The following is a 56755-nucleotide window of genomic DNA, read 5'->3' as shown; positions in this document are numbered from 1 at the left end:
CCTGGAGGCACTGGGCGCCGGCGACGGCCCGGACCGGTGGCTGCTGATCTACGACGGCGCCGACGACCCGGACGGGCTCCGCGGCCTCATGCCGTCCGGCGGGCCGGGAAACGTGCTGGTGACGTCCCGGCATGCGGGCTGGGCCGCGGCCGGGCATACCGTCCTGCCCGTCGACCGTTTCGAGCGCGCCGAAAGCATCCGGCTCTTCCTGGCGCGCATCGGGCAGATGGACGTCACCCAGGCGATGGCCGACCGGGTGGCCGAGCGCCTCAACGACCATCCGCTCGCCATCGACCAGGCGGCGGGGTGGGTCGCCACGAGCTGGTCGGCGGCGCAGAGCCAGGAAGGCCCGCCCACCGACCGCACGCCCCGGGCGCTCGTCAACCAGCTCCTCGACATACTCGGCGACGCCGGCGAGATCACCGTCCCGGCCGACGAGGAGCGGCCCGCGGAGCTGTCCCTGGACCGCCTCGCCGACGAGCGGGCGGCGGCGCTCTGGCTGCTGCGCCTCTGCGTGTACCTGTCCCCGGACGGTGTCGCCACGGAGCTGGTCCGCTCCGTCGGGATGCGCGAACAGATCGGGGAGCACGACCCGGACGTGGGTCTCGACGTGACCGTCGACGAGGTCGTCCAGACGCTCAAGCGCTACTCGCTGATCCGGGTCGACCAGCAGCTCGGCCGGCTGTGCGTGCACCCGCACACGCTGGGGATCGTCCACGACCGGATGACAGCGGAGGAGCGGCTCGCGGCCCGCACCTCCGCGCAGTCCGTGCTGGCGGCGTTCGTGCCCGGCGACGAGGCGCCCAGTCCCCTCCGGGAGCGGCGCCACCGGGAGCTGCAGCGGCACGTGGCGGCATGCGAGCTCGGCGACACGGTGAAAGCCGCCGACACCGTGCGCGCGTGGGCCGTCCGGCAGGTCAGGCACCTGTACCTGACCAACGACTGGCAGGTGGCCTTCGACCTGGGCGACCAGTTGCGCGTCCGCTGGACGGACGACTTCGGGGAAGGCGACCGTCACCGGCTGGAGCTGCTCCTCGAACTCGCCAACGCGCTGCGCGAGCTGGGCCGGTACGCCGAGGCCACCCGCTGGGACGAGGAGGCCGGGCGGCTGCGCGCGGAGAAACTGCCGGCCAACCATCTGCTCGGCCTGAAGATCCAGCGTGCCGCCGGCGCCGACCTGCGCGCGCAGGGACGGTTCGGCGAGGCGGCCCTGCTGGACCAGCGGACCCTGGAGTCGTTCCGCCAGCGGCTCGGTGAGGAGCACCCCGACACGCTGCGCGAGGCCAACAACCTCGCAGTCGCGCTCAGGCTGATCAGTGCCACCAAGGCGGCGATGGAGCTGGACCGCTCGATCTATGAGACCCGGTGCCGGGTGCTGGGCGAGCAGGCGCCGGAAACCTGGCACACGCTGATCATGCTCAGCATCGACTACCGGGACATGGGTGAATACGCCAACGCCAGGAGCCACCTTGAGGAGGTCCTGGCCATGCTCCGCTCCACCGGGGGGAACACCACTCCCCCGGCCCTGCGAGCGGAACAGGCCCTGGCCGTCACCCGGCGATACGAAGGCGAGGCGGAAGAGGCACTCGCCTCCATCACCGACACCTGGCACCGGAGCCGGCAGTTCTACGGTCCCCACCACCCGGCCACCCTCTCCTGCGCCGTCAGCGTCGCAGCGGCTCAGGCGGCTTCCGGCAGGAGCGTCGACGCGCTCGAACGCGGGCGGCTCAATCTGCGGCTCTACCGGGAGGTCTTCGGAGAGTCGCATCCGTTCACCCGCGCATGCCAGGCCAACCTCGCCGTGTACGCACGCCTCTGCGGCCAGCTCATCGAGGCCCTGCCCAACGCCGAGAAGGCGTGGCGGGCGCTGCACGACGACGTCAACGTCGGGCCGGAGCATTCGTTCACGCTCGCCGCGGAAATCGGGTTCGCCAACGCGCTGGCGGCGGTCGGAAAGGCCGAGGCCGCCTCAGAGCGCGAAGGCCACGCCTACGACAGCTACAAGGACCGGCTGGGGCCCCGCCATCCGCTCAGCCAGATCGCCTACACCAACCTGCAGGTGACCGAGGACAGGAAGACCGGGACCGACGACAGCCTGGACGGCGGCCTGCGCAAGGACATCGACATTGAGATTCCGGCGACGTGAGAAGCGCGGGAAGAGAACGCGGCGGCGCGGAACGGGGTGTGTGATGACGGTAGAGGTCCCCGATAACGGCAGCGGGCCGAGGCTGAGGATCACTGGGGGGCAGCCGAACCTGTCGGCGACCGGCCTGGAGAAGCTCAAGGGCCTGGCCCGGCAGGCGCTGGAACGCCACACGGTGCAGTACGTCGCGTACTACATCCAGGGCAACCAGCAGTTCTGGCAGGACACCTTCGACTCCGAGGACGAGCCCGGCATCGACTCCCCGGACGACGCCAAGCGCAAGCGTGAGTCGCTGCACGCCAGCGGCCAGCAGTTGCACTACGTCGTGGCCCGCCTCGACAAGGCGTTCGTGCCGGTCCGGAGCGGCCGCCTGATCCGGTGCGTGTTCGACGTCGGCGACGGGGCGGTCTTCTACCACTCGCCCTTCGCCGGGGAGTACCTGGTGGGCGCGGTCCTCGCGGAGACACCGGCGGACGAGGCCGACGCCGCCATGGGGCAGTTGTGCGACCTGGTGCGGCTCGCCCGCGGCTACGGCGGCCATCAGAACCCGGGCGGTGCGCACACCGAGTACGACGTGGAGGTCGAGGAAGCCGACCTGGCCGACGACGAGCCGTACATCGACGAGCTCGGGCTCGGCGGGGCCCATCCGGAGCTCGGCGGCCACTTCCGCGCCGCGCTCAGCCCCGAGGCGCTGCACTACGTGATGTACCTGGAGGGAGCCGAGCCGGTCCGGTCGGCGGACCTGCTCCGGCATCCCAAGCTGGCGGCGCTGACCGTCCACACCAACCACGACACGCGCAGGAAGCACTACGAGCGCATCGGCAAGCTGACCTACATCACCAGCAACCGGATGGACCGCACCCTCCTCCCGCTGCTCGGCGGGGTGCTGCAGCGCGTGGTCCTCGACGTCGAGGCCGGCGCGCTGTACTACCGACGGCTGGGAGAGGACGACGCCCTGATCGGCGTGACCCTCGACCAGGCCAAGGTCGCCGTGGCGGAGGCGGCGATGAACACGCTCGCGCAGGCGATCGCCGACCGCTGAGACACGGACGCGGCTCAGGGCAGGGCAGGGGCGTCGTTTCCAGAGACCTTCGCCATCCATGCATCGTTCTGGGCGGAGATGACGAGCTCGCATTCGGCGACGAAGGCGTCATCGTCCCCGGTGGACGGGGCGTTCCGCTCGCGCCGGGCCAGCAGCCGGGTCAGCTGCTCGGCGGTCCTGGTGTACTCCAGTTGCCGGTACTCGTACTTGGCGGCGGCCGCGTGCGTGCCGACGGCGGCGGCCAGCATGGCGGACACGGCGACCCAGGCGGCGATCTCCCCCACCTGGAAGGCTCCCGCGACCGCGCCGACAACGGCGCCAGCAGCGCCCAGCGCGGACTCGATCCGGCGGACGATCCGGACGCTGCGGCCCATCCGCAGCGCCTTGGGCCGGTAGTAGCCGTCCACTTGCCCCTGAATCCGCTCGGTCACGTAGGAGCCGATGCCGGAGACCGCGGGGGGCGTCCGGGCGACCGGCTCGATGCCGGCGAGGCAGGGGAGCAGGTCGGTGCCGTCGGCTTCGATTCGTTCGGCCTCGTCCAGCAGCGGACCGGGGCCAGGCGCGCCCCGGTACCGGCCCGCCCCCGCCAGGTGGACGTACACCTCCGATTTCAGTGCCTCGGAGATCGAGCGGAGGCGCGTCCAGTCGCGGAGGGCGTCCGGCCCCGCGGACCGTGCGGTCAGCGGGACCAGCGCGGCGGCGACGGCGGCGCCGAAGGCGAGGATCTCGCCGAGCAGCCCGAAGTCCATCGTCTGGGCGGCCGCCGCGCCCATCACCGCAGCGGCCGCGCCGAGCACCAGGCTGGCCAGCCGGGTCCGGCCGATCAGCCGGTTGAGCCGGTCGGCGCTTTGCGACCAGACGCTCTGCCGGTCCCAGACCCGCTGGACCGCCACGGATCCGGTCGCCTCGCCCTGCACGTCGTTGCCTCCCTGCGGTCGCTGGGACGTCATCGGTCGGCACGGGGCCCGGAGGAGCGGACGGGCTGCTCGTCGCCGGGCCGGGGTGGAGTCGGCGGCACTCGCGCCTTCCCGGCACCGATGCGGCTCTTCCGGCGGGACGGGACCAGCCGGACGAGCCGGTCCCGGACGGCCGCCCAGGAGCCGGCGCGGTCGTAGCCGGCGTTGGTGATGGCGTGCAGCGCGTTGATGACGACGATCGCGGGCGCGACGGTCGCTACCACGCCGGGGAACAGCGGGGTGAGCAGGAGCGCGAGGGCGATCGCCGTGATGCCGTTCTGCTGCGCAACCGCCAACTGGGCGCGGTCATCGGCGTCCTGCCCGCGCGTCAGCGGAAGGCTGACGAGCGCATGCGCCGCGAACGCGGTCACGCCGAGCACGATCCCGGCGGCGAACAGCACCCGCACCGACAGCAGGAAGCCGACGCCGAGCACGGCCAGCAGCAGGGCGACCTGGGTCAGCTGCGCGAGCCGGCGTTCGAACGTCTCCGGGGCCCTGGCCAGGACCGGCCGGACGAAGAGGCCGATGAGCGCCACACCGAGCATCCAGAACTGGGAGACCGCCACGACGGCCGCGGCCAGCAGCAAACCGCAGCCGACCGCGAAGCCGGTGACCGTGCCCGGACGCCACCTCCGCAGCACCCACCACGACCCGCAGACCACCGCCGCGAAGGCCACGTTGGCGGCCACCCCGAGCAGAAAGGCGCCCAGGCCGCCGCCCTGGAGCGCGGCCAACTCGCCGGTGCGGTCGATGTCGTAGGCCGCCACCGCCAGCGTCGCGGCGTAGACGGTCAGCAGCGTCGTGACCGGATCGTCGAACGATGCCCACGCCAGCAGCAGCGTCCTGCCGCGCGAGGACAGCCGCGAGGAGTGCTGGAGCGCGGCGACCGAGAGCGGGTCGATCTGCGCGACCGCCACGCCGAGCACCAGCGCCTCGGGCCCGGGGAACAGCGCCACCATGACCAGCGTGATGATCGTGGCTTTGACCAGCACTCCCACGGTGACCGCGAGCACCACAACGCGCAGGTCCGCGCGCATCCGCGCGTTGTCGATCCCGTGGGTGCTGCTGTAGAGCCCGATGGCGAGCAATGCCGTGACGGCGAGGAAATACGGATGGCCGTTGACCAGATTCTCGACCCGTCCGGCTCCGGCGGCACGGCCGGCCAAGGCGCCCAGCGCGATAATGGCGAGTGCAATGACAAATCGTCTGGCCGCCGGGCCGCGGACCATTCTTGGTGTTGTCATCCGGGATGACCCCTGTTCATAGCCCGTGGCCACCCCCTCACGGGCCGCATCGGCACCCACGATCTGCGTCACTACCGGGCCATTCGATGATAATCGGCGGACCCGGCCGGGGACCATCATTCGACGGAAGATGTAACCGCGCAGTATGTGATCTTGACGGCGGGTTGTCGATCATTGGAATGGCTCATTCGGAGCCGGAAAGCGGACTGCCGCCGGACGTGTCCCGATGGTCCGAAGGACCGCGATCGTCCATTGGCTGATCTGCCGCGCACCGGCGTAGAGGCGCTCCCAGCCGTCGAAGAGCCCGCCGCCGACGGCCGTGGGGACCACACTCTCGTACCACACCTCGCGCAGGAGGTCGGCGGTGCGGCTGACCACGGTGTCGCGGTGCGGCCGCCGACCTCGACCGGGACGCGTAGGACAGCAGCCTCATCTTCTCCTGGTCGGTGGTGCCGGGGACGGCCTGGAGATCGCCAGCCGCTGGCCCTCCAGGCCGATGTCGAGGCTCTCGTACAGGACGTGATCTCGCCGACGTCCGGATGCCGGAGGTCTTGCGGTCGATGTGCCGGCGGCGGACGCGGTCATGCCGGGCGTGAGCAAGACCGACCTGCGGCGCCACATATCGTCCGAAGATCCGCACGTAGCTGGGACGTGGACCGGCCGTCCGGGTGGAAGACGCCCGCACAGGGTGCGGCCACGTCCGCCTGGGCGGCCGTGGCTCCCGAACTGGACGGAGTCGGCGGCAGATACCTCCGAGCCTGCGCGGTCGCCGCACTCTGGACGCGGGACGACGGCCCGCCCTACGTCTATTACCTCCCCTACGCACTGGACGCCGCCAACGCCGACCGCCTGTGGAGGCTGTTCGACCAACTGATCGCCGACCCGCCGGCCCGCAGCTAGCGGCCAGGCTCCTACAGGCATGGCTCGTCGGGGCCGCGCACGCTGGGGTGGTTCCTAAGGTGCGAACTCCTTGGCACCCCCAGCGACGCGGGCCGCGCGATTAGGTGATCGGGAAGCGGGATGGGATGGTTAGGCGAGCGTTGGGTGGGGTGGGGGGTGGAGCCGGTCTACGGCGGATCCCGTAGGGGGTACACAACATGGACGCGGGGCCCTACTCCCGGGCCGAGTCATCGGATCAGCACTCTCCGTGGCGGGCGTCTGCTCGATTTCATCGCCGTATCCCAAGCTTGCGCGCCAATGATGGCCGACCGGACAGGTTGGCCCGCGGTGTGAGTCACGATGCTTGAGCGATGCACGGAATCGACTGAGCCGGAGGCATCGACACTCGCGCGCTCACGCGCAGGGCTCAGGCCGGCGAAACGCGTCTGTCGGCTCGGCCCGTGTGGAGGTAGGCCGCATGCCCCTCTCCGTCGTCACCGAGGAACGCGAGCGGCGCGCGGACGCCGCGCTCGGGTTCGACCGGGAGCAGCGCATCGCCGCGCCAGGCGACCAGCTCCGTCCGGTAGGGCGCCTCGCCCAGCTCGGCGGTGATCCCGGTGGGAGTGCGCTCCAGCCAGACCCGCCCCTCCTCGTCCTGGCTCACCGCGGTCTCACACGTGCCCGACCTGTAGGTGCCGACGTACCGGGACGCGTCCAGCGGGGGCGCAGCCGGATCGGGCGCCGGCGGCCCGGGCGGTTCGACACCGCCGAGCTCGCGGAGCACACGGCCCGCGATCTCGCGGTACACCGGCTGCGGCGAGCCGCCGTTGGTGACGATCGCCACGGCCACGTCTCGCTCCGGCGCCGCGCGCAGGAACGCCGACTGGCCGATGGTGTTGCCGTCGTGGCCGAAGACGGCGCCGCCCGGAAGGTCGTAGAGCTCCCACCCCAAGCCCCAGGCGGTGCCCCAGCCGATGTCGGGCAGTCCGACCTGCGGCTGCCGCATGGCCCTGACGCTCGCCCGGCTCAGCACGGAACCGCCGTCCGGGCCGAGCCCGCCGGCAAGGTGCATGCGCGTGAAGGCCAGCAGGTCGCGGGGGCGCATCGCCAGCATCGACCCGGCCGGCGCGTTCGAGCGCGCCAGCGCCCAGACGGAAGCCGGCCGGAGCCGGGCGCCCGGCGCCTCCTCGATATGCCCCACCGCCGCGCGGTGAATGATCGCCTCGTACGGGTCGTTCGCGGCGTGGGTCAGGCCCAGCGGCGTGAACAGGTGCGCCCTCATGCAGGCGTCGAACGGCTTCCCCCGTACGACCTCGACGATCCGGCCCAGTACGCAGTAGGCGGCGTTGTTGTACGAGAACATCTCGCCGGGCTCGAACAGCTGCGGCACCTGGCGCAGGACGCCCAGGTACTTCTCCAGGCAGTCGTCGCCCTTGCCCGTGTCGGTGAAGACGTCCCCCTCGAATCCCGCGACGTGGCACATCAGCTGCCGCACGGTGATCCGCTCTGCCGCCCGCTCGTCGCCGATCCGGAACTCGGGGAGATACGTCCGCGCCGGAGCGTCGAGGTCCAGCTTCCCCTCGTCGACCAGCTGCATGGCCAGCGTCGCGGTCAGCACCTTCGTGATCGAGCCGATCTGGAAGAGGGAGTCGACGGTCGCCTCGACGCCCGTGGCCGTGTTCAGCATCCCGGCCGCGGCGTCCACCGTCTCGTCGCCGGCGCAGACCGCCACCGCCGCCCCGGGCACCCCGTTCTCGGCGAGCAGGTCCGCCAACCGGTGTCGCAGCCACGCACCGATCTCGTCCAGCTTCGACACCGGTGTCCTCCTTGCTCGACTCCCGACGAGCATAGGGTCGGCGAGGCCCCGGCTCTTCGTTCGCCGCCACCACGAGCGGCACGTCGTTTCGTGGGTTCGGCCAAGGCGTCGCGGCCCCCGGAACAGGACCACCCGCCCGCGTCCGGCGCTCAGGGGCCGCTGTCAATCGCGCACCGCTCGCTCGGCGGTCCGGCCGGACGTGAAAGTGCTCAATTGTCGAGGGACGAGGCGAGGCGTCGGAGCAGGGCGGCCAGTCGCTCCTGTTCCGGCGCGCTGAGCCCGGCCAGGACGCGGCGCTGGTTGTCCAGGTGGGCGGCCATGAGGTCGTCGGTCAGCGCGACGCCCTCGGCGGTGAGGGTGACGAGTCGTCCGCGCGAGTCGTTCTCGGCGACGGTCCTGCCGACCAGGCCGCGGGCTTCGAGCCGGTCGACGCGCTTGGTGATCGCGCCGGTGGTGACCAGGACGGCACGGCTCAGCTCTCCCGCGGACAGGGTGTAGGGCGCGCCGGACCGGCGCAGTGCCGCGAGGACGTCGAAGTCGCCGTTGCCGAGGTCCGCGGCGGCGAAGAGCGGGCGGAGCCGCTGGTCGACCGCGTCGGTGAGGCGGAAGAGGCGGCCGATGACCAGCATCGGGCTGGCGTCCAGGTCGGGGCGCTCGCGGTTCCACTGGGCGACGATCGCGTCGGTGGCGTCAGGGTCCATGGCGTTGATTATATCTTCCTTGGAAGTTATATTAGCTTCCATGGAAGATAATCTTGCGCTTCGGCAGGCCGTGCAGGTCGTGTGCTACTTCGACGCCAGCTGCCCGTTCGCCTGGATCACCTCCCGGTGGCTGCTCGAGGTCGAGCGGCTGCGGCCGGTCGACCTGAGCTTCCGGATCATGAGCCTGTCGGTGCTCAACGAGCACCGCGAGATCGAGCCCTGGTACCGCGAGTTCAACGACCGCGCCTGGGGCCCGGCCCGGGTGTGCACGGCCGCCGAGATCGGCCACGGCGCCGCGGTCCTGCGCGACCTGTACACCGCGCTCGGCACGCGCATACACGCGCAAGGCAACAAGGACTTCGACACGGTCATCCCCGAGGCCCTGGAGGAGTCGGGTCTGCCCGCATCGCTGGCCGAAGCCGCCCGCAGCGAGGAGTTCGACACGGCTCTGCGCGCCAGGCACAAGGCCGCGCAGGACGCCATGGGCGAGGAAGGCGGCACGCCTCTCATCACCCTCGACGGGGCGACGTTCTTCGGGCCCGTCCTGAACGCCATCCCGAAGGGCGAGCAGGCCGTCCGGCTGTTCGAGGCCGTGCGGACCCTCGCCGGGACGGGGCCGTTCGCCGAGATGAAGCGGGCACGGGGTGCGCTCGACTTCAGCTGACTCGAACGCGTCCACGCGCCGCCGCCTCTACGCCGCCGCACTCGTCGGGTCGGTCGGCGACGGCATCTACGTCCCGCTGACCATGCTGTTCGTTCATGCGCTGACGGGGCTGTCCCTGACGGCGATCGGTGCCGGCCTCAGCCTCGCCGGGCTGTGCGCGCTGGCGTTCATGCCGGTCGCCGGGGCCCTCATCGACCGCATGGGGGCCAAGCGCGTGGTCATGTGCGCGCTGGTACTGCGCGCCGCCGGGTTCGCCGCCTACCCCTTCGCCGACACCTACCCGTCCTTCGTGGCGGTCGCAGTGGTGGTCGCGGTGGGGATGTGGGCCTCCACGCCGAGCCAGCACGCGCTCATCGGCGAGATCGCCCAGGGCACCGAACGCGACCGGCTGCTGGCCTGGGACCGCAGCCTCCGCAACGGCGGCATGGGGCTGGGCAGCATCGCGGCCGCCGCCCTGCTGGCGGTCGACGGAAACACCGGTTTCACCACGGCCGCGATGGTCCTGGCCTCGCTGTTCGTCCTGGCCACCGGCTTGGTGGCCAGGATCCCGGCCGTCCACGACGGTGCACGGCGACCGCCCGAGAAGCAGCAGGGATACCGGCAGGTGCTCACCGATCGGCCCTACCTGCTCATCGCCGCCGCCAACTTCCTGATCGCCTTCGGCTACACCGCACAGGCCATGGCGCTGCCGGTCTTCCTCACCCGCGACATCGGCCTGCCCGCCGCCCTCGCAGGAGGCGTGTTCGCGCTCAACACCGCGCTGGTCGCCGCGCTCGGCGTACCGGTCGCACGCCTCACCATGCGAGGGAGACGCCCCCGCACCTCGGCGCTCGGCGCGACCATCTTCGCGGCGTCCTTCGCCGCCTTCGCGCTCATCCCCGGACTCTTCGGCGGCACGACCGCCCTCGTCGCCGTCCTGGCGGTCGCGGTGCTCTACACCAGCGGCGAACTCATCCACTCCGTGCCCGCGCAGGGCCTGTCGGTGCAGGCCGCCCCCGACCACCTGCGCGGACGGTACCTGTCGGTCTACCAACTGTCCTGGTCGCTCTGCCGCACGATCGCGCCCCTGCTCCTGGGATTCCTGCTGGAGACGGGGTCATGGCAGCTGTGGGCGGTACTGGCGCTGATGGTCCTGACCGGGGCGATCATCTTGCTGTGCACCGAGCGCGCCCTGCCGCCGCACGCGGTCGGCATCCGTCCAGCGCCCGGCTCCCCGACCCTCGAGAACGCCGTGCAACAGGCCGGCGCCTAGAGCCGCTCGCGAGCACGGCACCGGTCCGCAGGTCGTGGTTCGCGGCGGGGCGGCCCGGGGTCCTGGGACGCCGCGGTGGCCACGCGCCGCTCGCCACCGTGTCGTCACCGGGACCCCGGCACGACCAGGCCGCCCTCGTAGGCCGCGATCACGGCCTGCACCCGATCCCGCACGCCGAGCTTGGTGAGGATGCTGCTGACATGGGTCTTCACGGTGTGCTCACTGAGGACCATCGTGGCGGCGATCTCGGCGTTGGACTGCCCCAGGGCGATCATTCGCAGGGTCTCCCGCTCCCGGGCGGTCAGCACGTCGAGCTCTCCGGCCGGCGGCTTCGCGGCCGGAGACCGGGAGGTGAACTCGGCGATCAGCTTGCGGGTGACCGAGGGGGCCAGCAGCGACTCGCCGGCCGCCACCACGCGCACGGCGTGCACGAGGTCGTCCCGCCGGACGTCCTTGAGCAGGAACCCGCTCGCGCCCGCCCGCAGCGCTTCGAACACGTAGTCGTCGAGGTCGAACGTGGTCAGCATGAGCACCCGGCACGCCGTCTGGACCGAGACGATCCCGGCCGCCTCGATGCCGTCCATGCGGGGCATCCGGATGTCGAGCAGCAGCACGTCCGGCTCGTGGACGCGGGCCGCCTCGACCGCCTCGATCCCGTCCCCGGCCTCGGCGACGACCTCGATGTCGGGCTGGGCTTCGAGGATCATGCCGAACCCGGCCCGGACGAGTTCCTGGTCGTCGGCGACGACGACGCGCAGACCGCTCATGCCGCGCCCCCGAGCGGCAGCCGGACGACGACCTCGAAGCCGGGGCCGTCGGGGCGCGGTCCCGCCGAGGCGGTGCCGCGGCAGGCGGCGGCGCGCTCTCGGATGCCGATCAGGCCGTTGCCGCCGTGGGGAAGCGCGTGCGGCACCCCCTTGCCGTCGTCGGTGATGCGGATCACGAGTTCGTCGTCCTGCCAGTCGAATCGGATGTCGGCGCGGGTGGCTCCGGCGTGCTTGACGATGTTGGTGAGCGCCTCCTGGGTCACCCGGTAGGCCGCGACGTCCACGTCGCCGGGGAGCGGGACCGGGGTCCCGGTGACGGAGTGGTTCACGGTCAGCCCGGGACCCGCGACGTGGCCGGTGAGGTCGGGCAGGTCGGCGAGCGTGGGCTGCGGCTCGCGCGGGCCCTCGCCCTCCTTGAGCACGCCGAGCAGCCGGCGGAGCTGCACCATCGCGTCGCGCCCCGAGGCGGCGATCGCGTCGAACGCGGCCTCTGCGCGGTCGGGGTCGCTGCGCACCACGACCGGGCCGGCCTCGGCCTGGACGACCATGAGGCTGACCGCGTGGGCCAGGATGTCGTGCATGTCCCTGGCGATGCGCGCCCGCTCGCGTTCCGCGGCCCGCTCGACCTCGACCTGGCGTTCGCGCTGGAGCTGGGCCGCCCGCTCCTCCAGCGCGGCGGCGTGGCTCCGGGAGACGGCCGCGGCCCGGCCGACGGCGTAGGCGGCGACGAACAGCACGACGCCGCGCACCGCCGTGTCGGACGATCCGGTGAACGCGAGCCCGCCGGCGGTGGCGACGGCCAGCGCGATCATGCGCGGCCACCGGGAGGCGTAGGCGGCGGTGGAGTAGATCGCCACCAGGGCGCCGTACCAGACCGGCTGGGCGGCGACCCGGTCCGACAGGTCGTAGAGGGAGACGGTGACGAGGACGACCATGAGCACGGCCACCGGCGCGCGCCGCCGCCACACCAGGGGCACGGCCGCCGCGAGCACGACGGCGTACCCCCACCAGCTCCACGATCCCGGGCTGGAGAGAAGCGGCCAGAGCTGGGCCGCCAGGACGAGCGCGGCGAGCGCCAGGTCCAGCCGGCGTGCCGGGATGGCGCGCAGCCGGTCGAGAAGGGACACGACTCGGCATTCTCCCCTCATCACGCGGCGGCCGGCACGGCGGACTCGTCCACGCGGTGCCGACCGCCGGCCGGGCGGGACGCGCGGGAGACGCGGGCCAGCGCCAGGAAGGAGATCAGCAGGCAGGCGGCGCCCAGCGGCATGAGGTCCTTCTCCACGAACGGCACCAGGACGTCGGCGATCACCAGGACGGGCATCCACGCCTTGACGCGGCGCTGGATCGCCAGCTGGAGGACCAGTCCGATCTGGGCGACGAAGAACAGCAGCGGCCCGAAGCCGTAGACGACCTGCTGTACCCCGGGAACCGACTGGACCTGATCGAACATCACGTCCATCGCGGCGTGGTCGGCCGACCGGAACCCCACGACGAGGTCGATGGTGAACTGGGCGATCAGCGTGGTGATGCCGATGTATCCGGCGGCGACCAGTCCGGTGGCCAGGCGTCCGCGACCGGCCAGCCTCCGGATCTCATGGAACGTCATGGCGAAGAACACCAGGGCGCCGATGAAGGCCAGGTGGCCGGTGGTCCAGGCGAGCCCGGGACCACGGCTGCCGTCCAGGCCGTCGAGGATGCGGATCACGCCGTAGGTGAAGGTGAGGACGGGGGCGGCGACGAAGGCGATGCGGGGGTTCATCTCGTTTGCTCCTATGGTGGTGATGACCTCCGCAATCCTGGTTTCCCGCGGCTGCGTGGACATCGCCGGAGCGAGCGAACTCTCACCTCCCTCGCGAGAGGGTCCGTCAAGCCGGACGGGGTCTCAAGAGCGGCGTCCAGCCCGATCGGTCCCGCGGCCTGCGACCGCGGGGTCGCCATGCGACCAAACAGACAGAGATGTCTTTCAGTTGGTCGGATCAGCTTCTTCCGAACGTTCCGGGCCGATAGGTTCTGATCATGGGCTGGGACGACGAGGGGGTACTGGCGGGCCGGTACCGGAATCTCGGCCGGATCGGCCAGGGCGGCATGGGCGCGGTGTGGCGCGCCCATGACCTCGACCTCGACCGCGAGGTCGCCGTCAAGGAGCTCCGGGTGCCCGAACAGGCCACCGACCAGGAGCGGCGCGTCTGGTACGCCCGGATGGAACGCGAGGCACGCGCCGCGGCCCGCCTGAGGCACAACGGCATCGTGACCGTCTACGACCGGGTGATGGGCGACGACGGCCGGCCCTGGATCGTCATGGAACTGGTCCGCGGCCGTTCCCTCGAACAGCTGCTGGCCGAGCAGAAGACGCTTCCCCAGACCCAGGTCGCCGCGATCGGGCTCGCGATGCTGGACGCCCTCTCGGCCGCCCACGCGCAGGGCGTCGTCCACCGCGACGTCAAGCCCGCCAACGTGCTCCTCGAAGGCGACCGGGTCCTCCTCACCGACTTCGGCATCGCCGCACTGGAGGGCGACGTCACCATCACCCGTTCGGGCATGGTGCTGGGCACGCCCGCCTACATGTCCCCCGAACAGGTCGAGGGCAAGGCCGTCACCCCCGCTTCGGACCTGTGGTCCCTGGCCGCCACCCTGTACGCGGCGGTCGAGGGCCGCCGCCCGTTCGACGGCCCCAGCCACGGAGCCGTCTTCGTCGCGATCGCCACCGGGCGATTGCCCCCTCCCCGGTGCGGCGGCCCGCTGGCGCAGGTCCTGAACGGCCTGCTGCGCAAGAACCCGGACGAACGGCTCTCCCCCGCCCAGGTCCGCGACCTGCTCAACGCCGTCCTGGCCCCCACCGCCGACACCGCCGAGACCGCGGCCGACACCGGACCGCCCTTGCCTCACCGGCCGCCCCGCACCGCGCTCCTACAGCCGCCCATCAGCGAGATCCCGGTCCTGCGCTACCGGACAGTCCTCGTCAGAGTCGCCCTCCTGTGCACCGCGCTCGCCCTCCTGACCTTCCTGAAAGGGCCCTGGGCGGGAGACAGCGACATGCTTCCCCTCCCGCTCTTTTGGGGCTCATACAAATCGATCATCCTGCTGGTGCCCGTGGTCGTGGCGTTCATTTTCATGTGCGGGCTGTGGTTCCTGCCGCACAGACCGACCCTCGTCCTCGCCCTCGTATTCACGATCCTCGGCGGCGTTCATATAGAAGCCCTCATCGTGGAGGGCCATGGTCGGGACGACCCCGTCCTGGTCATCGAGCCCAGCGGCGAATTCGGAATCTCCTGGGTGCTGAGCACGCTCGCGTTCATGTTCGCCTTCATCGCGGCGAACCCCTCACTTGCCGCACGGGTGACGGACCCGCCCGCCCGTCATGCCCTGCTCACCATGGTTGTGCTCGTCGAAGGCATGGTGGCCCTGCTCTGGGTCGTGCCCCTCTACGAGGTGGCAGGGTCGGGGCTGGACCTGGACTCGGACGACAACGCCCCCCTCATCGCCCCTCTCATGCTGCTGGGCCTGCTCTGGCTCTGCGTCCAGCCGTTCATCTGGTCGAGCAAGATCAGAGCCGAGTTCTCCCGCCACTAGAGGGGCTTGCCGCCGAGGGGCGCGGCAGTCCCTCAGGCGCCTTGCCCGGTGGGCTGTGACCGGAGGCTCAGGACGGCCTGGGCGATCTGCTCGGGTTGTTCGGCGACCATGTTGTGGCTGGCGGCCAGGTCGAGGACGCGCAGGTGCGGCCGGTCGGCGGTGAGGGGCAACAGGTCGCGGCGGATGCCCGCGCGCTGCGCCGTCATGAGGTCGCCGACGCGGCCCGGCAGGCCGGGCAGGTTCTCGGTGGCCAGGACGAACAGGGCCGGGCAGCGGATGCCGGCCACCGCCGCGACGCTGTCCTGGAAGCGGGGGTCGTATCTGATCTGCCCGGCCAGCGCGGCGCCCGGCCGCAGGTAGACGCCCTCATCGAGGGTGCGCAGCGACCGCTGGGGATACATCGCCGCGTGGGCCTCGCTCAGCGGCTGGGCCATCGCCTCGGCCTGCGCGTCGAAGATGGTCTGCACTTCCGCCAGGAGCGCGGCCAGTTCGTCCTGCTCGATGCCCGCATAGTGCCGTGGGTCGGTCTCGGCCGAGCGCAGGCCGTCGAGGTTGACGATCCCGGGCCCGTCCGGGTGGCGCAGCGCCCACTGCACCGCGACCATGCCGCCGAGTGAGTGGCCCACCAGGACCGGAGCGTCCAGATCGAGATGGTCGATGACCGCTTGGACATCGTCCAGGACCGCCTCCCACTCCCACGGCCCGTCGCCGGACAGCCCATGACCGCGCAGGTCCATGGCGACCACCCGGTGGGCGCCGGTCAGCAGCGGCGCGACCGCGTCCCAGTGCAGAAGGGTGCCGCCGAGGCCGTGAAGCAGCAGGACCGGGGTCCCGCTGCCGCCGTGGTCGCGGACGGCCAGCGGGACGGGACGGTCATCGATGATCGAGTCGTGCGATGGCACGGGTGTTCTCCTGGGGGCGGTCGAGCCGGTCGCGGATGGACGAGGTGGTGACGCCGCCGTCGGGATGCCGGTCGAGCTTGCCGCGCTTGACGAGGTCGTGGACGCCTTGCCGGGTGATGCCGAGCATCGCCCCGGCGGTGGAGTACGGCACGGCCTCGGCGGGGTGGACCATCGAGCGGGCCACGGCACGCCCCACCGCGGTCCGCCACCACGAGGCCGGCGGATCGAAGGCCGCGTCGCCGGGGAAGAACACCCCGACGAGCCGGGCCGCGGTCATGGCGGCCCGCTCCCGGTCGGGGCCCAGCAGTTGGGCGGCCCAGACCTCGGCCTCCACCCGCAGCCGCGCCCTGATGGGCTCGATCGGCTCGTCCGAGGCCAGGAGGATCTCCAGCGGATCGAGGATCCGCGTCTCCAGCAGCCGGACGAGTTCGGCCACCAGCTCGACATGGTCTTCCGTGGTCGTCACTTGACACAAGATAGCAAGTACTTGCTCTCAAACGTCAAGTAGTCCAGCCGGGGAGATCCGGGCACGGCCGGTTACAGTGCCGGTCATGCCTGGCGACTTGCACGAGAGCGCGGTGGTGGCCGACGCGCACAACGACCTGCTGATGGCGGTGGTGGCACGCCCGCCCGCCCGTTGGGCGTCCTTCTTCAGGGAGCGGTGGCTGCCGCAGCTCCGCACGGGCGGAGTCGATCTCCAGGTGCTCCCGGTGTTCATCGACGACCGGTTCAGGCCCGAGGGGGCGCTGCGCGAGACGCTCCGGATGATCGAGTGCGCGCACGCGATCGCCGAGGGGAACCCCGAGGACGTCCGGCTCTGCCTCGACGGCCCGCAGATCGACGCGGCACTGGACGAGGGGAAGATCGCGCTGGTCCTGGCGCTGGAGAGCATGCCCGGGCTGGACGCGAACGTCGAGCTCCTCGCGACCGTGCACCGGCTCGGCGTCCGGGTCGCCTCGATGGCGCACTGGGGGCGCACCCCGCTCGCCGACGGCAGCGGCGAGGACGCCACCGCGAGCCGCCTGACCGCCGCGGGCGTCGAGGCCGTGGCCGAGATGGAGCGGCTCGGCATCCTGCTGGACATCTCCCACCTGGGGGCGAGCGGGGTGGAGCACGTCCTCGAACTCGCGTCCCGGCCGGTGGTCGCCACCCATTCCAGTGCCCGCGCCCTACGCGACCACCACCGCAACCTGGCCGACGACCAGATCCGGGGCGTCGCGGCTACCGGCGGCGTGGTCTGCGTGAACTTCCTGCCGGGCTTCCTGACCGCCGACCCCTTCGGCTACACCGTCGCCAGGCTGGCCGACCACATCGACCACGTCGCGTCGGTGGCGGGCATCGACCACGTCGGCCTCGGCCCGGACTTCGTCCACGAGGTCTTCACCGACCTCACCCCGCCCTGCTGCGAGGACCCCGCGGCGAACGCCGGCTTCGACGTCATGGCCACCCTCCCCGGCCTCGCCGGCCCGTCCGGCCTGCCCCTGCTCACCGACGAACTCCTCGCCCGCGGCCGTCCCGAGCCCGACATCCGCAAGATCCTCGGCGGCAACCTCCACCGCCTCCTCACCACCCACCTCACCTGACCACCCGCCAAGGCGGTGGAACGCGCGGCAAGCGGAGGCAGGCCGCCCGGCGGGTCAGCCCTTGACGGTCAGGAGGGGGCGTAGCTCGACGACCGGGGCCGCGACGTCGGCGCGGGCGAGGCTGGACACGACCGGGCCGATGTCCTTGTACACCCACGGCGCCTCCTGCTTGAGGTCGCGGCGCCAGGCGGCCATCACGTCCGCGCGGCGGGTGACCGCGGGGTCGCGGTGGTCGAGGGGCGTGACCACACGGAACTCCTTGAGGAACGCGTCGAGTTCGGTGTCGTTCGTGCGGGACGCCGCGCCGCGCGGCACTCGGCGGCCGGCGCCGTGGCACGCGCTGGCCAGGGTCCGCGGGTTGCCGTGCCCGCGCAGGACGTAGCTGGCCGCCCCCATCGACCCGGGCACGATGACCGGCTCGCCCCACATCGCGTACGGCCCATCGACCATGTCGGCGTACCCGCCCGCGGGTGTGGCGCCCTTGCGGTGCACCACCGACCCGTCGTCGTGCCGCCACAGCAGGTTGTGCGGGGCGTCGTAGACGAGTTCGCCGGTGAGGGCGCCGCACTCGGCGGCGAGTCCCTGGCGCAGCATCAGCGAGAGGAAGAACCGGTTGCCGACCGCGAAGTTCGCGGCGTTGCCGAACGCGTCGAGATAGCGCCGCAGCGCTGCCTCGTTCCGCTCGCTGAGCAGGATGGGGAGGATCTTGTTGTCCGGGGTCGGGACGTGCGCGGGCCACGCCTTCCTTGCCTGGTCCAGGCCGTCGGCGTTGGCCTGGTGGCCCAGCGACAGCGAGCCGCTGTGCACCATCAGCACGACCTGCCCGGGTTCGAAGCCCCAGGCGTAGGCGGCCTGCCGGTCGTGGACCGACGCGACGTACTGCAGTTCGGCGAAGTGGTTGCCGCCGCCGACGCTGCCGATGATGCTGTCGTAGCTGGTGCCGCCCGCACTGTCGATCCAGTCGCGGAACGGCTCGGCGGTCGCGGTCGGGTACCGCTCCCCGTGGATCCGGCCCGGCCGCCCGTCCTCAGGCCGGTGCTGCGACCAGATTCCGCTCGCGGGGTCGCCCGGCACCCCGAGCAGGCCGGGCAGTCCGTCGCGCAGCAGGGCCTCCCGCTGGATCCCCGACAGCGCGATCCGCCGCCCTCCTTCGAAGAACAGGTGCCGCAGCCGGCCTTCCAGCGCGTCCAGGCGGGGACGGACCTGGTCGACGGTGAGCGAGGTCGTCTCCAGCCGCATGCCGCAGTTGATGTCGTTGCCGACGGCCTGCGGGATCAGCGCCCCGCTGGTCCGGAGCACGGTGCCGATCGGGATCCCGGCACCCTTGTGCAGGTCCGGGGTGAGCGCGACGCGCTCGATGGCCGCTTCCTCGTCCCCGGTCGCGTCGGCGAGCCGCGCCAGGGTGTCGGCGGTCTGGAGCACGGTGAGGATCTCATCGACCGCGCTGGGCTCGATCGGCACGTCGGCGCCGGCGCAGATGTCGACGGGGGTGTCCCACCGGTTGGGGAGATTGAGCCAGTAGTCGTCGGTACGGACGAGGCGGGGATCCTGCTGGGAGGCGGTCATGGGCTTTCCTTGTGGCTGCCGGATTTCGGGCATGGGTCAGAGACGTGACCGTCCAGAGCGGACGCACGGGACATCGCCCGGTGGGCGACGGACTCCCCGAGGTTCAGCAGCCGCGAGGTGCGACGAACACTAACCAGGCCCCCACCGCCCGGCCAACCGAATATGTCCGACGACCGCGATCACTTGGCGGGCGGGTTGGGGGTGGAGTGTCGCCAGTACTGCTGTTTGCCGTTGTCTCGGACGACGATGCCGATCCGGGCCAGTTCGCGGCGCAGTTCCTTGACGACCTCGGCGGAACGCGAGCCTTCCATGGCCTCCGCGCGCACCTTGAGCAGCGAGTTCGCGTGCTCGGACAGGTCGGGGGTCTTCGGGACCCAGAGGCGGAAGTCGTCCAGGTAGGGATCACCGTCGGTCCAGGCGTAACCGTGTCCGGTGAAGGCCGCGGCGAGCTTCCGGGCGCTGAGGTCGCACTTCTCTCTGGCGATCTCCTCGCCCCCGCGGCCGAGCAGGACGAGATGGCCGCGGTCCCGGAAGACCGGGCCGACCCGGTCGCGGGTGATCTCCTGGACGTGCCCCGGCCGCCTGAGGACCACCCGATCGTCGGACACGGCGACCGAGACCTGCTCCAGGGAGTCGGAGAAGATCAGGCCGAGCCCCACGACGGCGCCGAGGGCGACCAGGCCGGCGGTGAGCCACGGCTCGGGGATCGAGACCAGCAACCGGGCCGGTCCGCGCATCGGCGCCCACTCCAGGGTCGTCAGCCAGTTCGCGAGCGCCTTGACCAGCCAGCCGAGCCCCGCCATGAGCGCCGCCGCCGCGATGTACAGGGTCGTCCAAGCCCAGACGGACCGGGCCAGCGTCGTCGGAGCTTCCGGGTGTTCCCACTGATTCCGTCGCATGGTCAGGACCTCGTTGCCATCGCTTCGACCGGGCTCTGAGCAGCGGCTTCGCCGTGCCGTCGCAGCCGGTGGTCGACGACGGCCAGAAGGAACAGCACGCCCAACACCGGGGAAGGGCCAGGGGCGACGTTCATGATTCTGGACGCTAATGACGCGCCTCAACGGCCCGCAGCCCACCAAAGTCGTCCGTCGGCCACCGAAGGTCGATCATCGCGGGAACCAAGTGCGCAGGTTCGCCGGACGGCACCTCCGTCTCGCGAGGAACCGCTGGACGGCGGGGCGGCGATCCCCGCCGGCGGGGGTGTTCGGGTAGCCGTATGGGGGTTTCTCCCCTCCCCGTTCCCGGCGGCCCGGAGCAGGCTGGTTGTCGATGCGATCTCACAGCGACTTCCGCGCCGGGAAGAGTGAATCCTCGCCGGCGCCGACCGTCCCGCCCGTGCGCGCACGCACCCGATCACGCCGCGCGCTCACCGGCCGCGACCTGTGGCGGATGCGGGGCCGGGCCGGCACCCGGATCGCGATCTTCGACGGCCGCGGAAGCCGTCGCCCGGCGGGCATGCCGTCACCGCGCGGTGGTCGGGCGTGCCCGTCGCGGCTGTGGCCGGCCGCGCGTTCCCGACTCGTCCTTGGAGCGGTTCGATGACCCACGGCACGGAGGACTTCCCTCTCTGGGGCGGTGTGGCCACCGTGATGGTGGACGACCCAGGCCGTCTCGGCGCGGCCCGCCAAGCCGTCGACCACGTGATCGACGACATCGACGCCGCGTGCGGCGCCTTCCACGACGATTCGGATCTGGCCCGGGTCAACGCCGCCGCGGGCCGTCCGGTACGGATCGGCTCCACCTTCCTGGCGGTGCTGTGGACGGCCCTGCACGCCTGCGACCTGACCGGCGGGCTCGTCGACCCCCTCATCGGCGCCGACGGCGCCGGAAACGGGGCGGTCGTGATCGACGACCCGCCCGGAACGGTGACGATCCCCGCCGGGACGACCCTCGACCTGGGGAGCATGGCGGTGGCGTTCGCCGCCGACCGGGCGGCCGAGTCCGCCGCCGGGCAGGCCGGGTGCGGCGTCTGCGTCTGCTTCCCCGGAAGCGTCGCCACCGCGGGACGGATGCCGGACGCGGGCTGGCCGGTCCAGGTGGCCGGCGGTCGCGGCCGGGGGCACCGCGGCGAGCCGTGGCCCGAGCAGGAGATCGTGCTGCGTGCGCCCGGGCTGGCCACCTACTCCCCGCCCGCGCCGGGCCACGGGGCCGGGCGGCCGCAGGTCGTCCCCCGCGCCGCCGGCGTACGGCCGATCGTGCGCGAGCAGCACCCCTGGCATACGGTCTCGGTCATCGGCCTGGCCTGCGTCGCCGCCAAGACCGCCGGCATCGCCGCGCTGGCGTCCGGAAGCGCGGCCGCCACCTGGCTGGGGTCCCGGGAGTTGCGGGCCCGGCTGGTGGACGCCGACGGCCGGGTGACCACCGTGGGCGACTGGCCCGCCGGTCCCGGCCACCCGCCGGCGGCGCCGGCGCGCACCCCGGCGCTCAAATGCTGATCGCGTAGGCGACCGCGCCGTCCAGGCTCAGCTTCGCGCCCGAGGCGTAGGCCGCGGTGAACTCCCGATCCCCGAGTTCCCGGCGGGCCCGGGCCTCGCAGTCCCGGTGGGAACGCGTGAAGGTCTGCAACCCGAGAGGCGGGATGTCGAAGGCCCGCCAGAGGCGGCCCGCCGAGCCCAGCAGCCGGGCGGCCCTGTCGTGGTCCCCCTGCGCGCAGGCGGCCCAGGCCAGCACCTCCAGGCACTGGCTGAGCCCCCACGAGTCGCCGATCTCGATCAGCAATGTGGCCGCCCGGCACATCCTGGCCCAGGCCAGGCCCGGGTCCTCCTGCCACCATGCCGCGTACCCCAGGGTGATCAGGGCGTACGCCTTGAAGATCTGCGCATGGTGGTCCTCGGCCAGGGCGAGGAACTCCTCCCCCAGCGCCGCCCCCTCCTCCGGGCTGTGGGCGGCCACGCCGAACGAGGCGGCGAAGTGCAGGTTCACGGCCACGGCGTCCAGGTCGCCCCTCGCACGATGGCGGGCACGCGCGTCCCGCAGCAGCGCGAACCCGTCGCCTGTGTCACCGCGGGCCAGCGCCGCGATCCCGCGGGCCTGAAGGCAGAACGCGCCCGCCGCCTCGTCCCCGCACCCCTTGGCGGTGACGGCGCATTCGTCCGCCCGACGTTCGGCCGCTTCGAGATCATGCTGGTAGGCCGCGAACAGGACGTCGACCCACAGCGCCATGAGGCGGTCGTCGTCGGTCGGGCTCAACAGCCCGAGGGAGCGTTCCAGCCAATGGCGCCCCTCGGAGAGGGCGCCCGCGAGCAGCCACGCCGACCACAGGGAGACCGCGATCCGCAGGCCGGACGGGTCGCCGGGCGGCCGCATGCAAAGATCCAGCGCCAGCCGGAGGTTGGGGATCTCCGTCAGCACCGCCCGGTAGCGGTCGAACTGGTCGGGGACCAGCTGATCGATCCGGTTCCGCTCGGCCAGCCACCGGTAGTGGTCCAGGTACCGGCGGAACAGCGCCGGTTCGTCGTCGTGCGCCAGCAGCTCGCGCCCGTAGGCGCGGATGCTCTCCAGCATGCGGTAGCGGCTGCGGCCCGCGCCGCGGACGCTGATCAGGATGGACTTGTCGACCAGCCCGGAGACCAGGTCGAGGACGTCCTCGGGCTCGATCCCGTCGCCCGAGCAGACCGCTTCGGCGGTCTCCAGGTCCATCTCCCCGGGGAACACCGCGAGCCTCGTCCACAGCCGCCGCTCGCCGGGCGTGCACAGCCCGAAGCTCCAGTCCATGGTCATGTACAGGGCCCGGTGCCGCGGCGGGGCCCCGTTGTCGGGACGGGCGAGGAGGTCGAAGCGCCGGTCGAGCTCGTCCGCCAGTTCCTCCAGCGGCGTCGTGCGCAGCCGCGCGGCGGCGAGTTCGATGGCGAGCGGGAGGCCGTCCAGGCGCCGGCAGAGCCGGGCCAGCGCGGGCGCGGTCGCCTCGTCCACCGTGAACCCCGGCCGCGCCTGGGCCGCCCGCTCGGCGAACAGGCGCACCGCGTCGCTGTGCGCGATGTCCGGCACGGCGGCGCCGGGGGCCGGGACCGCCAGCGGGGGCACCACCAGCACCTGCTCGCCCCCCACCCCGAGCGCCTGCCTGCTGGTGGCGAGGACGCGCAGCCGCGGCGCACCGCTCAGCAGCCGTGCCGCCAGTTCGGCGCACTCCGGCAGCAGGTGCTCGCAGTTGTCGAGGACGAGCAGGAGGCGCTTGTCGGCCAGGTGGTCCACCAGGGCGGGCAGAGACCGCCCGCAGGTGTCGCGCAGTCCCAGCGCGGCCGCCACCGACGTCTCCAGCAGGCGGACGTCCCGCACCGCGGCCAGATCCACGATCTGCACCCCGGCCGGGAACCACGTCCGCAGCGTCGACGCCGCCTGGCGCGCCAGCCGGGTCTTGCCGACGCCGCCCGCGCCGGTGAGGGTCAGCAGCCGCGTCCCGGGCAGCAGTCGCCGCACCTCCGCGACCTCGTGGAGGCGTCCGACGAAGGCGGTGCGGTCCGCGTCCCGGTCCGGCACGATCTCGCGTTCGGCCATGGCGCGCCGTCACCCCCCGGGCCCCGGGCCGGTCTCCCGCCCTCGATCGTGGACCCAGCCGGCGATCTGGACCCGGGAGTTGAAGCCGAGCTTGTTCATGATGTGCTCGATGTGGCCCTCCACGGTGCGCTGGGAGATCACCAGGGTGGCGGCGATCTTCTTGTTGCTCTCCCCCTCCGCCACCAGCCGCGCGATCTGCGTTTCCCGGGGCGTCAGCGGGGACGGTTCCTCGACGTCCTCGTCCCCCGCGTCCGCGGGCGCCGCCTCGTTCAGCGCGTAGGCGAGCCCGTCCTCGCCGGGAAGGCCCGCGCCGCGCTCGAACTCCGCGCGGAACGCCTGCTCGCCGAGCGCCCGGCGGGTGTCGTCCACGCACGCGTCGTGGTACCGGACGAGGTGCCCGTACCCGGACAGGACCGCACCGACCGCCTTCCACACGGAGTGGGCGATTCCCAGCAGGCGGGCCGCCCGCGCGTGCTGCTCCTCGGTGGCGGCGACCCAGGCCAGCACCTCCAGATTGACCCCGAGGCCGAGAGGATCGTCGAGCGAACGGTTGAACCGCAGGCTCTCCTGCTCCATCGCCGTGGCGCGGGCGGCGTCGCCCTGCCGCCACACCTCCACGCCCAGGGCCATCAGCGCGTACGCCCTGTGCCAGCCCTCCCCGTGCGCCTCGCACACCGCGATCCCCTGCTCGCCGATGGACACGGCGAGTGCCGAGTCGCCCAGGAAGGAGTGCGCGAGCGAGAGCCGGATCAGCGCCAGCGCCTGGCCCACCGGGTCCCCGGCGGCGACGTGGCGTTCCACCGCCTCCTCGTAGAGACCGATCGCGGCGTCGGCGTCCTGCCGGAACATGGCGATCATCCCGGAGTACAGGGCCACGTACCCCAGGACGTCGCCGCACCCGAGCCGCTCCCCGATGGCCCGGCTCTCCGCCAGCATCGCGGCGGCGCCGTCCAGGTCGCCCTGGATGATCGCCAGCCAGCCGTTGGACCACAGCGCCCTGGCGCGGACCTCGTCCGCTCCGGTGTCCAGGGCCAGCGCCCGGTCCATCCAGCGGCGCCCCTCGGCCAGGTAGAAACTGGTGATCCAGTGGTAGAGCAGGTCGGCGCCCATCCTCAGGGCGGCCCCGACCTCGCCCGGGGCGGACAGGCAGTAGTCCAGCGCGGTGCGCAGGTTGGCGTGCTCGACCTGGAGCCTGTCGAGCCAGGCGATCTGGTCGGGGCCGAACAGCCGGACGCGCGCCTCGGCCGCCAGCCTCCCGTAGTAGTCGCGGTGGCGGCGCCGGAACCGCGCCGTCTGCCCGGCTTCGGCGAGCCGCTCCCGGCCGTACTGCCGGATGCTCTCCAGCAGCCGGTACCGGACGACGCCGCCATGGTCCTCACGGCTCAGGATCGACTTCTCCACCAGGGCCGCGATCAGGTCGACGACGTCCGCGCGGAGGATCCCGTCGCCCGAGCACACGTCCTCGGCCGCCTCCAGATCGCAGCCGCCGGCGAAGACCGACATCCTCCGCCACAGCACGCGTTCCGGCTCGGTGCACAGCAGGTGGCTCCAGTCGATCAGCGCGCGCAGCGTCTGGTGCCGCGGCAGCACCGCCCGCGATCCCCCGGTGAGCAGCCGGAAGCGGTCGTCGAGCCGGTCCAGCAACTGGTCCACCGACAGCACCCGGAGCCGCACCGCCGCCAGCTCGATGGCGAGCGGGAGCCCGTCCAGCCGCCGGCAGACCCGTTCCACCGCCGCCCGGTTGGCGCCGGTGACGGCGAAGTCGGGGACCACCGACCGGGCGCGGTCGGCGAACAGGTGCACCGCCTCCGACATCGGCGGCGGCCGGGCCGTCCCGCGCGGGTCGAGGCTGTTCAGCGACAGGGGCGGCACCGAGAGCGTCTGCTCGCCGGCGATCCCCAGGACGTGCCGGCTCGTGGCGAGGATCCGCAGATGCGAGGCCGAGCGCAGCAACCTCTCGGCCAGCACCGCGCACTCGTCGTGGAGGTGCTCGCAGTTGTCCAGGACGACCAGCATGTGCTTGTCGCGCAGGTGCTCGACCAGCACGTCCGCCGAGGGGCGATGGGAGTGGTCCCGGATCTCCAACGCCTCCATGACCGTCGCGGCCAGCAGCTCCGGCTTCTCCACCTCGGCGAGTTCGACCACCCACACGCCGTCCGGGAACGCCCGCCGCACGACCGTCGCCAGCCGCGTCGCCAGCCGCGTCTTGCCGACCCCTCCGACGCCCGTCAGGGTCACCATCCGCGATTCCGACAGCATGCGCCTGAGCTCGGCCAGTTCGTTCCGCCGCCCCACGAAGCTCGTCGTGTCCGCGGGCAGCCGCGACAGCCGATGCTCGCTCGCCGCGCTCGATACCGCTGAACCCATCACCGCCCCGCACAGTGCGTCCGCACCGTGTCACACACCCGATCGGCTCCCACCCTAACCATCCGATTCGCCGACATTCAGCAATGAACTGGTCAAAACGCAGCGGCCTCACGGGATACCAGGACAAACAACTCAAACAGCTATCCACCGTTCGCTCGTCATCGAGCGGTCGGAACGGGGGCCGGGACGGGCCGGACGCGGCCCCGGAGCGGTTCGGAGGCCCTAAACTGACGGTATGCCAGAAACCGTGCTGACCTCAGACGGCAGAGTCGCGGGCCGGCGTGCCAAGGCGACCAGGCAGCGGCTGCTGGACCGCCTGACGGAGATGCTCGCCACCTCCCCCTACCGGGACATCACGGTGATCGACGTGGCCCGGCGGGCCGGGACGTCCCCCGCCACCTTCTACCAGTACTTCGCCGACATCGAGGCCGCCGTCCTCACCATCGCGGCCGACATGGCCGAGGCGGGCAAGCGGCTGCGCCCGCTCGTCGAGGACCAGCCCTGGACCGGGAAGTCCGGCTACGAGACGGCGCAGATGCTGGTCGACGGCTTCCTGGACTTCTGGCGCGACAACGAGGCGGTCCTGCGGGTGGTGGACCTCGCCACGATCGAGGGCGACGAGCGCTTCCACGCGCTGCGCGTCCGCATGCTCAACAACGTGATGACCGCGCTCGCCGAAGTGATCGCCGACGCGCAGCGGCGCGGGCGGGTGGCCGAGAACGTCAACCCCGAGGCGCTGGCCGGGGCGCTCGTCGGGATGCTGGCGCACAACGCCGCCCACCAGCAGGGCTACGAGTCCTGGGAGATCAGCGTCGCCGACCTGCGGGAGAGCATGGCCCAGCTCGTCTTCTGGGCCGTGTCGGGCAGGCGCCCGCCCAAGTAGCCGACCCCCGGAACGGCCCCGGACGCGCACGTGATCCGGCAGGGCCGAGCACGCCCACCTGTCACGGACATTAATCTGACGCCCCATCAGATAAATGTCTCTTCGAGGTTAAACTGACGGTATGTCAGATCACAGCCCATCTAGGGCCGAGGACATCGAGCGGGACGTGAGCGGCCGGGTCCTGGCGCTCCGCGAGGAGGATCTCGGCGTGTTCTTCAGGCCGCGCACGCTCGCGGTCGTCGGCGCCTCCGACACGCCGGGGCGGCCGAACACCGCCGTCTACCGGAGGCTGCGCGCCTGGGCCGAGCGCGTCGGGGCCCGCGTCCATCCGGTCAACCCCGGCCGCGACCGGGTGGACGGCGAGCCCTGCCACCGGTCGGTGGCCGACGTGCCCGAGCCGATCGACGTCGCCGCCGTCCTGGTCGGCGACCCGTCGGGGGTGCTCGACGAGCTCGCGGCCGTCCGCGCCCGCTTCGCCGTGGTCTTCGCGTCCGGCTTCGCCGAGCTGGGCGAGGACGGCAGGGACGCCCAGGAGCGGATGGGCCGGCTCGCGCTGGACGGGCCCCGGGTGCTGGGCCCGAACACCAACCTCAACGCGTTCGAGGAGTTCCGCGACGACCTGGACGGTCCCGCGATCGCGCTCATCTCGCAGAGCGGCCACCAGGGGCGTCCCGTCTTCCAGGCGCAGGAGCTCGGCGTCCGGGTGTCGCACTGGGCGCCGACCGGGAACGAGGCCGACCTGGAGTTCGCCGACTTCCTCCGGCACTTCGCCGACCTGCCCGAGGTCGGCGCGGTGGCCGGGTACGTCGAGGGGTTCAAGGACGGCCGCACGCTGATGCTCGCCGCCGACCACGCGGCCCGGCGCGGCGTGCCGGTCGTCGTGGTGAAGGTCGGACGGACCCGGGACGGCGCCTCGATGGCCGCCTCGCACACCGGCAAGCTCACCGGATCCGACACGGTCGCCTCTGCCGTGCTCGAGCAGTTCGGCGTGACCCGGGTCGACGGGCTCGACGAGCTGCTGGACACCTCCGCGCTGCTGGCCCGCGCGAAGCCGCCGGTGAGCGGCGGGGTGTGCGTGTACGCCATCTCGGGCGGCACCGGCGCGCACATGGCCGACCTGTGCTCGGCGGCCGGGCTCGAACTGCCCGAGCTGTCGGCCGCGACGCAGAAGGCGCTGCACCAGTGGATCCCCGACTACCTGCGGGTCTCCAACCCGGTCGACAACGGCGGCCATCCGGTCGGCGACTGGCGCGGCCGCCGCATCCTGGAGACGATCGTGGCCGATCCGGCGGTCGGCGTGCTGATCTGCCCGATCACGGGGGCGTTCCCGCCGATGAGCGACGTCCTGGCCCGGGACCTCGCGGAGATCGCCGAGCGCACCGACAAGCCGGTCTGCGTGGTGTGGGGCTCACCGGCCGGAACCGAGCCGGCGTACCGGGACATCCTGCTCGGTTCGCGGCGGCTCGCGGTGTTCCGCACCTTCGCCAACTGCGTCGGGGCGGTGCGCGCCTATCTCGACTTCCACGAGTTCCAGGCCCGGTACCGGTCCCCGTTCTCCGACGTGCCGAGGGCTCCCTCGCCGGCCGCCGCCGAGGCGCGGCGCCTGCTCACCGCCGGACCTGCCTCGGAGCACACCGCCAAGGAGCTGCTGCGCGCGTACGGGATCCGGACGCCCCGCGAGGAGCTGGTGGGCAGCGCCGCGGCGGCGGCCCGCGCCGCGGCGTCGATCGGGTTCCCGGTCGTCCTGAAGGGGTGCGGGCCGGGCATGGCGCACAAGTCCGACCTCGGGCTGGTGCGGCTGGACCTGCGCTCGGCGGCGCAGGTGCGCGAGGCGTACCGCCGGGTCACCGCGCATGCCGGGGTCGACGCGGCGCTGGTCTGCGAGCAGGTGCGCGGCGGTGTCGAGACGGTCGTCGGCCTGGCCCACGACGAGTTGTTCGGGCCCACGGTGATGGCCGGGCTGGGCGGGGTCTTCGTCGAGGTGCTCCAGGACGTGGCCTTCCGGGTCCCGCCGTTCGACGCCGCCGAGGCCCGCCGGATGCTGGCCGGGCTGCGCGGGTTCCCGCTGCTGGACGGCGCCCGGGGCCGGCCGAGGGCGGACGTCGGCGCGCTCGTCGACGTGATCATGAAGGTGCAGCGGATGGGGCTGGAGCTGGACGGCGTGCTAACCGAGCTGGACATCAACCCCCTCGCCGTCCTGCCGAGCGGCGCCGTCGCGCTGGACGCGCTGGCCGTCACCGCGCCTGCCTGACGCCCTGTCAGTTTCACCGGTCGACCGCCTTCCGCAATCGGCGGCGCGCCGTTACCTTGTTTCTGACGGTCCATCAGATTCAGTTCGGATGTGAGACATGAGCCTGTCCTTCGGCGAGCTACCGAAGATCATCAGCGTGGACGACCACGTCGTCGAGCCGCCGCACGTCTGGCGGAACTGGCTGCCCGCGGGGCTCCGCGACCGCGGCCCCCGGGTCGAGCGCCGAGGCATCGGCGCGATGGAGCACCTCGGCGGCGGCACCTACCGCCAGACCTTCGACGACGACGGCCCGCAGGCCGACTGCTGGATCTACGAGGACCTCGTCTACGTCCACAAGCGCCATGTCGCCGCCGTGGGGTTCGACCGCGACGACATGACGATGTCCCCCATCACCTACGACGAGATGCGGCCGGGCTGCTGGGATCCCAAGGCCCGGGTCGCCGACATGGAGCTCAACCATGTCGAGGCGTCCCTGTGCTTCCCGACCTTCCCCCGGTTCTGCGGCCAGACCTTCACCGAGGCCAAGGACCGCGAACTCGGTCTGGCCTGCGTGCGGGCCTACAACGACTGGATGGTCGAGGAATGGTGCGGCGACTCGGGCGGGCGGCTGATCCCGCTCTGCCTGATCCCGCTCTGGGACGCCGAGCTGGCGGCGCGGGAGGTGCGCCGGAACGCCGCGCGGGGCGTGCGCGCGGTCTGCTTCAGCGAGATCCCGCCGCACCTCGGGCTGCCGAGCGTCCACTCCGGCGCGTGGGACCCGTTCTTCGCCGCCTGCCAGGAGACCGGCACGGTCGTGAACATGCACATCGGGTCGTCGTCCAAGATGCCGGCCACCTCGGCCGACGCGCCGCCCGCGGTCTCCGCCGCGCTCTCGTTCAACAACGCGATGGCCTCGCTGTGCGACTTCCTGTTCTCCGGGGTGCTGGTCCGCTTCCCGCAACTGGAGGTGGCGTACTCCGAGGGGCAGATCGGCTGGCTGCCCTACGTCCTGGAGCGGGTGGACGACGTCTGGGAGGAGCACCGTGCCTGGGGCGGCGTGCGGGACGCCATCCCCGAGCCGCCGTCGGTCTACTTCCACCGCCAGGTGTACGGCTGCTTCTTCCGCGACGTGCACGGGCTGGAGTCGCTCCACCGGATCGGCGCCGACCGGGTGACCTTCGAGACCGACTACCCGCACACCGACTCGACCTGGCCGCACACCAGGAAGGTGGCCGAGGAGATGTTCCAGGGCCTGGACGCCGAGACCGTCTACAAGATCACGCGCGGCAACGCGATCCGGATGCTGAAGCTCGACCTGGTCTGAGCGGGGTCCCGCAGGCACCACGACGCCCGCGATACCCGGAACGCCGTACGGCCCCGGAACCGTCTCCCGGTTCCGGGGCCGTGACATGCCGTATGTCGTGCCGGAGTGCGAGGTCAGGGCTTGTGGCCCACGGCCTCCGCGTAGAAGGTGCGGTCGACGGCCTCCGACTCGGGCACCGTCCTGCCCAGGGCGCCGCCCTCGACGTAGGCCTTCTGCAACCGGTCGGTGGTGCCCTTGCGGATCTCCCAGTCCCAGATCGGGGCCGGGACGGCGGTGAGGCTCTCCGGCTTGAGGTTGAGGCTCGACGCGAGCTCCTCGACGAAAACGGCGCTCTTCTTGTAGTCCCCGACGAAGTACGTGTTCACGATCCGGATCAGGGCGCGGACGAACGCCACGCCCGCGTCCGGGTTCTCACGCAGCATCCCCGGCCCGTAGATGAGGCCGCCGAGCGGTTCGCCGAGGGGCTGGCCGCCGAGGAACTGGATCCCGGGCTTGCCGTCCACCTGCTTCCAGACCGGGTCGACCATCCACGCCGCGTCCACACCCCCGTTCTCCAGCGCGGTCACCGTGTCGGCGGGCCCGGTCAGGCTGGTGAAGCGGACCTTCTTGAGGCTGGTGCCGTGCTTGCCCAGCACCTGGCTCATCGGGTAGGTGATCACGCTGCCCTTGCCGATGAGCGAGCCGATCTGCGCGTTGTCGAGCTTGGCGGCCTCGGGCGCGGTCCCGTTCGGGACGCGGGCCCAGAGCCCGGACTTGGACTTCGGGTTGGACGAGTAGTTGCCGAGCACCCAGCGGAGCTCGAACTTCTGCTGGAGGCCGTTGAAGAACGCCGCCTCGGGCGCGGACCACATCGCGTCGAGGTCCCCCTTGGCCAGCAGGGGGATCGAGTCGGCGACCGGGAGCTGCTTGAACTCCACCTCCAGGTTCTCCTTGGCGAACTCGCCCTTGGCGATGCCGAGCTTGAGCGGCGCCACGAACTCGGCCGATCCGGTGCTGGAGGACACCGTGATCTTGGTCTTCTTCGCCAGCGGCTTCGGTGCGGGCGCGCCGGCCTTGCACCGGGCCGGTGCGCGGTCGGGGGCCAGGTCGGCTGGATCGCTCCAGGCCGTCGCGCCGCAGTCCGCCACCGGGCTGATCGGACGGGCCTTGCGCGGGGAGTCGGCGCTGACGGCGCCCTCGCCGCCGCACGCGCCGGCGGCGAGCGCCGCCGCCGCGATGATCGGAACGAACAGGGGGATTCTCATCTTGTCCTCCGGCATTGGAACGCCTGGTCAGGTACGGACGCGGTCCCGGTCACCGGGCGCCCAGGGGGTCAGCCGCCGGCCGAGGAAGCGGATGATCTCGGAGAAGACCACGCCGAGCACCGCGACGCAGACGATGCCGACGTACATCACGTCGTTCTGGAACAGCGCCCGCGAATTGAAGATCAGGTAGCCCAGCCCGTCGGTCGCCGCGACGAACTCCGAGGCCACGATGACCAGGACGGACACCCCCGCCGCGATCCGGGCCCCGACCATGATCTGGGGCAGCGCGCCGGGCAGCAGCACGTGCCGGAACATCTGCCACCGGCCCGCCCCGAAGACCGCGCCCGCCTCGCGGTACCCCTCGGGGACGGCCAGGAACGCCGACATCGTGGAGATCCACACGAAGAAGAAGACGGTGGCGGCCACCAGCGCGAGCTGGGGCCCCTCGCCGATGCCGAACATGTTGAGGAAGATCGGCAGCAGCGCCAGCTTCGGCACCACGTAGAGCGCGTCGAGCAGGGGCTCCAGCGCGGCCCGCACCGTCCGCGAGGTCCCCATCACCAGGCCGAGCAGCGCGCCGATGCCGGTGCCGATCAGGAAGCCGAGGACGACCCGGCGCGTCGTCACCCACACGTCCGGCCAGAGCTTGCCGTCCACGGCCAGGTCCCAGCCGTTGGCGACGATGGTCGTCGGCGCCGGGTACAGCCGCGCGTCGATCCAGCCCTGGTCCGAGGCGACCTGCCACAGCGCGATCAGGACGACGGGCACGCCGATCGCCAGCCCGAGCTCCAGCGTGCGCCGGCGCGCCGCCGCTCCGGCCGGGGACCGCTCGGCGGCTCCCGGTTCCCGCACGATGATCCGCTCTTCGGCCGACGCCGCCCGCAGGGTCTGCTGTCCGGTCATCTCGCGCCGCCTCCAGCCGGTTCGATCTCGCCCCGAAGCAGGTCCCACAACTCGGCCTTCAGCTCCGCGCACTCGGGCGAGTGCCGGACGTCCCCGCTGCGGGGGCGCCCGAACGGAGGGGTGCGCTCGGCCAGGACGCGGCCGGGGCGGGCGCTCATCACCAGCACCCGGTCGCCGAGGACGATGGCCTCCTCCAGGCTGTGCGTCACGAACAGGACGGTGCGCCGGTCCGCCTCGCAGATCGCCAGCAGCTCCTCCTGGAGGATGGTGCGCAGCTGCGCGTCGAGCGCGGCGAACGGCTCGTCCATCAGCAGGATCTCCGGCTCGACGGCGAGGGCCCTGGCGATCGACACCCGCTGCCGCATGCCGCCCGACAGCGCGGCGGGGTAGGCGTCGGCGAAGTCGGTCAGGCCCATCCGGGAGAGCCAGTCGCGGGCCCGCCTCGTCGCCTCCTTGCGCCGGACGCCCTGGACGTCCAGCCCGAAGCGGACATTGGCCAGGACGGTCTTCCAGGGGTAGATGCCGTAGTCCTGGAAGATCATCGCGGCCGGGTGCGGGGCGGTGGCGCGGATCTCCAGGCGGCCCGCGCTCGGCCGCAGCAGCCCGGCGACCAGCCGCAGGAACGTCGACTTGCCGCATCCGGACGGTCCGACGATGCAGCAGAACTCGCCCGCCGTGATGTCGAGGTCGATCGGCCCGAGGGCGTGCACGTCCGCGCGGCCCCGGCGGAACCGGCGCTCGACGCCGGTCGCGCGGACGGCGGCGGGCGGTGGCTCCGGATCGTGCCGTGGGATCGCAGAACTCGTTCTGTTCTGGGCGAGTTCCATGGTCTCACCTCCAAGGACGCAGTGGAAGTGACAATATGACGGGTCGTCAGATATGTGCAATAGCCAACGGCGACCGTCTCCGGGGCGAGGTCAGCCGCCCGCCGTGCCGGAGACCGGGCGGGCCCCGCCCGCCGCGTCCGGTCCGCCGAGCGCGCCGGACTCGCGCAGCCGCGCGATCGCCGCCGGGTCGTAGCCGAGCACGTCGCGCAGGATCTCCCCGGTGTGCTCGCCCAGTTCGGGAGCCCGGCTCGGGATCCGGCGCCGCTCACCGACGAACCTGATCGGGCTCGGCAGCTGGTCGGTGCCGAGGCGCTCGGCCGGCAGCCAGGGCAGGCGGTCCTGGAACTGCGGGTCGGCGGCCAGCGTCCGGGGCGTGTTCACCGGCGCGATCGGCACGTCGTGCTCGACGCCGAACGCGATCCACTCGGCGCTGCGGCGCCCGGCGAAGATCTCCTTCAGCTCGTCGCGCAGCGCGGTGTCTCCGACGGCGTGGTCGGCGTAGCGCGAGCCCGGATGCCGTTCGTACAGATCGGGGCGGCCGACGGCGGTACAGAAGTTGCGCCACAGCTCGCGTTCGGAGGCCATGAGCAGGATGTGGCCGTCCGCGGTCGCGTAGAACTGGTACCGCACCCCGTCGCGCATGCCGGCCGTTCCCGGCTCGCGGCGCCGGTACCCGTCGGCGCGGTTGCCGGTGACCTCGCTCTCGGGCCGCTCGTAGGCCCGCCAGGTCTCGCTGCGCAGCCAGTCCATCGACGCGGCGGCGTCCGACTGCGCGACCTCCAGCCGCCCGCCCACCCCGGTCGCCCGAGCGCGGACGACCGCGGCGAGGATGCCGAGGGCGGCGAACAGCGGCCCGGCGTTGATGCCGGTCGACGGGTGCTCAGGGATCGCCCAGTGTCCGTCCCCCGTCGGTTCCGGGCGGACGAGCCCGGCCCAGGTGTCGAAGGCGACGCCGTGGCTCGGCAGGTCGCGGTACGGCCCCGTCTCGCCGTACCCGGAGATGCCGCAGAACACCAGGCGCGGATTGATCTCGCCGAGCACGTCGGGCCCGACGCCGCGGCGCGCCAGGCCGCCCGGCCGCATCGCCTCCACGACGACGTCGGCGCTCCTGGCCAGGTCGAGGAAGACCTCCCGCCCCTCGGCGGTGCGCAGGTCGAGCACGATGCTGCGCTTGCCCCGGCTGATGTGCAGGTGCATCAGCGACACCCCCGACACGAGCGGCCAGGTCGTCTCGCGCAGGTAGTCGCCCCGCGGCGGCTCGACCTTGATCACATCGGCGCCGAGGTCGGCCAGATGGGTGGTGGCGGCGCCGGGGCCGAGCATCGACGCCTCGACGATCCGGACCCCGGCGAGCGGCGCGCCGGGCCGGGTAGGGGTTTCCATCGGGACCGCGCCTCCGAGAGCCGACCGGACGGGCGGCGTTCCCACCCGTTTCTGACTGTCCGTCAGATTAACGCCGCGAAGCCGGAACTGAAAGCCCGTCAGGTTCCGGTCCGCTCCGGGACGGCCTTCGAGAACGCCGGTTCGAGGGCGGCCGGTCTCCGTCGGCACCGCGCGGCAGGACCGCCGAGAAGCCGCGTTCAGGCCGCTTTCCATGAATGTCGTAGATCGGCCGACGGCGCCGGAGCCGGTCGGTAAGGTCCGATGATCATGAAGCTGCGAGGGCGCACGGTCGTGCTGTACGGGGAGTTCTGGGAGATCGAGAGGGAGTCCGCGGTACGGCGGCTCCGGGCGCTCGGCGCACGCGTGGCGCAGGACGCGACCGAGGAGACGGACCTCATCTTCCTCGGTCCCGGTGAATCAGGGCCGATTCCCCGCAACGACGCGATGCTCCGCACGCCGTACTTCGACGAGGACGCGCTGATCGGCATGCTGGAGCGGGAGGAAGGCGGGGCCGCGCCGGTCGAGGCCCCTCCCCGGCCGTTCGTGCCGGCCGCCGAACTGGCGGAGGCGCAGGGGTCCCACGATCTGTACTCGCTCCTGGACGGGGCCGACTGGTCGGCGTTCGCGCCGGCCCGCGACGTCCCGCCGCTGCGGGCCCGGCTGGCCGAACTCGAACGCGCCGAGGGCGTGACCGACGCCCACCGGCTGGCCACCCGGCGGCTGATCGACACCGGCGCGGCGCGGCTCCAGCACCCGTACGGCCACGACACGGAGATCGTCGCCCACGCGATGAGCCCGGACGGCCGCTACCTGGCCACCGGCAGCTGGGTCGGCGACGACTACGACGCGGGCGGCGTCCTGCAGATCTGGGAGGTCGCGGCCGGACGGTGCGTCAACACCGTGCGCCGCATCGACGGCGGCATCGGATGGCCCGGCTACGAGCGCACGATCCAGTGGTCCGCCGACTCCTCCCGCATCGCCCTGGCCCACTCCACGAACATGGTGGGCGTCTGGTCCTTCGACGGCGAGCGGCTCGCCACGATCAGCGTGTCGGACGGCAACTCGCGCCCCTCGCAGTTCGCCCTCTCCCCCGACGGGCGCAGCGTCTACTACCACTGCGGCACCAACGGCGACGGCGGACTCCAGGGCTGCGTCGTCCCGCTGGAGAACGGCCACCTGAACTGGCTGCCCAACCATGTGGAGACCGACCACCCGTACCTGATGGCGCGCCGGCTGCCCGAGTCCGTGCGGGCCCGCTTCGCCGAGCTCGAAAGGTACGAGGACGACTGGAAGGTCGGGCAGTGGATCGAGGACCCGGAGTGGTCGCCCGACGGCACCCGGCTGTTCGGGGGCAACGCCATCGGCGTGGACGCCGCGACGCGCGAGGTCGTCTGGTACGCGACCGGCAAGTTCGCCCGGCTCAGTCCGGACGGCCGTACCGTCGCCGCCGTCACCCGCCGGGGCCTGTTCCTGCGCGACGCGTCCACCGGGCGGATCCGCTGCGGCCCCTTCGCGCTCGGCGGGCCCGTCTCGCTGCACTGGGCGCCCGGCCGCGCCGCCGACCGGCTGGCCGTCCTGACACCGCCCACGGGCACCGCCGAGACGGGCGGCGTCCACATCCTCGACGGCGAGCGCCTGGTCTTCAGCGCCAGGGTCCCGCATGCGGGGTGGGGGGACCGCGAGGGCGACCGCAACGCCTGGGCCTGGGCGCCCGGCGGCGAACGGGCCGCCTTCCTGACCATCGAGGGAACCGCCGAGGTCTGGTCGTTCGCCGACCCGGCGGACCCCCGGCCGGTCCGGAGCGTGCCCGCCGGGGGCGCCGACGCCGTGTACTGGGGCGCGGACGACACGCTGGTGCTGCTCGACGACGCGGTCATGCAGTTCGTCAAGGCCGAGACGGGCGAGGTCGTCGGCGACTTCTACTCGCTGTACGTCCCGCCGGGCCCGCGTCCGGTGGAGGACGACCTCGCCGAGGAGTTCGAGGGGCGGATCTTCGCCCTCGGCGAGGACGACTGGGCGATGACCCTCCAGCCGGACGCCGTCATAGCTCCGGAGGGCCGCGAGGAGGAACTGGATGCCCTCCTCACCTGGGGGATCGGGTGGCGCCATGCCTGGCCGGTGCGCTGGGGCGAGCTCCGCGTCCTGCCCGGCGCCCTCGCCGCCGCCGACGTCCTGGACTCCGAGGACGGCGAGATCCTGCGCGAGTACCGGGAGGAACTGGAGGAGGCGGACGCCGGTGCGCCCGCCGAGTGGCCGCCCCCGAACACCGCGACCATGGACGACCTGTTCGAGGCGGCACGTGATTCGCTCGCCGGGCTCGACCGCTACAGCTGGGGCTCCCACATCGCCGACCACCTGCGGGCCGCCGCGCGGCTCCGGGCCCGGCACGGCGAACCCGAGGCCGCGATGGCCCTGGTCGGCGACATCCCCGAACCGGCGGGCCGGCTCGCCGCGGCGTCCGACGTCGCCGTGGTCCTCGCCCGGGCCGGGACGTCCCCTCCGCCCGCAACGCCTTCTCCCTTGCCCGGTCGCTGATGCCCTCGGTGGACCAGAAGATGTTCGACGCCGACAGGTCCGCCTCGTTCGGCGCGGCCTGCCAGGCGATGGGGGACACGAGCACCGCCGAGCAGTGGTTCCGGCACGCCCGCGCGGCCATCACCATCGAGCCCAACCCGTGGCAGGACCACATCGCCGTCATGCACTCGATGCTGGAGTGCGGGCGCGACGACCTCGTCCGGGCCCTCCTGGACGACCGCTCCGGGCATCCGCACGGGAGCTTCTTCTGGGACGCGGAGTGGCTCGTCCACCTGCTGCGCACCGGTCGCTTCGACCTGGCCCGCGAGTTCCAGGACCTGCCCGGCTGGGACGTCCCGTACGAGGTGCTGACGGTCCTCGCCGAGCTGGGATTCGCCGATCTGCTGGAGACCTGGGGGGACCATAACTGGGCGGTCGGCGACGAGCTCTTCGAGCCGGCCCGCCGGGGGACGCCACCGGTGCGGCCGCCGGCGCCGACCGACCAGGACGTCCGGGAACTGGCCGAGCGCTACGCCCGCATCCAGGGGATTCCGCACTCGCAGCGCCGGCGCCCGATCGAGGAGCTGATCAGGGCCGCCGCGGAGCGGGGGCACATCTCAGCCGTCCTCGACCTCCTGGAACGGCTGCCGGAGCGCGGTGACTTCAACGACCGCCCCTCGGCGGCGTTCGGTGCGATCTGGCTCCTCTTCACCGGCTTCGACCGGCCCCCGTTCTAGCCGCGGGCGTCGTCCGGCGCCCCTGCCCGCATCCGCTGGTGCGCAGGGGCGCGGAGCGGCGGTGTCAGCTCCCGGTGACGCGGATCGGAGCCCAGCGGAACGCGATCACCTTGACGGTCCCCCGGCCCTTCGGCGGGACGTAGGTGAGCAGCTCGATGCGCTCGACCGTGGTGATGGCCCGCTTCATGCTGGAGCGGCCGGTGAACGGGCGGAGCAGGTCGCCCCAGTCCCGGTGCTTCCAGGTGATCCCGGCGCCCTTGCCCGCATGGCGGAACGACTCGGTCAGCTCGATCGCCGACCAGACGAGCGCGCCGCCGGACGTGGTGCGCACCGCGTACACCGGCGTCTTGGCCCCCGAGTAGGCCGCCGTGCCCGCCCAGCGCTGGGCGCGGAAGGTCTTGCGGTCCTGGAGCAGGCTGGCGCGCTTCTGCTTCGCCCAGGCCGGCACCGTGAACGAGCGGAGGTGCCCGCTCTGCGAGCCCCGGTTGACGGCGTCCGCCAGCGCGGGCGCCACCTGGTTCGGCGCGAGGACGAGCGAGGCGTCGGCCTCCGGGACGACGTCCGGGTAGTCGGCGACGTCCACGCCCGGTGCGATCGGGCCTTTCACCGGCTTGGCGGCCAGCGGCGCGTAGGCGGCGCGCCAGGGGCCGCCCTCCCGGTCCTGGACGAAAACGATGTGGTCCCGCACCGGCGGGTTCGCGCCGCGGTCGGTCATGACCGCGAAGAACCACTTGGGGTGGCCGGTGAACTTGGGGCTCGCCCCGAGGACCTGCCCGTACCTGGCCGGCTTGAACCGCAGCTTGTTCGCCTTGAAGATCCGGTACTTCGCGGCCTCCAGTTGCAGGGACGAACCGGTGTAGACGGTGGCGGCGCCCTTGGCGTTCAGCAGCTTGTGGACGGCGTTGGACTGCGCGACATAGCGCGCCAGGACCGGTCGCACCTGCTGCTCCGTCAGCGCCGGGGCCGGCGGGGGCGGCGGGGCGCTCTCGCCGGGGGCGCCGGCCTCCTCCTTGGCCTTCCCGACGATCCCGCAGCCGCCGGCCGCCAGCGAGACGGCCAGGGCGAGCGCCACGGCGGGACGAGCATGCGGCAACAAGATGATCTCCAATCGGGCCGGGCCCTGCGGCCCGCTCACCTGGCTCAGCGCCAGGAAGATCAGCACTGTCACATCTGTCGCAAATGTCGCGATCAGCCCGCGGGAGCGCCCCCGGTCACGGGGACTCGGCCCCCGGGGCAGGTTGGCGACATCGTGTTGGTATCTTGACGACATGATGTCGACAAAAGCGCGGGTGGGCTGATGTTCCTCGCACTTCGTGAGCTGCGGTTCGCCAAGGTCCGGTTCGGGCTGATGGGCGCCGTCGTCGGGCTGATCGCGGTCCTCATGGTGATGCTGTCCGGGTTGTCGGTGGGACTGGTCCGGGACGGGGTGTCCGGGCTGCAGAACCTGCCGGTCACCTCCTTCGCGTTCGAGCGCGGCGTCCAACACGACTCCGCCTTCTCCCGGAGCGTGGTGGACATGTCCGCCGTGGACGCCTGGCGGAGCCGGCCGGGCGTCGCGGAGGCCGCCCCCTACGGGAACACGCTCGTCAACACCAAGAGCGACCGCGGCGTGGACATCGACCTCGCGCTGTTCGGCGTGGCACCGGACTCGTTCCTCTCCCCCGAGGTGAGCGAGGGCGCGCGCCTGAGCGGCGCGGACGGCATCGTCGTCAGCGACACGGCCCTGGACGCCGGCCTGCGCATCGGCGACACGGTCACGGTCGCCCGCCTCGGGACGAAGCTGCGCGTCGTCGGTGCCACCCCGCGGCAGAACACCTTCGGACACGTCGACGTGGCCTACGTGCCCCTGCGCACCTGGCAGCTGATCAAGGCCGGTGCGGCGCCGGGCGACCCGGTGCCCGCGCACGCCACGCAGGAGATCACCGCCGTGGCGGTGCGCGCGAAGTCCGGGGCCTCGGTCGACCTGGCCGCGGGCGACGCCGCCGCCAGGACCGAGAGCCTCACTCTGGAGGAGTCCTACGGCGCCTCGCCCGGCTACACGGCCGAGACGTCCACGCTCCAGCTCATCCAGGTGTTCCTGTACGCCATCTCCGCACTCGTCGTCGGGGCGTTCTTCGCCGTCTGGGCCATCCAGCGCAAGCACGAGGTCGCCGTGCTGCGCGCCATGGGCGCGTCGAGAGGCTGGCTGCTCCGCGACGCGCTCACCCAGGCGTTCCTCCTCCTCATCGCCTCCGTCGCGATCGGCGCCGGGATCGGCGTCGGGCTCGGCTCGCTCATCACCGGCGGCGGGATGCCGTTCGCCCTCAGCGCCCCGAGCGTCACGGCCGCCGCCGCGGGCCTCGTCCTGCTCGGGCTCGTCGGCGCCGGGGCCGCCGTCGCCCGGATCGCGTCCATCGACCCGGCCACCGCCCTTGGAGGAAACCGATGACCGGCCAGACCACGCCGACCGCCGGGCCGCAGGAGGCCGGCGCGACCGACCGCCCCGGGCTGGTCATGGAGGGCGTCGGCCTGCGGCACGGCGACGGCGCCGAGACCGTCCAGGCCCTCGACGACGTCGACCTGGTGGTGCGCCCCGGAGAGCTTGCCGCGATCGTCGGCCCGTCCGGCGCCGGCAAGTCGAGCCTGCTCGCGGTCGCGGGCGGCCTCGCCCGCCCGGACCAGGGCACGGTCACGCTGGCGGGGGTCGATCTCACGGCCGCCGGCGGGCGGGCCAGGGCGAAGCTGCGGCGCGAGCACGTCGGGTTCGTCTTCCAGTCGGGCAACCTCATCCCCGCGCTCTCCGCCGTCGACCAGCTCCGGCTGCCGATGCGCTTCCGGCCGCGCCGCGCGCGGTCCGGCCGCGACCCCCTCGCGCTGCTGGAGGACGTGGGCATGGCCGGCAAGGCCGACCGGCGTCCCCACCAGCTGTCCGGCGGGGAGCGGCAGCGGGTCGGGATCGCCCGCGCCCTGGTGACCGAGCCGAGCGTGCTGCTCGTGGACGAGCCCACCGCCGCGCTGGACCGGGCGCGCAGCCACGAGATCGTCCGGCTGCTCGCCCGCGAGGCGGGGCAGTACGGCGTGGCGGCCATCATGGTGACCCACGACCACGACGTCCTCGAACACTGTGACACGGTGTACGAGATGATCGACGGGCGCCTGACCGCACTCGCCTGACGCCCCGGCCGGGCCGCCCGGCGGGCGCGACGACGGGACAGGGGAAAGGGGGCCGCGTGCCGAAGATCCAGGCGCCGACCGTGGCGGAGCACCGCGCCGCGCAGCGCGCCGCCCTGCTCGACGCCGCCCGCGGCCTGCTGTCCGAGGAGGCCGAGCGGGCCCCCAGCCTGGCGGACGTCGCCCGCCGGGCCGGGCTCGCCCGCTCCAGCGTGTACGCCTACTTCAAGTCCCGTGACGATCTGCTCGACGCCCTCATCGTCGACACCTTCCCGCGCTGGTCCGCCTACGTCGAGGCGCAGATGGCCAAGGCCGGGACGCCCGGCGACCGGATCCTGGCCTACGTCTACGCCAACCTCCGCCTCGTCGCCCGCGGAGACCACGCGCTGGCCCGCGCCCTCGCGGCCACCGGCCGCACCGACACGCTGGCCAACTCCAGCCGGCTGCTGCACGACGAGCTCCAGACGCCGCTCCGCGCTGCCCTTGCGGAGCACGGCGCGTCCGACCCCGACCGGACGGCCGAACTCATCCAGTCGGTCGTCTACGCCCTGACACGGATGATCGAGGAGGGCCTCGCGGAGCGCGCGGCCCGCCGGCTCGCCCACGAACTGCTCACGCCGTACCTGCGCTCCGCGACGGAGTAAGCGGGACCGTGCCGCCACCGCGGCCGCCGCCTTCGCGCGGCACGCTCGCGGTCAGGCGCGGGCGCGCAGGGCGGGGGCCAGCCAGCGGTTCAGGACGGCGCGGAGCTCGGCCTCGTCCTTCCGCGGCTCGCTCGGGTGCTGGAGCAGCGAGGTCAGCAGGCGCATGACGATCTCGGCGAGCCCGTCGAGGTCGTCCTCGCCGATGCCGGCGGCGGCCCAGTCGACGGGGAAGCGCTGCAGCATCTCGGCGCCGTAGGCGATGGCGTCCGTGGTGGTGGCCCCGCGCCCGAAGGCGGCGGAGTCCTCCAGCTGGAGCAGCAGGCTCAGCTGCGGCTCGCTCGGGATGGTCCGCACGCAGAAGATCATGCCCTCGACCACGGCCTCGGCCGGGTCGCCGATGCCCTCGAGGTGGGCGATCAGCCGGTCCACGAACGCCTCGGCGCCCTGGGCCGCGACCTCGCCGATGATGTCGCTGATGCGGCCGAAGTGGCGGTAGACGGTCTGGCGGGTCACACCGAGCTCGGCCGCGACGTCGGACAGGGTCGTCTTCACGACGCCGTGCCTGTCGATGCAGCGGACCGTCGCGTCGACGATGCGCTGCCGGGCCTCGGCCTCCGACGCGGGAGGGCGGCCGCCCCAGCCGTGGTGCCCCATGGTCTTAGGATCGCACAGGCTCCGCCGTCGTCCGGGGCGCCGTCGCGCGCACCGCGGCCACGGTGAACACGGTGGCGGCGACGGCGCACAGCGCGGCGTACCAAAGGCTCCCGACCGGCGTCCCCTGCTCGGTGACGCCGTCGCTCGACGCCAGGTACGCGGGCAGCGCGACCAGCCAGAAGACGACGTGGACGCCGAGGTACAGCGCCGGATACGTCCGCGCGAACAGCGGCGAAGCCACCGGGGCGGCCTCGCCGGCGCGGCTCGCGCGCCAGGCCTCGGCGAGCAGGTAGAGGCCGGCGATCCACACCGCGGCGAGCTCGACGCCGAGGACGGCCCGCTGGGCCCCGAGGTGGTCCCGGAAGGCGCCGCTGGGCGCGCTCACGATGATCATCGCGAGCGGTGTCACCGCGCCGGCGAGGACGGTGCGCCAGCCGATCTGCGGCCCGGTCAGCGCTGGGCCGTCCCCGCGACCGACCAGGCGGACCACGAGGTAGGTCATCGCGCCGAAGGACACCGAGGCGAACAGGAGCATGCTGTTCATCGGCACCGAGGCGAGCGCGGGCTGGTTGATCTTCTCGTTGGCGGCGTTCCACGCCCACCACCGCAGCTGCGGGCCGAGCTGGTCGAAGACCTCGTAGAAGACCTGGCACGCGAACGCGACGGCCAGCGACCCGGCCAGCGGTCCGCGCCGCGCGAAGACGCCCAGGGCCCGGACCAGCTCGTAGGCGAGCTGCGAGATCGCGGGGTAGAAGGCCACGATGTAGAGCGGCAGCCGGTCGTACATGAACTGCACCGTGAACACGTTGTGGGAGAAGATGAACCCGACGTGCTCCTGCAGCCCGAACCAGCCGGGGAAGTACAGCGGCGGTTCGATCACGGCCAGGTAGACGACCGAGGCGAACCACAGCGAGAGGTTGACCGGGTCGCCGTCGCGGCGCCACCGCCGCCACGCATGGACCAGGGCGAACACCGCGCCGCCGATGACGAGCAGTTCCAGCGCCGGCATGGTGCCGTCGGCGAGGCCGAACGGATTGCGGACGCTGATCACGGGATCGGCGCCGTGGCAGGAGAAGCCGAGTCGCTCGGCGACGCTCTCGGCCGCCGAGTCGCAGGTGTAGCCCATCGCTTGCTCCCTCGGGGTCAGGCGCCGACGAGGTCGTCGCCGCGGGCGCCGCCGGACGGGGAGGCGCCGCGCGGGCCGGCGTAGCCGGTGAAGTCGGTGCCGGGCGGGTCCCGCTGGTCGTCGAACCCGCCGGGCACGATGGTGCGGCCGAGCCGCTGCCGCAGCTTGTAGCGCACGACGCCGAACCAGAACCGCGGGTCCGCGGCCATCTGCCCCAGCGACCTGTCGAGGTTGAACACCTGGGCGAACGTCCGCTCGACGTAGGCGTCCTCGCGGCCGGCGGCGGTGATGGCGTTGAAGATCGGCCAGCTCAGGCGCGCGGTGATCCTGCGGCGCCAGGCAGGGGCGGTCTCGGTTCCCGTCGCGAAGTCGTAGGCCTGGTCACGGGCCATCGCCAGCATCCAGGGCACCTGGAGGGACGCCCTCTGCCGGCGGAGGAACTCGCGGGTGAAGGCGAGGTCGACGGCGCCGCGGACGCGCAGCATTTCGCCGAGGATGAGCGCGGAGCGGGCGGCGGAGCTCATCCCCTGGGCGTAGAAGGGGTTGAAGGCGCAGATCGAGTCGCCGATGCTCACGAGCCCGACCGGGGGCGCCTTGAGCAGGTCGAATCGGCGCCACTTGTTGCCGGTCGAACGGGTCAGGTGCACCTCGGAGGTCGGGGTGCAGGCGCGGGCGGCCCGGCCGAAGACCGGTGTCCGCACACGGTCCGCCGCGGCCTCGAACGCCTCGGCCTTGCGCGGCATCTCGATGCCCCACGACCCCATGCACACGATGGCCCGGTCCCCCTCGATCGGGAAGAAGTTGCTGAGGAACTCGTGCTCGGCGGGGTGGTCGCCGCCGTCCTGGGTCGGGGTGATGACGAGGTGCTTCCACCACCACGACTCCGGGCGCCGGTCGGCGGGCGGGAGGTCGTACCACCGCGAGGTGTAGGTGACCTTGGCGTCGAGGGTCTGCTGCGGCGGCACGTCCCAGCCGGCCGCGCCCAGCCAGTCGACGACCGACGAGCCGCGGCCCAGCGCGTCCACGACCAGGCCGGCGGCCAGGTAGCCGTCCTCGCCCTCGGCGGTGCTGTACTCGACTCCCTCGACGCGGCCGCTCGGGGCCCCGGCCCCGACCGACCGCAGCCCGGTGACGGTCACGCCTTCGCGGATCTCGATGGAGGGCACCTCGCGGACCTTGTCCCGCAGGACGCGCTCGATCAGCACCCGGGAGCTGTAGACCATCGTCATCGAACCCGACTTGCGCGGGGCCCAGCCGTCGTTCTCGCAGTAGGCGGCGTCCATCGACGGCATCAGGTGCATCCCGCCCGCGGCGATCAGCGCCTCCTCGAACCCGGGGAAGATCTCGCCGATCGCGCGCCGGCCGGAGTTGAGGAGGAAGTGCGGGTGCTTGCTCTGGGGGACGCCCCGGCGGTGCTCGGCGTCCGCCGGGAGCCGGTCCCGCTCCAGAACGACCACCCGGTCGAAGCTCCGCGCTAGCACTCCGGCGGCGCACAGCCCCGCCACGCTGCCGCCGAGCACCACGGCCGTCTCGTTCCGCATACCGCCACCGCCCAGACAGTCATTCCTACAGCCAGTCATTCATACATATCGTGAGTGAATGTATGACCCCGGTCGGGCGCGGTCAAGAGGCCTCCCGGACGGCCGGACACTCCGGATCCACCCGCTCACCGTCGCCCGGGATGTCCGGTGCGCCCCTCCTTGGGGTAGAGATGTCCTCATGAGCAAGGTCAAGCGCCTGCCCCGGAACGTGTACGAGCCGGAGCTGGCCCGCCTCCAGGCGGAGTTGGTGAAGCTGCAGGAGTGGGTGCGCAGCGAGGGCGCCCGCGTCGTCGTGGTCTTCGAGGGACGGGACGCGGCCGGCAAGGGCAGCACGATCAAGCGCGTCACCGAGTACCTCAACCCCCGCGTCGCCCGGATCGTCGCGCTGCCCGTACCGACCGACCGCGAGCGCACGCAGTGGTACTTCCAGCGCTACACCGAGCATCTGCCCGCCGCCGGGGAGATCGTCCTGTTCGACCGCTCCTGGTACAACCGGGCGGGCGTCGAGCGCGTCATGGGCTTCTGCTCCAAGCAGGAGTACACGCGCTTCCTCCACCAGTGCCCCATCTTCGAGCGCCTGCTGGTCGAGGACGGGATCCTGCTGCGCAAGTACTGGTTCTCGGTCAGCGACGACGAGCAGGAGCGCCGCTTCCGCAGCCGGATGGAGGACCCGATGCGGCGGTGGAAGCTGTCGCCGATGGACCTGGAGTCCATCACCCGCTGGGAGGACTACTCCCGCGCCAAGGACGAGATGTTCGTCCACACCGACATCCCCGAGGCGCCCTGGTACGTCGTGGAGAGCGACGACAAGCGGCGCGCCCGGATCAACATGATCGCCCACCTGCTGTCGACGATCCCCTACCACGCCGTCGAGCCGCCCCACCTGCCGCTCCCCGAGCGCCCGCCCCCGAAGGGCTACGAGCGCCCGCCGCGCGAAATGCAGACCTACGTCCCCGACCACTCCGCGTCCCTGCTCGAATAGCGCCACCGCCCCGGCGTCACCCCGCGTACGGTCAGACGCCGGGTTCGCCCCTCCGCGCGCCGGGGCGCCGCCGCAGCAGCATCACGATGATCGCGATCGCGCAGAGCACCCCGGGACCGCAGTGCACGAGCAGCACTCCGGCCAGGCTGGGCCCGCCCCAGTCCTCCCGGTAGGTCGCGGGGTCGGTCATGTCGATCACGAACGGCTCGGCGACCGCGCGCGCGACGAAGAACAGGCCGACGACGAGCCCGAGAACCGTGGCGACCTTCCGCACCTTGCGCTCCTTCCCTCGTCCGGACCACGACTTCACTCGCCGTCCATGCTCGCCCGCCGTCCGAGACCGCACATCACCCCGCGAAGCCATCTCTTGCATCACCCTGGAGTACTCAGAGGTCACTCTCAGCACCGGAGACGGCGTCCGCGCGTCGGACGATTCCCTGCCGCCGGGTGGAACCAACGCAGCCGCCGGGCGGCCGGGGCGGTTAGCATCGCCGGATGCCGCTGACCGACGCCGGGCGCTTCGCCGTGTACGGCCCCTCGCACTGGGCGGCGCTCGGGCTGTTCGCGGTCGGCTGCGTCGGCCTGGTGCTCGTCGGCCGATCCCAGCGCGCGGGAGCGGAGCCGGGCGCGGCCTTCGGTGAGCAGGCGCGGGGATTCGGCAAGGCGTACGCGCTGGCGATCGTGTACGTGATGGTCGGAACCCAGGTCCACACCCTGCTCCCCGGCCAGTGGCGGATCGGCGGGTCGCTGCCGCTCCAACTGTGCGACGTGGCCTGGCTGACGGCGGTCGGCGCGCTGTGGACGTTCGGCCGGCGCTGGTTCGCGCTGACCTACTACTGGGGGCTCACCCTCTCGGTGCAGGGCCTGCTCACGCCCGCGCTCAACGGCGGCGACTACCCCGGCATCGACTACCTCGGCTTCTTCGGGATGCACCTGATGATCGTGTGGTCCGCGGTGTACCTGACCTGGGGCCTCGGCATGCGGCCGGACTGGAGCGACTACGGGTTCGCGGTCGCCGCCACCGCGGCATGGGCGGTAGCCACCTTCGTCTTCAACCTCAGCGCGGGGACGAACTACGGATACCTCAACGACAAGCCCGGCTCCGGCTCGGTCCTGGACCTGATGGGCCCCTGGCCCTGGTACGTAATGGTCGAGACCCTGATCATCCTTCTCGGCTGGGCCCTGATCACCTGGCCCTGGACCCGCGCAAGCCGCCCGCCCGAAGCAGCGCGTCAGCGCCCGTAGTCCAGAAACAGCGTGCCGTTCTTCCCCTGCTCGCCCCCTCCCAGCGGCCGCACGCGTCCGACACCGGCGTGAACGCACAGGAGAAGCCGGGTTTCTATTAGCCTCGAAATACACATTGAATATCTAGCGCTATTCACCTTCTAGAGGGCAGTTCTGCCCTCAACTACCCTCCCCTAACTGTGAACCCCGCGAGGATGTCAAGGCGCCCCAGCGCGTACCGACACTTGCGGGGTCGATTCATTTCGACGGCGATTATTTTTCTGACGAACACGCTCCGGCGCAAGGCCGTGGAGGAATGTCAGCGCGAGCGGGGCCCGCCCGCGGCGGCCGGAACCGCTTCTTCACCGGACTCCATACAGCCCCGCGGAAATACCCCCCGATTGGAGAACCGTCATGCGCAGACTGATGCATGCGGCGCTGGTCGCGTGCGCGCTCGCGCTCGCGATGTGCGGCGTGACGTCCGCGAACGCCGCCGAACCGCCCGGTGCGGGCGGGGTGCCGATCATCGGCGGCCACAACGCCACCGAGACGTACTCCTGGATGGTGTCGCTGAGCAACGGCTGCGGCGGCAGCCTGGTCGCGCCCCAGTGGATCGTCACCGCGAACCACTGCGGCCCGGCGTCGCAGGCCCGGATCGGCTCGACCTACAAGAACTCCGGCGGCGAGGTCCGCTACATCGACCGGCGCACCACCCGGTCCGGAACCGACCTCACGCTGATGCACCTGTCCACCCCCGCCCAGTCGGCTCCGGTCAGGATGGCGCAGTCCAACCCCGCCGCGGGAACCCCCGTGCGGCTGCTCGGCTTCGGCTGCATGAGCTGGCCGAGCTGCCGGACCGCCACCGTCCTCCAGGAGATCGACCTGACCGTCCTGCCCAGCAGCCGGTGCGCGGCCGGCGGCGGCACCGCGAACGACGTCTGCGTGTCGGGCGACCGGACGCACTCCGCCTGCCACGGCGACTCCGGCGGTCCCGCCGTCGTCGGCAGCCGCGGCGCCTGGACGCTCGTCGGCGAGACCCACGGCCCCGGCGACAACATGGGCGAGTGCGCGACCACCACGCTCTACACAGGCATCGCGCCGTACCTGTCATGGATCAACCAGCAGATCGGCGGCTGACCCCCCGCTCCCCCCACCTGTAGGAGTTCTCCATGGTGATTCGCAAGATCGTGACGGCGCTGGCCGTCACGCTCGGGCTGTCCTTCCTCGTGCCCGCGCTGGTCGTCGACTCCGCGTCGGCCGCGGCGCCGGTCGCGGTCCGCACCATCTACTACGACGCCAGCACGGCGCAGGAGTTCAGGGCGGCCGTCGACCAGGGCGCCGCCGCCTGGAACGCCGCCGTGCCGGCGATCCAGCTCAAGCCCGCGACCGGCGCGCAGGCCACCGTCAAGGTCTACGCCGACGACGGCTGGCCGCGCACCTACATGGGCGGCTTCGGCCGGGCCACCATCTACATGGGACGCCAGGCCGTCGACGACGGCTTCTACCCGCCGAGGATCGCCGCGCACGAGCTCGGGCACGCCCTCGGCCTGCCCGACAACCGCAACGGACGCTGCGACTACCTGATGTCCGGGCACAGCTCCCCGACGTCCTGCCAGAGCACCACCCCGCACCCGACCGAGGCGGCCCAGGTCACCCGCAACGCGGGCGGCTTCGCCTCCGCCGCGCTCAGCCGCGAGACCCGGTTCGCGGACTGCTTCGTCTTCTGACCGCACAGCACCACTGACCGCACAGCACCGCGGGCACACCGGCTCCACCGTGCCCGCGGTGCCGCGCGTCCGGCTCCATGGCCCCGGGCGTCCCCCCAGCGCGGAGTCGTCCCGCACGGGTGGCTCGCGGGCCTCACCGGGTAGGGATGAAGCAAAAGGGGGGTTTGGTCCTGGCCGCATGGCCGGACGGGCCCCGGTCGTCGCGGCGGCGAAGCGATGCGAGGTGGGTGGCGATGTGCAGGTGGATGGTCTACTCCGGGGATCCCGCCCTGGCGGAGGCCCTGCTCTTCCGGCCGGCCCACTCCCTGATCAACCAGAGCCTGCGCGCCCGGCTGGGAGAGGAGACCACGAACGGGGACGGCTTCGGCATGGGCTGGTTCGGGGAGCGGCGGATCCCCGCCGTGTACAAGAGCATCAACCCGGCCTGGAGTGATCCGAACCTGCTCGAGATCAGCCGGGAGATCCGCACTCCGCTGCTGTTCGCGCACGTCAGGGCCTCGACGGGCGCCGCGGTGCAGCGCAGCAACTGCCACCCGTTCCGGCACGGGCGGTGGCTGTGGATGCACAACGGGTCCATCGCCGACTTCACCAGGCTGAAGCGGGACGTCATGCTCGCGGTCGACCCGTCGCTCTACGCCGAGATCGAGGGGACGACCGACTCGGAGGCCCTGTTCTACCTGTCGCTCACCTTCGGCCTGATGGAGGACCCGCCGGGCGCGGTCGCCCGCGCGATCGGTTTCGTCGAGGACCTCGGCCGGCGCTACGGCGTGCCCGATCCCCTGCAGATGACCGTGGCCACCACCCAGGGCGAGTCGATCTGGGTGTTCCGCTACTCCACCCTGGGACGCACGAGGTCCCTCTTCTGCTCCACCGACATCGCCCAGCTGCGCAGGCTCTACCCCGAGCTGGACGTCCTCCAGGAGCTCGGGACGGAAGCGCGTTTCGTCGTGTCCGAGCCGATCCACCATCTCGAGGGCGCGTGGAAGGAGGTGCCGGAGAGCTCCTACGCGATCGTGCGTCCCGGCGTGAGCGAACTCCACCCGCTCGTCCCGCTCACGGTGCACCAGGAGACCACCGCCTGACCTCTCGGGGGCGGCCCTCTGTCAGGCCGGGGCGATCAGCCGCCACGCGGACGGGCGCAGCGTCCAGGTGCGGCTCGTGTAGGGACCGGAGACCTCGCCGTCGCTGTTGACGCGGAACTCCTGCCCGCTGATCGTCACTTCGCAGGCCTTGGTGTGCAGGACGTCGTCCCGGTAGCGGTGGCTGCCGTCGCGCAGGCGCAGGGCGTACGCGACGCGCGCGAAGGGGCCGGTGGCGGCGGAGACGACCAGCTCCAGTCTCCCGTCCCCCGGGTGCGCGTCCGCCGCCAGCTGGGCGGAGCCGCCCGCGATGCCGGAGGCGTTGGTGATCGCGGCCATGAGGAACCTGCCCTCGGCGACCAGTTCGCCGTCCGCCTCGACCCGCAGCCGCCACCCGGAGTGGCGCACGCCCGCCAGGACCGCGCCCAGCGGGAACGCCGCGGCCTTGAGCGTGCTCTTGAACCGGGTCGCGCTCTCCGCTGCCGCGGCTCCGATGCCCACGTGCACGGCGTTGAGCGTCGCGCGGCCGTCCTCGTCGACGATCATGTCCAGCTCGCGCCGGCCGCCGTCCAGCAGCAGGCGGGCGGCCTCCTCGGGGTCGAGCGGGATGCCGAGGTTGCGGGCGAGGTCGTTCCCGGTGCCCATCGGCAGCAGGCCGACCGTCCGGTCCAGCTCGCCGCGCCGGTGCAGGGTGCCGACCAGGCGGTTGATGGATCCGTCGCCGCCGGCGGCCACGACGACCGCCTTCCGATCCCTGTCCAGCGCCTCGTCGAGGTCTCCGGGCGCGACGCACGGGCAGACGGTCACCTCTTGCCCGGCGTCCCGGAGCAGCGCGGCGACCCGGTCGAGGGTCTCGGCGTCATGCGTACCGGCCTGGGCGTTGGTGAAGAGAAGCATGGTCCTCAGATCGGCCGTGCGGAGCCTCCGGGGGCGTTGCTCGGTGACGGAGGCCTGGGGGGTTCCCACACGGGTCTGCCTTCCCTTCCGCGCTCCGATGATGCGGACCGCAGGTGTCGGACGCATCACGGCGTCCCATGCGGGTGGACGGCGTCAGGGGGCCGGGGAGTAGCTCTGCAGGTCGCCCTGGCGAGCCTGGACCGGGGCGTTCAGGGAACCGCTGCCGGACCGCTGGAAGTGCAGGGTGAGCAGGATGAACTGACCGGTCGAGAGCGGCTTCTTGAGGCCGCGCATGACGATTTTGGCCGACGGCCCGATCTGGACGTCCTGCCCCGCCGGGAGCCGGACGGGCCCACCGATGATCTCCGTGGAGGCGGCCTGCGGCGAGGAGACCGACGTCAGCGTGTCGTCCTCCGTGCGGGGTGCCTGGCTCCCGGAGACGCCGAAGCTCTCGATCGAGCTGGGCGAGTTGACCATGGTCAGGTAGACGGGCGCCGACCCGCCCTGCTTGATCACGGCGCCTCCCTCGCCGCCGAGGACGAAGAGGTTGCGGATGGCGACCTGCCCGACCTGCCCCGCGACGCCCGACGCGGGCGACACGTCGGTGGAGACGGGGTTGCCGCCGCATCCCGCCAGCAGCGCGCCGGCCAGCAGCGCGGGCGCGGCCGGGGCGAGCACGCCGGTCCGAGCGATGTCCATCCGTCTCCCCGATCTGAGATCACCCTCGACCTGCCGAAGATCCCTCGGCGCGCAGCGGACCAAACTCCCAGGTGCGCAAAGCCGCGGGAAGGTGGGCACGGGCGCACGCCGCCTCTCGCGGGCCGCCTCAGCGGGTCACCCGGATCTTGGACTGGCCGTGCGGGAGTTCCTCCCAGTCGTCCATGAAGCGGGCGGTGAAGCCGTGCCTCCCGGCCAGCGCGGTCAAGGTCTCGGTGCGGTAGTAGAAGTCCTCGCGGAGGACGTGGTGCTCGGCCCCCTCCGTGCGGTCGAAGGTGAAGTCGAAGAACCCGCCGGGGGCCAGGACGCGTCCCACGTGCGCGAGGCACTCGTCGATGACCTCCAGGGGCGAGTGGCTGAAGACGCTGTGCGCGTGCACGACCGTGAAGTGCTCCGTGGGGAGGAACTCCAGTTTCAGGTCGCCGACGAGGGTCAGGTGCGGCATCTTCTCGCGGAGGCCGTGGCGGACGAGCGTCTGCTGCGCGGCGAGCAGGATGTCGGGTGAGATGTCGATGCCGTAGTAGTTGCCGGGGTCGAGGTAGTCGATGAACCGCCAGCCCGCGCGCAGGTTGCCGCAGCCGATCTCCAGGATGCGGTCGTCCGGCTTGAGGCCGTGCCTGAGCAGGTAGTCGAACTGCATCTGGCCGAGGGCGAGCCAGCGCTCGTGGGTGGGGCTGCCGACGGCGGCCTCCGGGTTCCTGGCCGCGTCCGACTTCATGACGGCCCGGTAGTAGGCCACATGGCCGCGGCTGGAGACGCGGAATTTCAGGTCCCGCGCCATCCGGGACAGATATGTACCGATCTTGTCTGGATTCTGGGCGGCATAGCGCAGCCGGTAGGTCAGGCTCGCGCGGTTCCTGCTGGTCGGCGGCAGCGCTTTCGTCATCGGGCTCGTCCCCCAAAGAGCACCTCGGCAATTGCCGGATGCCCTACCCGGCCGCCGCGCCGCGTAACGGAACGAACTCGATCAACCGGGAACCCGGGGAAGGTCGAAATACTCAAAAAGGGAAGGATCCATAAAACTCGCTATATGCGCGATTCCTGAATCGGCAGGGGAGAGCACCATGACGGAATGCGCGGTCAGGGCGCCGTCCTCACCGCGCAGGTACGCGGCGAAGGCGGGCTGGCCGTTCGCGCGGACCGGCACGAGCAGGCCCCGGCCGCAACCGGAGGGGAGCCGCGCCGCGAGCAGCCGCCCGATCGCCTCCCGGCCGGTGAACCACTGCGGGACGGGCGGCATCTCCCAGGCCGCCTGCTCGGTGAGCAGGCGGGTGAGCGCGGGGATGTCCACGGTCTCGAAGGCCCTGGCGAACCGGTCGAGCAGCTCGCGCTGCTCCGGTTCGTCCGGTTCGGTGATCTCCTCACCGGCCGGGACGAGCCGCTCCAGCCGGGACCGGGCGCGCAGCAGCGTGCTGTTGACCCCCGCGCCGGTCATCCCGAGCATTCCGGCGACGTCGGCGGCGGGCCAGGCCAGCACGTCCCGCAGGATCAGCACGGCGCGCTGCCTGGGCGGCAGGTACTGCAGCGCGGCGATCAGCGCCAGCCGCAGGCCGGCCCGCGCGGCCACGACCGCGGCCGGGTCCTCCGGCGCGGCGCCGGAGAGCCTGTCGGGCAGGGGCTCCAGCCAGGTCACCTCGGGGACGCGCGACCCGCGCGGTGGCACGTCGGCGGACGGCCCGGCGAGACCGGACGGCAGCACCCGCCGGCTGCTGTGCTCCAGGGCGTTCAGGCAGGCGTTCGTCGCGATCCGGTACAGCCACGTGCGCAGCGACGCCCGCCCGTCGAAGGACGCGTACGACCGCCACGCCCGCAGATACACCTCCTGGACCAGGTCTTCCGCGTCGTGCACGGAGCCGAGCATGCGGTAGCAGTAGGCCATCAGCTCCCGCCGGAACGGGTCCGTCAAGCGCCCGAACTCCTCGGGCCCGGCATCTCTCTCTTCGGTCTTCATAGGACGCACCTCCCCATGTACTGACCGGAGGCCGGGGCTGGAATCGTCGGCCTCCGCCCGCTGAATCCCGCCCGCTCGGCCGGTTTGTACAGGCGATGAAGAACGTCGCCTGACAATCTCGGAGGGAACGCGCATGGCGCGGAGAACAAGCGGCCGGCTGCTCGGCCTGACCGCGACGGCGTCGCTGATGGTGGCGCTGGACGCGACGGTGGTGACGACCGCGCTGGCCAGGATCCGGCTGGACCTGTCCGCCACCATGGAACAACTCGAATGGACCGTGAACGCCTACGGCCTCAGTTTCGCCGTCCTGCTGATGACCGGCGCCGCGCTGGGCGACCGCTTCGGGCGCAGGCGGATGTTCGTGGGCGGGCTCGGCCTGTTCACGGCGGCGTCGGTGGCCTGCGCGGCGGCCCCCGGCATCGGCTGGCTGATCGCCGCGCGCGCCGTCCAGGGGTGCGGGTCCGCGCTGGTGATGCCGCTCGCGATGGCGCTGCTGAGCAACGGGTTCCCGCCCGAGCGGCGCGCCAGGGCCCTCGGCGTCTTCGCCGGGGTGACCGGTCTCGCGGTGGTGGCGGGGCCGGTCGTCGGCGGAGTGGTCACCGAGGGACTGGCGTGGCAGTGGATCTTCTGGCTCAACGTGCCGATCGGGCTGGCGGTCATCCCGCTGGTGCTCCGGTACGTCCCGGAGAGCCGCGGCGGCGGGGCCTCCTTCGACCTCGGCGGCGTACTGCTGGTGACCGGGGGCGCGCTCGGGCTGGTGTGGGGCCTGATCCGCGCCGACGGCTCCGGTTGGGGCTCCTTCGAGGTGGCCGGCGCGCTGGCGGCCGGGGCCCTGCTGCTGGCGGGCTTCGTCGCCTGGGAGTTGCGCGTCCGGGAGCCGATGGTGCCGATGCGCCTGCTGCGCTCGCGCGGCTTCGCCGCGGGCAACGCCGCCGGGCTCCTCTTGTACGCGGCCCTGTACGGCTCGCTGTTCTTCATGGCCCAGTTCCTCCAGACCTCCCTCGGGGCCGGGCCGATGACCGCCGGGCTCCAGCTCATGCCGTGGACGGGGACCGTGACCGTGGTGGCCCCGGTCGCGGGGGCACTGGTGAACCGGGTCGGGTCCCGTCCCCTCACCGCCGCCGGGTTGGCTCTGCAGGGGATCGGGCTCGGCTGGATCGGCCTCACCGCCGGGACCGCGACGGCCTATCCGGAACTGATCGCCCCCATGGTCGTCGCGGGCGCCGGGGTCAGCATGGCGATGCCGGCCGCGCAGACCGCGATCATCAACTCGGTGGCGCCGCGGGAGATCGGCAAGGCGTCCGGGGTGTTCAACACCCTGCGGCAGTTCGCCGCGGTGCTCGGCGTGGCGGTCGCGGCCGCGGTGTTCGGCGCCGAGGGCGGCTACGGCACGGCGCGGACCTTCGCCGACGGCTTCGGGCCCGCCCTCGTGCTCACCGGCGCCCTGTCGCTCGCCGGGGCGCTCGCCGCCCTGTTCATGCCCGGACCGGACCGGGCCGCCCGGACGTCACCGGTCCCGCCCGCTCCGCGGCGCGCACCCGAGCCGACCCGCTGAGGCAGTACCCGGCCCCGACCTGGCCAGCGGTGCGTCGACCTGCGGCATGTCCAGATGCCGCAGGTCGACGCGACCGCACCGGGACAGGGGTCCTGGCGCGATGAGCACGCTCGGGCGCGTCGGCGGGCGCCCGCCCGACCCGGGCGTGCGGTCGGGCGGAGGCGCGGCTCAGCGGAGAGCTGCGGTGTAGTCGGCGAAGCGCTCGTCGACCTGCTCGGCGGTGAGGCCGAAGTCTTCGAGCGAGTACCGGTGCGCGGGCTTCGCGGCGCCGGTGGAGCTCTCGGCGTGGAGGCTCGTCATGGCGGCGCGGGCCTCGTCCGTGAACGGCAGCCCGAACCGGGCGTAGACGGACTCGACCGTGCCGATCGGGTCGCGGACGAAGTCGTCGTAGTGGACGTCCACGAACCGCGCGGGGTCGTGCCGCGCCCGCTCGGCGCGGAACCGGTCGAGGCCCCGGCTCCACAGGTCGAGCTGGTCGCGGCCGATCGTGGCGCCGGCGAACACCTCCGACCATCCGGCGGTGGCGTGCGCGGCGAGGCTGCACATCGACGCCATCGCGGTCCGCGGCGTGCGGTGCGTCTGGACGACCAGCGCGTCGGGGTAGACCTCCAGCAGCGCGTCCAGGGCGAAGAGGTGGCTGGGGTTCTTCAGCACCCAGCGGCGGCCGGGGTGGTTCAGGCCGATGAGCTGGAGGTTGCGCCGGTGCCTGCGGTAGGCGTCCGTCCAGTCCTGCCCGGCGAGCCAGGACGAGTAGGTCGGCAGGTGCGCCAGGCACTCGAAGGAGATCGAGAGCATGCTCTGCCGGAGCAGCTGCCAGCACTCCTCGACGGAGTCCGCCGAGATGTAGTGCACGCCCATGAACTCGGGGTTCTCGACGTGGTGCCGGCGGTATCCCGCGTCGATCGCCTGGAAGACCGGGTCGTCGGCCCAGGTCTCGCGCGGCGGGCGGGGCTGCGGCACCTCGGCCAGCCACAGGTCGAGGCCCTGGTGCGCGGGGTCGGCGGTGAGCAGCCGGTGCAGGGCCGTGGTCCCCGTGCGGGGCAGGCCCGTCACGAACACGGGCCGCTCGACGGGGACGTCCGCGTACTCGGGATGGCGCCGCCAGGCCGTCTCGGAGAACTGCCGGGCGACCAGGGCGCCGCGCAGCATCGCGCGCTGCGCCTTGTTGCCGAACGGGGTGAGCCCCGCGTCCGCGGCCAGCGACTCCAGGAGCACCTTCAGCCCGTCGAGGTACTCGTCGCCGCCGAAGTCGTCCGATCCGGTGATCTTGCTGGCCGAGGCATGGAGGTCCTCGACGGTCCCCACGCTGTCGCGACCGTTCGTCATCGGGTACGCCCTTCCTAGTGGTGCCACTCGCCGGAGTTGACGTCCAGGCACTGCCCGGTCACGGCGCGGGCCAGCGGCGACAGCATGAACACGGCGGCGTCGGCGACCTCGTCGGGCTCGGGCAGCTTGCGCAGGTCCGTCGTCGCGGCGTTCTCGTCGTAGACCTGCTGCGCCGTCACCCCGCGCTT

50 protein-coding genes (2 of these 50 only partly in view) are annotated in these 56755 nt (G+C 72.3%); 22 read left to right on the top strand and 28 right to left on the bottom strand.

Annotated elements, in window-relative coordinates:
* Both fxsT and ABWI07_RS03575 read left to right on the top strand, forming a co-directional pair.
* Positions 1-2146, top strand: the 3' portion of a protein-coding gene (gene fxsT / locus ABWI07_RS03580) for an FxSxx-COOH system tetratricopeptide repeat protein (protein WP_353817603.1). It extends 1694 nt beyond the left edge of the window; the window shows 2146 of its 3840 coding nt (coding positions 1695-3840); its start codon lies beyond the left edge, outside the window; the stop codon is at positions 2144-2146.
* 43 nt (positions 2147-2189) lie between these two features.
* The gene (locus ABWI07_RS03575) at positions 2190-3185 is read left to right on the top strand and encodes a hypothetical protein (protein WP_149261933.1); all 996 of its coding nucleotides are present in this window, start codon (positions 2190-2192) and stop codon (positions 3183-3185) included.
* Positions 3186-3199: 14 nt separating this feature from the next.
* Here ABWI07_RS03575 and ABWI07_RS03570 read toward each other — a convergent pair whose 3' ends face one another.
* Positions 3200-4135 (bottom strand): DUF4231 domain-containing protein, encoded by a 936-nt coding sequence (locus ABWI07_RS03570; RefSeq protein WP_149261934.1) that lies wholly within the window; start codon positions 4133-4135, stop codon positions 3200-3202.
* Positions 4132-5307: a hypothetical protein gene (locus ABWI07_RS03565; protein WP_353817602.1), complete on the bottom strand. Its 1176-nt coding sequence runs from the start codon at positions 5305-5307 to the stop codon at positions 4132-4134. The genes ABWI07_RS03570 and ABWI07_RS03565 overlap by 4 nt, the downstream gene beginning before the upstream one ends.
* A gap of 729 nt (positions 5308-6036) precedes the next feature.
* On the opposite strand from ABWI07_RS03565, the gene ABWI07_RS03560 reads away from it, so the two are divergent.
* A complete protein-coding gene (locus tag ABWI07_RS03560; protein ID WP_353817601.1) occupies positions 6037-6285 on the top strand; it encodes a hypothetical protein in 249 nt (82 codons plus the stop codon).
* 406 nt (positions 6286-6691) lie between these two features.
* On the opposite strand, the gene ABWI07_RS03555 is transcribed toward ABWI07_RS03560, so the two are convergent.
* A complete protein-coding gene (locus ABWI07_RS03555) occupies positions 6692-8080 on the bottom strand; it encodes a serine hydrolase domain-containing protein (RefSeq protein WP_353817600.1) in 1389 nt (462 codons plus the stop codon).
* Between the two features lie 209 nt (positions 8081-8289).
* The gene (locus ABWI07_RS03550) at positions 8290-8781 is read right to left on the bottom strand and encodes a MarR family winged helix-turn-helix transcriptional regulator (protein ID WP_149261937.1); all 492 of its coding nucleotides are present in this window, start codon (positions 8779-8781) and stop codon (positions 8290-8292) included.
* A 40-nt stretch (positions 8782-8821) separates the two neighbouring features.
* Between ABWI07_RS03550 and ABWI07_RS03545 the strand changes: the two genes are divergently transcribed.
* Positions 8822-9445 (top strand): mycothiol-dependent nitroreductase Rv2466c family protein, encoded by a 624-nt coding sequence (locus ABWI07_RS03545; RefSeq protein ID WP_353817599.1) that lies wholly within the window; start codon positions 8822-8824, stop codon positions 9443-9445.
* Positions 9426-10697, top strand: coding sequence for an MFS transporter (locus ABWI07_RS03540; RefSeq protein WP_353817598.1), 1272 nt, complete (start codon positions 9426-9428; stop codon positions 10695-10697). Before ABWI07_RS03545 ends, ABWI07_RS03540 begins: the two co-directional genes overlap by 20 nt.
* 104 nt (positions 10698-10801) lie before the next feature.
* On the opposite strand, the gene ABWI07_RS03535 is transcribed toward ABWI07_RS03540, so the two are convergent.
* Genes ABWI07_RS03535 through ABWI07_RS03525 form a run of 3 tightly spaced genes read right to left on the bottom strand, consistent with a single transcriptional unit; the run spans position 10802 to position 13226 of the window.
* On the bottom strand, positions 10802-11464 hold the full coding sequence (locus ABWI07_RS03535; protein WP_149261940.1) for a response regulator: 663 nt from the start codon (positions 11462-11464) through the stop codon (positions 10802-10804).
* On the bottom strand, positions 11461-12591 hold the full coding sequence (locus ABWI07_RS03530; RefSeq protein WP_353817597.1) for a sensor histidine kinase: 1131 nt from the start codon (positions 12589-12591) through the stop codon (positions 11461-11463). The genes ABWI07_RS03535 and ABWI07_RS03530 overlap by 4 nt, the downstream gene beginning before the upstream one ends.
* Positions 12592-12611: 20 nt before the next feature.
* Positions 12612-13226, bottom strand: a complete 615-nt coding sequence (locus tag ABWI07_RS03525; protein WP_353817596.1) for a hypothetical protein — start codon at positions 13224-13226, stop codon at positions 12612-12614.
* A gap of 257 nt (positions 13227-13483) precedes the next feature.
* Here ABWI07_RS03525 and ABWI07_RS03520 point away from each other — a divergent pair, with 257 nt between their 5' ends.
* Positions 13484-15037, top strand: coding sequence for a serine/threonine-protein kinase (locus ABWI07_RS03520; protein WP_353817595.1), 1554 nt, complete (start codon positions 13484-13486; stop codon positions 15035-15037).
* Positions 15038-15069: 32 nt separating this feature from the next.
* Here the strand turns inward: ABWI07_RS03520 and ABWI07_RS03515 are convergent, their stop codons facing one another.
* Positions 15070-15939: an alpha/beta fold hydrolase gene (locus tag ABWI07_RS03515; protein ID WP_200842156.1), complete on the bottom strand. Its 870-nt coding sequence runs from the start codon at positions 15937-15939 to the stop codon at positions 15070-15072.
* Positions 15911-16405, bottom strand: coding sequence for a hypothetical protein (locus tag ABWI07_RS03510; RefSeq protein ID WP_353817594.1), 495 nt, complete (start codon positions 16403-16405; stop codon positions 15911-15913). Before ABWI07_RS03510 ends, ABWI07_RS03515 begins: the two co-directional genes overlap by 29 nt.
* Positions 16406-16490: 85 nt before the next feature.
* Between ABWI07_RS03510 and ABWI07_RS03505 the strand changes: the two genes are divergently transcribed.
* Positions 16491-17522 (top strand): dipeptidase, encoded by a 1032-nt coding sequence (locus ABWI07_RS03505; RefSeq protein ID WP_353817593.1) that lies wholly within the window; start codon positions 16491-16493, stop codon positions 17520-17522.
* Between the two features lie 54 nt (positions 17523-17576).
* On the opposite strand, the gene ABWI07_RS03500 is transcribed toward ABWI07_RS03505, so the two are convergent.
* Together ABWI07_RS03500 and ABWI07_RS03495 are read right to left on the bottom strand one after the other, a co-directional pair.
* The gene (locus ABWI07_RS03500) at positions 17577-19088 is read right to left on the bottom strand and encodes an RtcB family protein (RefSeq protein ID WP_353817592.1); all 1512 of its coding nucleotides are present in this window, start codon (positions 19086-19088) and stop codon (positions 17577-17579) included.
* A gap of 179 nt (positions 19089-19267) precedes the next feature.
* On the bottom strand, positions 19268-19987 hold the full coding sequence (locus ABWI07_RS03495) for a YqeB family protein (RefSeq protein ID WP_353817591.1): 720 nt from the start codon (positions 19985-19987) through the stop codon (positions 19268-19270).
* A gap of 639 nt (positions 19988-20626) precedes the next feature.
* Here ABWI07_RS03495 and ABWI07_RS03490 point away from each other — a divergent pair.
* Positions 20627-21523, top strand: a complete 897-nt coding sequence (locus ABWI07_RS03490) for an FAD:protein FMN transferase (protein WP_353817590.1) — start codon at positions 20627-20629, stop codon at positions 21521-21523.
* On the opposite strand, the gene ABWI07_RS03485 is transcribed toward ABWI07_RS03490, so the two are convergent.
* Both ABWI07_RS03485 and ABWI07_RS03480 read right to left on the bottom strand, forming a co-directional pair.
* Positions 21513-23582, bottom strand: a complete 2070-nt coding sequence (locus ABWI07_RS03485) for an ATP-binding protein (RefSeq protein ID WP_353817589.1) — start codon at positions 23580-23582, stop codon at positions 21513-21515. The genes ABWI07_RS03490 and ABWI07_RS03485 overlap by 11 nt on opposite strands.
* A gap of 9 nt (positions 23583-23591) precedes the next feature.
* Positions 23592-25949: a LuxR C-terminal-related transcriptional regulator gene (locus ABWI07_RS03480; RefSeq protein WP_353817588.1), complete on the bottom strand. Its 2358-nt coding sequence runs from the start codon at positions 25947-25949 to the stop codon at positions 23592-23594.
* Positions 25950-26184: 235 nt separating this feature from the next.
* Between ABWI07_RS03480 and ABWI07_RS03475 the strand changes: the two genes are divergently transcribed.
* The 3 genes from ABWI07_RS03475 to ABWI07_RS03465 all read left to right on the top strand — a co-directional run bounded on the left by ABWI07_RS03475 (position 26185) and on the right by ABWI07_RS03465 (position 30386).
* Positions 26185-26832: a TetR family transcriptional regulator gene (locus ABWI07_RS03475; RefSeq protein ID WP_353817587.1), complete on the top strand. Its 648-nt coding sequence runs from the start codon at positions 26185-26187 to the stop codon at positions 26830-26832.
* Positions 26833-26953: 121 nt separating this feature from the next.
* Complete coding sequence (locus ABWI07_RS03470; protein ID WP_353817586.1) at positions 26954-29083, top strand: acetate--CoA ligase family protein; 2130 nt, start codon at positions 26954-26956, stop codon at positions 29081-29083.
* 97 nt (positions 29084-29180) lie between these two features.
* Entirely contained in the window at positions 29181-30386 is a 1206-nt protein-coding gene (locus ABWI07_RS03465; protein WP_353817585.1) for an amidohydrolase family protein, read from the top strand.
* A gap of 113 nt (positions 30387-30499) precedes the next feature.
* Here the strand turns inward: ABWI07_RS03465 and ABWI07_RS03460 are convergent, their stop codons facing one another.
* From ABWI07_RS03460 to ABWI07_RS03445, 4 genes are all read right to left on the bottom strand, one after another.
* Positions 30500-31630: an ABC transporter substrate-binding protein gene (locus tag ABWI07_RS03460; RefSeq protein WP_353817584.1), complete on the bottom strand. Its 1131-nt coding sequence runs from the start codon at positions 31628-31630 to the stop codon at positions 30500-30502.
* Positions 31631-31657: 27 nt separating this feature from the next.
* Positions 31658-32533, bottom strand: coding sequence for an ABC transporter permease (locus tag ABWI07_RS03455; RefSeq protein ID WP_353817583.1), 876 nt, complete (start codon positions 32531-32533; stop codon positions 31658-31660).
* Positions 32530-33360 carry an ABC transporter ATP-binding protein gene (locus tag ABWI07_RS03450; protein ID WP_353817582.1) on the bottom strand — a complete coding sequence of 277 codons (831 nt, stop codon included), beginning with the start codon at positions 33358-33360 and terminating at the stop codon, positions 32530-32532. The genes ABWI07_RS03455 and ABWI07_RS03450 overlap by 4 nt, the downstream gene beginning before the upstream one ends.
* A 90-nt stretch (positions 33361-33450) precedes the next feature.
* Entirely contained in the window at positions 33451-34743 is a 1293-nt protein-coding gene (locus ABWI07_RS03445) for a CaiB/BaiF CoA transferase family protein (RefSeq protein WP_353817581.1), read from the bottom strand.
* Positions 34744-35010: 267 nt separating this feature from the next.
* Here ABWI07_RS03445 and ABWI07_RS03440 point away from each other — a divergent pair, with 267 nt between their 5' ends.
* The gene (locus ABWI07_RS03440; RefSeq protein ID WP_353817580.1) at positions 35011-37278 is read left to right on the top strand and encodes a BRCT domain-containing protein; all 2268 of its coding nucleotides are present in this window, start codon (positions 35011-35013) and stop codon (positions 37276-37278) included.
* A gap of 8 nt (positions 37279-37286) precedes the next feature.
* Entirely contained in the window at positions 37287-37994 is a 708-nt protein-coding gene (locus ABWI07_RS03435; RefSeq protein ID WP_353817579.1) for a hypothetical protein, read from the top strand.
* 64 nt (positions 37995-38058) lie between these two features.
* Here the strand turns inward: ABWI07_RS03435 and ABWI07_RS03430 are convergent, their stop codons facing one another.
* Entirely contained in the window at positions 38059-39162 is a 1104-nt protein-coding gene (locus ABWI07_RS03430; RefSeq protein ID WP_149261957.1) for a DUF8094 domain-containing protein, read from the bottom strand.
* Between the two features lie 129 nt (positions 39163-39291).
* On the opposite strand from ABWI07_RS03430, the gene ABWI07_RS03425 reads away from it, so the two are divergent.
* From ABWI07_RS03425 to ABWI07_RS03415, 3 genes are read left to right on the top strand one after another with little or no spacing between them, the layout of a single operon-like run.
* Positions 39292-40422 (top strand): ABC transporter permease, encoded by a 1131-nt coding sequence (locus ABWI07_RS03425; RefSeq protein WP_353817578.1) that lies wholly within the window; start codon positions 39292-39294, stop codon positions 40420-40422.
* Positions 40419-41147 carry an ABC transporter ATP-binding protein gene (locus ABWI07_RS03420; protein WP_149261959.1) on the top strand — a complete coding sequence of 243 codons (729 nt, stop codon included), beginning with the start codon at positions 40419-40421 and terminating at the stop codon, positions 41145-41147. Before ABWI07_RS03425 ends, ABWI07_RS03420 begins: the two co-directional genes overlap by 4 nt.
* A gap of 56 nt (positions 41148-41203) precedes the next feature.
* Positions 41204-41788: a TetR/AcrR family transcriptional regulator gene (locus ABWI07_RS03415; protein WP_149261960.1), complete on the top strand. Its 585-nt coding sequence runs from the start codon at positions 41204-41206 to the stop codon at positions 41786-41788.
* A 51-nt stretch (positions 41789-41839) separates the two neighbouring features.
* Here the strand turns inward: ABWI07_RS03415 and ABWI07_RS03410 are convergent, their stop codons facing one another.
* Genes ABWI07_RS03410 through ABWI07_RS03400 form a run of 3 tightly spaced genes read right to left on the bottom strand, consistent with a single transcriptional unit; the run spans position 41840 to position 45109 of the window.
* Entirely contained in the window at positions 41840-42442 is a 603-nt protein-coding gene (locus ABWI07_RS03410; RefSeq protein ID WP_353817577.1) for a TetR/AcrR family transcriptional regulator, read from the bottom strand.
* Between the two features lie 4 nt (positions 42443-42446).
* Complete coding sequence (locus tag ABWI07_RS03405; RefSeq protein ID WP_353817576.1) at positions 42447-43568, bottom strand: hypothetical protein; 1122 nt, start codon at positions 43566-43568, stop codon at positions 42447-42449.
* 17 nt (positions 43569-43585) lie between these two features.
* The gene (locus ABWI07_RS03400; protein ID WP_200842158.1) at positions 43586-45109 is read right to left on the bottom strand and encodes an FAD-dependent oxidoreductase; all 1524 of its coding nucleotides are present in this window, start codon (positions 45107-45109) and stop codon (positions 43586-43588) included.
* Between the two features lie 178 nt (positions 45110-45287).
* Here ABWI07_RS03400 and ppk2 point away from each other — a divergent pair, with 178 nt between their 5' ends.
* Positions 45288-46091, top strand: coding sequence for a polyphosphate kinase 2 (gene ppk2 / locus ABWI07_RS03395; RefSeq protein WP_353817575.1), 804 nt, complete (start codon positions 45288-45290; stop codon positions 46089-46091).
* 31 nt (positions 46092-46122) lie between these two features.
* Here the strand turns inward: ppk2 and ABWI07_RS03390 are convergent, their stop codons facing one another.
* Entirely contained in the window at positions 46123-46365 is a 243-nt protein-coding gene (locus ABWI07_RS03390) for a hypothetical protein (protein WP_149261964.1), read from the bottom strand.
* Positions 46366-46586: 221 nt separating this feature from the next.
* Between ABWI07_RS03390 and ABWI07_RS03385 the strand changes: the two genes are divergently transcribed.
* The 4 genes from ABWI07_RS03385 to ABWI07_RS03370 all read left to right on the top strand — a co-directional run bounded on the left by ABWI07_RS03385 (position 46587) and on the right by ABWI07_RS03370 (position 50124).
* Positions 46587-47336, top strand: coding sequence for a YwaF family protein (locus ABWI07_RS03385; RefSeq protein ID WP_149261965.1), 750 nt, complete (start codon positions 46587-46589; stop codon positions 47334-47336).
* 393 nt (positions 47337-47729) lie between these two features.
* Positions 47730-48452 carry a S1 family peptidase gene (locus ABWI07_RS03380; protein ID WP_149261967.1) on the top strand — a complete coding sequence of 241 codons (723 nt, stop codon included), beginning with the start codon at positions 47730-47732 and terminating at the stop codon, positions 48450-48452.
* Positions 48453-48484: 32 nt separating this feature from the next.
* Positions 48485-49042, top strand: a complete 558-nt coding sequence (locus ABWI07_RS03375) for a snapalysin family zinc-dependent metalloprotease (protein WP_353817574.1) — start codon at positions 48485-48487, stop codon at positions 49040-49042.
* 233 nt (positions 49043-49275) lie between these two features.
* Complete coding sequence (locus ABWI07_RS03370; RefSeq protein WP_353817573.1) at positions 49276-50124, top strand: class II glutamine amidotransferase; 849 nt, start codon at positions 49276-49278, stop codon at positions 50122-50124.
* 21 nt (positions 50125-50145) lie between these two features.
* On the opposite strand, the gene ABWI07_RS03365 is transcribed toward ABWI07_RS03370, so the two are convergent.
* The 4 genes from ABWI07_RS03365 to ABWI07_RS03350 all read right to left on the bottom strand — a co-directional run bounded on the left by ABWI07_RS03365 (position 50146) and on the right by ABWI07_RS03350 (position 53686).
* Entirely contained in the window at positions 50146-51018 is an 873-nt protein-coding gene (locus ABWI07_RS03365; protein ID WP_353817572.1) for a diacylglycerol/lipid kinase family protein, read from the bottom strand.
* A 153-nt stretch (positions 51019-51171) separates the two neighbouring features.
* Positions 51172-51717: a copper chaperone PCu(A)C domain-containing protein gene (locus tag ABWI07_RS03360; RefSeq protein ID WP_149261970.1), complete on the bottom strand. Its 546-nt coding sequence runs from the start codon at positions 51715-51717 to the stop codon at positions 51172-51174.
* 127 nt (positions 51718-51844) lie between these two features.
* Complete coding sequence (locus ABWI07_RS03355) at positions 51845-52621, bottom strand: class I SAM-dependent methyltransferase (RefSeq protein ID WP_149261971.1); 777 nt, start codon at positions 52619-52621, stop codon at positions 51845-51847.
* A gap of 81 nt (positions 52622-52702) precedes the next feature.
* On the bottom strand, positions 52703-53686 hold the full coding sequence (locus tag ABWI07_RS03350; protein WP_353817571.1) for a sigma-70 family RNA polymerase sigma factor: 984 nt from the start codon (positions 53684-53686) through the stop codon (positions 52703-52705).
* Positions 53687-53819: 133 nt separating this feature from the next.
* On the opposite strand from ABWI07_RS03350, the gene ABWI07_RS03345 reads away from it, so the two are divergent.
* Positions 53820-55241, top strand: a complete 1422-nt coding sequence (locus ABWI07_RS03345; RefSeq protein WP_149261973.1) for a DHA2 family efflux MFS transporter permease subunit — start codon at positions 53820-53822, stop codon at positions 55239-55241.
* A 168-nt stretch (positions 55242-55409) separates the two neighbouring features.
* Here ABWI07_RS03345 and ABWI07_RS03340 read toward each other — a convergent pair whose 3' ends face one another.
* Together ABWI07_RS03340 and ABWI07_RS03335 are read right to left on the bottom strand one after the other, a co-directional pair.
* A complete protein-coding gene (locus tag ABWI07_RS03340) occupies positions 55410-56567 on the bottom strand; it encodes a sulfotransferase family protein (protein ID WP_353817570.1) in 1158 nt (385 codons plus the stop codon).
* A gap of 14 nt (positions 56568-56581) precedes the next feature.
* Positions 56582-56755, bottom strand: partial view of an SDR family oxidoreductase gene (locus tag ABWI07_RS03335; protein ID WP_149261975.1) — the final stretch only. The gene runs 612 nt beyond the window's last position; the window shows 174 of its 786 coding nt (coding positions 613-786); its start codon lies beyond the right edge, outside the window; its stop codon occupies positions 56582-56584.

Source organism: Actinomadura sp. NPDC000600 (genome assembly GCF_040492135.1).
In the GTDB taxonomy this organism is placed as follows: Bacteria; Actinomycetota; Actinomycetes; order Streptosporangiales; family Streptosporangiaceae; genus Spirillospora.
Note: the sequence above shows the minus strand (reverse complement) of the source record. Positions and strands in the feature narration are given on the sequence as shown.

Coding starts and splice junctions, on each gene's coding strand:
- ABWI07_RS03575 (WP_149261933.1), top strand. CDS start 2,190: ATGACGGTAGAGGTCCCCGATAACGGCAGCGGGCCGAGGCTGAGGATC.
- ABWI07_RS03570 (WP_149261934.1), bottom strand. CDS start 4,135: ATGACGTCCCAGCGACCGCAGGGAGGCAACGACGTGCAGGGCGAGGCG.
- ABWI07_RS03550 (WP_149261937.1), bottom strand. CDS start 8,781: ATGGACCCTGACGCCACCGACGCGATCGTCGCCCAGTGGAACCGCGAG.
- ABWI07_RS03545 (WP_353817599.1), top strand. CDS start 8,822: ATGGAAGATAATCTTGCGCTTCGGCAGGCCGTGCAGGTCGTGTGCTAC.
- ABWI07_RS03535 (WP_149261940.1), bottom strand. CDS start 11,464: ATGAGCGGTCTGCGCGTCGTCGTCGCCGACGACCAGGAACTCGTCCGG.
- ABWI07_RS03525 (WP_353817596.1), bottom strand. CDS start 13,226: ATGAACCCCCGCATCGCCTTCGTCGCCGCCCCCGTCCTCACCTTCACC.
- ABWI07_RS03520 (WP_353817595.1), top strand. CDS start 13,484: ATGGGCTGGGACGACGAGGGGGTACTGGCGGGCCGGTACCGGAATCTC.
- ABWI07_RS03505 (WP_353817593.1), top strand. CDS start 16,491: ATGCCTGGCGACTTGCACGAGAGCGCGGTGGTGGCCGACGCGCACAAC.
- ABWI07_RS03500 (WP_353817592.1), bottom strand. CDS start 19,088: ATGACCGCCTCCCAGCAGGATCCCCGCCTCGTCCGTACCGACGACTAC.
- ABWI07_RS03495 (WP_353817591.1), bottom strand. CDS start 19,987: ATGCGACGGAATCAGTGGGAACACCCGGAAGCTCCGACGACGCTGGCC.
- ABWI07_RS03490 (WP_353817590.1), top strand. CDS start 20,627: ATGACCCACGGCACGGAGGACTTCCCTCTCTGGGGCGGTGTGGCCACC.
- ABWI07_RS03485 (WP_353817589.1), bottom strand. CDS start 23,582: ATGGCCGAACGCGAGATCGTGCCGGACCGGGACGCGGACCGCACCGCC.
- ABWI07_RS03480 (WP_353817588.1), bottom strand. CDS start 25,949: ATGGGTTCAGCGGTATCGAGCGCGGCGAGCGAGCATCGGCTGTCGCGG.
- ABWI07_RS03475 (WP_353817587.1), top strand. CDS start 26,185: ATGCCAGAAACCGTGCTGACCTCAGACGGCAGAGTCGCGGGCCGGCGT.
- ABWI07_RS03470 (WP_353817586.1), top strand. CDS start 26,954: ATGTCAGATCACAGCCCATCTAGGGCCGAGGACATCGAGCGGGACGTG.
- ABWI07_RS03465 (WP_353817585.1), top strand. CDS start 29,181: ATGAGCCTGTCCTTCGGCGAGCTACCGAAGATCATCAGCGTGGACGAC.
- ABWI07_RS03460 (WP_353817584.1), bottom strand. CDS start 31,630: ATGAGAATCCCCCTGTTCGTTCCGATCATCGCGGCGGCGGCGCTCGCC.
- ABWI07_RS03455 (WP_353817583.1), bottom strand. CDS start 32,533: ATGACCGGACAGCAGACCCTGCGGGCGGCGTCGGCCGAAGAGCGGATC.
- ABWI07_RS03450 (WP_353817582.1), bottom strand. CDS start 33,360: ATGGAACTCGCCCAGAACAGAACGAGTTCTGCGATCCCACGGCACGAT.
- ABWI07_RS03445 (WP_353817581.1), bottom strand. CDS start 34,743: ATGGAAACCCCTACCCGGCCCGGCGCGCCGCTCGCCGGGGTCCGGATC.
- ABWI07_RS03440 (WP_353817580.1), top strand. CDS start 35,011: ATGAAGCTGCGAGGGCGCACGGTCGTGCTGTACGGGGAGTTCTGGGAG.
- ABWI07_RS03425 (WP_353817578.1), top strand. CDS start 39,292: ATGTTCCTCGCACTTCGTGAGCTGCGGTTCGCCAAGGTCCGGTTCGGG.
- ABWI07_RS03420 (WP_149261959.1), top strand. CDS start 40,419: ATGACCGGCCAGACCACGCCGACCGCCGGGCCGCAGGAGGCCGGCGCG.
- ABWI07_RS03410 (WP_353817577.1), bottom strand. CDS start 42,442: ATGGGGCACCACGGCTGGGGCGGCCGCCCTCCCGCGTCGGAGGCCGAG.
- ABWI07_RS03405 (WP_353817576.1), bottom strand. CDS start 43,568: ATGGGCTACACCTGCGACTCGGCGGCCGAGAGCGTCGCCGAGCGACTC.
- ABWI07_RS03400 (WP_200842158.1), bottom strand. CDS start 45,109: ATGCGGAACGAGACGGCCGTGGTGCTCGGCGGCAGCGTGGCGGGGCTG.
- ppk2 (WP_353817575.1), top strand. CDS start 45,288: ATGAGCAAGGTCAAGCGCCTGCCCCGGAACGTGTACGAGCCGGAGCTG.
- ABWI07_RS03385 (WP_149261965.1), top strand. CDS start 46,587: ATGCCGCTGACCGACGCCGGGCGCTTCGCCGTGTACGGCCCCTCGCAC.
- ABWI07_RS03380 (WP_149261967.1), top strand. CDS start 47,730: ATGCGCAGACTGATGCATGCGGCGCTGGTCGCGTGCGCGCTCGCGCTC.
- ABWI07_RS03375 (WP_353817574.1), top strand. CDS start 48,485: ATGGTGATTCGCAAGATCGTGACGGCGCTGGCCGTCACGCTCGGGCTG.
- ABWI07_RS03370 (WP_353817573.1), top strand. CDS start 49,276: ATGTGCAGGTGGATGGTCTACTCCGGGGATCCCGCCCTGGCGGAGGCC.
- ABWI07_RS03365 (WP_353817572.1), bottom strand. CDS start 51,018: ATGCTTCTCTTCACCAACGCCCAGGCCGGTACGCATGACGCCGAGACC.
- ABWI07_RS03360 (WP_149261970.1), bottom strand. CDS start 51,717: ATGGACATCGCTCGGACCGGCGTGCTCGCCCCGGCCGCGCCCGCGCTG.
- ABWI07_RS03355 (WP_149261971.1), bottom strand. CDS start 52,621: ATGACGAAAGCGCTGCCGCCGACCAGCAGGAACCGCGCGAGCCTGACC.
- ABWI07_RS03350 (WP_353817571.1), bottom strand. CDS start 53,686: ATGAAGACCGAAGAGAGAGATGCCGGGCCCGAGGAGTTCGGGCGCTTG.
- ABWI07_RS03345 (WP_149261973.1), top strand. CDS start 53,820: ATGGCGCGGAGAACAAGCGGCCGGCTGCTCGGCCTGACCGCGACGGCG.
- ABWI07_RS03340 (WP_353817570.1), bottom strand. CDS start 56,567: ATGACGAACGGTCGCGACAGCGTGGGGACCGTCGAGGACCTCCATGCC.